General features: G+C 62.6%; 53 protein-coding genes (2 of these 53 running past the window's edge). 35 read left to right on the forward strand and 18 right to left on the reverse strand.

Annotation, left to right across the window (positions count from 1 at the left end; all coding sequences use genetic code 11):
- The 6 genes in view from ACWPVA_RS05865 to ACWPVA_RS05890 are tightly spaced (at most 19 nt apart) and all read right to left on the reverse strand, a layout consistent with a single transcriptional unit that may run on beyond the window.
- Window positions 1-1,014, reverse strand: the 5' portion of a protein-coding gene (locus ACWPVA_RS05865; RefSeq protein ID WP_454286787.1) for an SLC13 family permease. 486 nt of this gene lie to the left of the window's left edge; only the first 1,014 of its 1,500 coding nucleotides appear in the window; its start codon is at window positions 1,012-1,014; its stop codon lies beyond the left edge, outside the window.
- A gap of 8 nt (window positions 1,015-1,022) precedes the next feature.
- A complete protein-coding gene (locus tag ACWPVA_RS05870; protein ID WP_454286788.1) occupies window positions 1,023-2,246 on the reverse strand; it encodes a molybdopterin molybdotransferase MoeA in 1,224 nt (407 codons plus the stop codon).
- Window positions 2,246-2,731 (reverse strand): cyclic pyranopterin monophosphate synthase MoaC, encoded by a 486-nt coding sequence (gene moaC, locus ACWPVA_RS05875; RefSeq protein ID WP_454286789.1) that lies wholly within the window; start codon window positions 2,729-2,731, stop codon window positions 2,246-2,248. The genes ACWPVA_RS05870 and moaC overlap by 1 nt, the downstream gene beginning before the upstream one ends.
- Entirely contained in the window at window positions 2,731-3,543 is an 813-nt protein-coding gene (trpC, locus tag ACWPVA_RS05880; RefSeq protein WP_454286790.1) for an indole-3-glycerol phosphate synthase TrpC, read from the reverse strand. The genes moaC and trpC overlap by 1 nt, the downstream gene beginning before the upstream one ends.
- A 10-nt stretch (window positions 3,544-3,553) precedes the next feature.
- Entirely contained in the window at window positions 3,554-4,576 is a 1,023-nt protein-coding gene (trpD, locus tag ACWPVA_RS05885; RefSeq protein ID WP_454286791.1) for an anthranilate phosphoribosyltransferase, read from the reverse strand.
- Between the two features lie 19 nt (window positions 4,577-4,595).
- Window positions 4,596-6,485, reverse strand: a complete 1,890-nt coding sequence (locus ACWPVA_RS05890) for a SurA N-terminal domain-containing protein (protein WP_454286792.1) — start codon at window positions 6,483-6,485, stop codon at window positions 4,596-4,598.
- Window positions 6,486-6,760: 275 nt separating this feature from the next.
- On the opposite strand from ACWPVA_RS05890, the gene ACWPVA_RS05895 reads away from it, so the two are divergent.
- Window positions 6,761-9,406 (forward strand): cation-translocating P-type ATPase, encoded by a 2,646-nt coding sequence (locus ACWPVA_RS05895; protein WP_454286793.1) that lies wholly within the window; start codon window positions 6,761-6,763, stop codon window positions 9,404-9,406.
- An 82-nt stretch (window positions 9,407-9,488) separates the two neighbouring features.
- Here ACWPVA_RS05895 and gltA read toward each other — a convergent pair whose 3' ends face one another.
- On the reverse strand, window positions 9,489-10,778 hold the full coding sequence (gene gltA, locus ACWPVA_RS05900) for a citrate synthase (RefSeq protein ID WP_454286794.1): 1,290 nt from the start codon (window positions 10,776-10,778) through the stop codon (window positions 9,489-9,491).
- A gap of 287 nt (window positions 10,779-11,065) precedes the next feature.
- Between gltA and ACWPVA_RS05905 the strand changes: the two genes are divergently transcribed.
- On the forward strand, window positions 11,066-13,630 hold the full coding sequence (locus ACWPVA_RS05905; RefSeq protein ID WP_454286795.1) for a ComEC/Rec2 family competence protein: 2,565 nt from the start codon (window positions 11,066-11,068) through the stop codon (window positions 13,628-13,630).
- On the opposite strand, the gene lexA is transcribed toward ACWPVA_RS05905, so the two are convergent.
- Window positions 13,611-14,318 carry a transcriptional repressor LexA gene (lexA, locus tag ACWPVA_RS05910; protein ID WP_454286796.1) on the reverse strand — a complete coding sequence of 236 codons (708 nt, stop codon included), beginning with the start codon at window positions 14,316-14,318 and terminating at the stop codon, window positions 13,611-13,613. The two genes, ACWPVA_RS05905 and lexA, sit on opposite strands and share 20 nt — an antisense overlap.
- A gap of 250 nt (window positions 14,319-14,568) precedes the next feature.
- Between lexA and ACWPVA_RS05915 the strand changes: the two genes are divergently transcribed.
- From ACWPVA_RS05915 to ACWPVA_RS05990, 16 genes are all read left to right on the forward strand, one after another.
- A complete protein-coding gene (locus ACWPVA_RS05915) occupies window positions 14,569-15,459 on the forward strand; it encodes a VOC family protein (RefSeq protein WP_454286797.1) in 891 nt (296 codons plus the stop codon).
- Window positions 15,459-16,307: a 3-deoxy-8-phosphooctulonate synthase gene (kdsA, locus tag ACWPVA_RS05920; RefSeq protein ID WP_454286798.1), complete on the forward strand. Its 849-nt coding sequence runs from the start codon at window positions 15,459-15,461 to the stop codon at window positions 16,305-16,307. Before ACWPVA_RS05915 ends, kdsA begins: the two co-directional genes overlap by 1 nt.
- 175 nt (window positions 16,308-16,482) lie before the next feature.
- On the forward strand, window positions 16,483-17,757 hold the full coding sequence (gene eno, locus ACWPVA_RS05925; RefSeq protein WP_454286799.1) for a phosphopyruvate hydratase: 1,275 nt from the start codon (window positions 16,483-16,485) through the stop codon (window positions 17,755-17,757).
- Window positions 17,758-17,898: 141 nt separating this feature from the next.
- Window positions 17,899-18,219, forward strand: a complete 321-nt coding sequence (locus ACWPVA_RS05930; RefSeq protein WP_454286800.1) for an FtsB family cell division protein — start codon at window positions 17,899-17,901, stop codon at window positions 18,217-18,219.
- 145 nt (window positions 18,220-18,364) lie between these two features.
- Entirely contained in the window at window positions 18,365-19,411 is a 1,047-nt protein-coding gene (gene pdhA / locus ACWPVA_RS05935; RefSeq protein ID WP_454286801.1) for a pyruvate dehydrogenase (acetyl-transferring) E1 component subunit alpha, read from the forward strand.
- A gap of 15 nt (window positions 19,412-19,426) precedes the next feature.
- The gene (locus ACWPVA_RS05940) at window positions 19,427-20,845 is read left to right on the forward strand and encodes a pyruvate dehydrogenase complex E1 component subunit beta (RefSeq protein ID WP_454286802.1); all 1,419 of its coding nucleotides are present in this window, start codon (window positions 19,427-19,429) and stop codon (window positions 20,843-20,845) included.
- Window positions 20,846-20,857: 12 nt separating this feature from the next.
- Window positions 20,858-21,151: a hypothetical protein gene (locus ACWPVA_RS05945; protein WP_454286803.1), complete on the forward strand. Its 294-nt coding sequence runs from the start codon at window positions 20,858-20,860 to the stop codon at window positions 21,149-21,151.
- Between the two features lies 1 nt (window position 21,152).
- The gene (locus ACWPVA_RS05950; protein WP_454286804.1) at window positions 21,153-22,514 is read left to right on the forward strand and encodes a pyruvate dehydrogenase complex dihydrolipoamide acetyltransferase; all 1,362 of its coding nucleotides are present in this window, start codon (window positions 21,153-21,155) and stop codon (window positions 22,512-22,514) included.
- Between the two features lie 18 nt (window positions 22,515-22,532).
- The gene (locus ACWPVA_RS05955; RefSeq protein ID WP_454286805.1) at window positions 22,533-23,171 is read left to right on the forward strand and encodes an SGNH/GDSL hydrolase family protein; all 639 of its coding nucleotides are present in this window, start codon (window positions 22,533-22,535) and stop codon (window positions 23,169-23,171) included.
- A 93-nt stretch (window positions 23,172-23,264) separates the two neighbouring features.
- A complete protein-coding gene (locus tag ACWPVA_RS05960) occupies window positions 23,265-23,504 on the forward strand; it encodes a YdcH family protein (protein WP_454286806.1) in 240 nt (79 codons plus the stop codon).
- Between the two features lie 75 nt (window positions 23,505-23,579).
- Window positions 23,580-25,025 (forward strand): dihydrolipoyl dehydrogenase, encoded by a 1,446-nt coding sequence (gene lpdA, locus ACWPVA_RS05965; RefSeq protein ID WP_454286807.1) that lies wholly within the window; start codon window positions 23,580-23,582, stop codon window positions 25,023-25,025.
- Between the two features lie 68 nt (window positions 25,026-25,093).
- A complete protein-coding gene (locus ACWPVA_RS05970; RefSeq protein WP_454286808.1) occupies window positions 25,094-25,348 on the forward strand; it encodes a GlsB/YeaQ/YmgE family stress response membrane protein in 255 nt (84 codons plus the stop codon).
- A 35-nt stretch (window positions 25,349-25,383) separates the two neighbouring features.
- On the forward strand, window positions 25,384-25,812 hold the full coding sequence (locus tag ACWPVA_RS05975; RefSeq protein ID WP_454286809.1) for a hypothetical protein: 429 nt from the start codon (window positions 25,384-25,386) through the stop codon (window positions 25,810-25,812).
- A 35-nt stretch (window positions 25,813-25,847) separates the two neighbouring features.
- A complete protein-coding gene (gene lipA, locus ACWPVA_RS05980; protein WP_454286810.1) occupies window positions 25,848-26,813 on the forward strand; it encodes a lipoyl synthase in 966 nt (321 codons plus the stop codon).
- 64 nt (window positions 26,814-26,877) lie between these two features.
- On the forward strand, window positions 26,878-27,921 hold the full coding sequence (locus ACWPVA_RS05985; protein WP_454286811.1) for a phytanoyl-CoA dioxygenase family protein: 1,044 nt from the start codon (window positions 26,878-26,880) through the stop codon (window positions 27,919-27,921).
- Between the two features lie 80 nt (window positions 27,922-28,001).
- Entirely contained in the window at window positions 28,002-28,451 is a 450-nt protein-coding gene (locus ACWPVA_RS05990) for a type II toxin-antitoxin system RatA family toxin (RefSeq protein ID WP_454286812.1), read from the forward strand.
- Window positions 28,452-28,466: 15 nt separating this feature from the next.
- Here the strand turns inward: ACWPVA_RS05990 and ACWPVA_RS05995 are convergent, their stop codons facing one another.
- Genes ACWPVA_RS05995 through ACWPVA_RS06005 form a run of 3 tightly spaced genes read right to left on the reverse strand, consistent with a single transcriptional unit; the run spans window position 28,467 to window position 31,445 of the window.
- Complete coding sequence (locus tag ACWPVA_RS05995; protein ID WP_454286813.1) at window positions 28,467-29,738, reverse strand: glycosyl hydrolase family 8; 1,272 nt, start codon at window positions 29,736-29,738, stop codon at window positions 28,467-28,469.
- A gap of 1 nt (window position 29,739) precedes the next feature.
- A complete protein-coding gene (locus tag ACWPVA_RS06000) occupies window positions 29,740-30,237 on the reverse strand; it encodes a CinA family protein (protein WP_454286814.1) in 498 nt (165 codons plus the stop codon).
- Window positions 30,237-31,445: a bifunctional 2-C-methyl-D-erythritol 4-phosphate cytidylyltransferase/2-C-methyl-D-erythritol 2,4-cyclodiphosphate synthase gene (locus ACWPVA_RS06005; protein ID WP_454286815.1), complete on the reverse strand. Its 1,209-nt coding sequence runs from the start codon at window positions 31,443-31,445 to the stop codon at window positions 30,237-30,239. Before ACWPVA_RS06005 ends, ACWPVA_RS06000 begins: the two co-directional genes overlap by 1 nt.
- 171 nt (window positions 31,446-31,616) lie before the next feature.
- Here ACWPVA_RS06005 and dusB point away from each other — a divergent pair, with 171 nt between their 5' ends.
- From dusB to ACWPVA_RS06055, 10 genes are all read left to right on the forward strand, one after another.
- Window positions 31,617-32,621, forward strand: coding sequence for a tRNA dihydrouridine synthase DusB (gene dusB, locus ACWPVA_RS06010; RefSeq protein ID WP_454286816.1), 1,005 nt, complete (start codon window positions 31,617-31,619; stop codon window positions 32,619-32,621).
- Window positions 32,618-33,754, forward strand: a complete 1,137-nt coding sequence (locus ACWPVA_RS06015; protein ID WP_454286817.1) for a two-component system sensor histidine kinase NtrB — start codon at window positions 32,618-32,620, stop codon at window positions 33,752-33,754. The genes dusB and ACWPVA_RS06015 overlap by 4 nt, the downstream gene beginning before the upstream one ends.
- On the forward strand, window positions 33,751-35,202 hold the full coding sequence (ntrC, locus tag ACWPVA_RS06020) for a nitrogen regulation protein NR(I) (RefSeq protein WP_454286818.1): 1,452 nt from the start codon (window positions 33,751-33,753) through the stop codon (window positions 35,200-35,202). The genes ACWPVA_RS06015 and ntrC overlap by 4 nt, the downstream gene beginning before the upstream one ends.
- 137 nt (window positions 35,203-35,339) lie before the next feature.
- On the forward strand, window positions 35,340-37,607 hold the full coding sequence (locus ACWPVA_RS06025; RefSeq protein ID WP_454289539.1) for an ATP-binding protein: 2,268 nt from the start codon (window positions 35,340-35,342) through the stop codon (window positions 37,605-37,607).
- Complete coding sequence (ntrX, locus tag ACWPVA_RS06030) at window positions 37,597-38,961, forward strand: nitrogen assimilation response regulator NtrX (RefSeq protein ID WP_454286819.1); 1,365 nt, start codon at window positions 37,597-37,599, stop codon at window positions 38,959-38,961. The genes ACWPVA_RS06025 and ntrX overlap by 11 nt, the downstream gene beginning before the upstream one ends.
- Before the next feature lie 63 nt (window positions 38,962-39,024).
- The gene (trkA, locus tag ACWPVA_RS06035; protein ID WP_454286820.1) at window positions 39,025-40,401 is read left to right on the forward strand and encodes a Trk system potassium transporter TrkA; all 1,377 of its coding nucleotides are present in this window, start codon (window positions 39,025-39,027) and stop codon (window positions 40,399-40,401) included.
- 21 nt (window positions 40,402-40,422) lie between these two features.
- Window positions 40,423-41,286: a D-amino-acid transaminase gene (locus ACWPVA_RS06040; protein ID WP_454286821.1), complete on the forward strand. Its 864-nt coding sequence runs from the start codon at window positions 40,423-40,425 to the stop codon at window positions 41,284-41,286.
- A gap of 109 nt (window positions 41,287-41,395) precedes the next feature.
- Window positions 41,396-41,647, forward strand: coding sequence for an RNA chaperone Hfq (gene hfq, locus ACWPVA_RS06045; RefSeq protein WP_454286822.1), 252 nt, complete (start codon window positions 41,396-41,398; stop codon window positions 41,645-41,647).
- Entirely contained in the window at window positions 41,643-43,058 is a 1,416-nt protein-coding gene (hflX, locus tag ACWPVA_RS06050) for a GTPase HflX (protein ID WP_454289540.1), read from the forward strand. Before hfq ends, hflX begins: the two co-directional genes overlap by 5 nt.
- Window positions 43,059-43,307: 249 nt before the next feature.
- Window positions 43,308-43,940: a hypothetical protein gene (locus tag ACWPVA_RS06055; RefSeq protein ID WP_454286823.1), complete on the forward strand. Its 633-nt coding sequence runs from the start codon at window positions 43,308-43,310 to the stop codon at window positions 43,938-43,940.
- On the opposite strand, the gene mazG is transcribed toward ACWPVA_RS06055, so the two are convergent.
- Window positions 43,937-44,800, reverse strand: coding sequence for a nucleoside triphosphate pyrophosphohydrolase (mazG, locus tag ACWPVA_RS06060; protein ID WP_454286824.1), 864 nt, complete (start codon window positions 44,798-44,800; stop codon window positions 43,937-43,939). The two genes, ACWPVA_RS06055 and mazG, sit on opposite strands and share 4 nt — an antisense overlap.
- A 21-nt stretch (window positions 44,801-44,821) precedes the next feature.
- Window positions 44,822-45,403, reverse strand: coding sequence for a deaminase (locus tag ACWPVA_RS06065; RefSeq protein ID WP_454286825.1), 582 nt, complete (start codon window positions 45,401-45,403; stop codon window positions 44,822-44,824).
- A gap of 262 nt (window positions 45,404-45,665) precedes the next feature.
- Here ACWPVA_RS06065 and cysG point away from each other — a divergent pair, with 262 nt between their 5' ends.
- The 5 genes from cysG to ACWPVA_RS06090 all read left to right on the forward strand — a co-directional run bounded on the left by cysG (window position 45,666) and on the right by ACWPVA_RS06090 (window position 50,626).
- Window positions 45,666-47,105, forward strand: coding sequence for a siroheme synthase CysG (gene cysG / locus ACWPVA_RS06070; protein ID WP_454286826.1), 1,440 nt, complete (start codon window positions 45,666-45,668; stop codon window positions 47,103-47,105).
- 1 nt (window position 47,106) lies between these two features.
- The gene (locus ACWPVA_RS06075; protein WP_454286827.1) at window positions 47,107-47,421 is read left to right on the forward strand and encodes a DUF2849 domain-containing protein; all 315 of its coding nucleotides are present in this window, start codon (window positions 47,107-47,109) and stop codon (window positions 47,419-47,421) included.
- Between the two features lie 8 nt (window positions 47,422-47,429).
- Entirely contained in the window at window positions 47,430-49,100 is a 1,671-nt protein-coding gene (locus ACWPVA_RS06080) for a nitrite/sulfite reductase (RefSeq protein WP_454286828.1), read from the forward strand.
- Window positions 49,101-49,112: 12 nt separating this feature from the next.
- Complete coding sequence (locus ACWPVA_RS06085; RefSeq protein WP_454289541.1) at window positions 49,113-49,625, forward strand: DUF934 domain-containing protein; 513 nt, start codon at window positions 49,113-49,115, stop codon at window positions 49,623-49,625.
- Between the two features lie 188 nt (window positions 49,626-49,813).
- Entirely contained in the window at window positions 49,814-50,626 is an 813-nt protein-coding gene (locus tag ACWPVA_RS06090) for a ferredoxin--NADP reductase (protein WP_454286829.1), read from the forward strand.
- 73 nt (window positions 50,627-50,699) lie between these two features.
- Here ACWPVA_RS06090 and ACWPVA_RS06095 read toward each other — a convergent pair whose 3' ends face one another.
- The 5 genes from ACWPVA_RS06095 to ACWPVA_RS06115 form a co-directional block, all read right to left on the reverse strand.
- Window positions 50,700-51,323 carry a GntR family transcriptional regulator gene (locus tag ACWPVA_RS06095; RefSeq protein WP_454286830.1) on the reverse strand — a complete coding sequence of 208 codons (624 nt, stop codon included), beginning with the start codon at window positions 51,321-51,323 and terminating at the stop codon, window positions 50,700-50,702.
- 238 nt (window positions 51,324-51,561) lie between these two features.
- The gene (locus ACWPVA_RS06100) at window positions 51,562-52,767 is read right to left on the reverse strand and encodes an ABC transporter permease (protein ID WP_454286831.1); all 1,206 of its coding nucleotides are present in this window, start codon (window positions 52,765-52,767) and stop codon (window positions 51,562-51,564) included.
- Window positions 52,757-53,473, reverse strand: a complete 717-nt coding sequence (locus ACWPVA_RS06105) for an ABC transporter ATP-binding protein (protein ID WP_454286832.1) — start codon at window positions 53,471-53,473, stop codon at window positions 52,757-52,759. Before ACWPVA_RS06105 ends, ACWPVA_RS06100 begins: the two co-directional genes overlap by 11 nt.
- Before the next feature lie 9 nt (window positions 53,474-53,482).
- On the reverse strand, window positions 53,483-54,778 hold the full coding sequence (locus tag ACWPVA_RS06110) for an efflux RND transporter periplasmic adaptor subunit (protein WP_454286833.1): 1,296 nt from the start codon (window positions 54,776-54,778) through the stop codon (window positions 53,483-53,485).
- A 213-nt stretch (window positions 54,779-54,991) separates the two neighbouring features.
- Window positions 54,992-55,681, reverse strand: coding sequence for a ceramidase domain-containing protein (locus ACWPVA_RS06115; RefSeq protein ID WP_454286834.1), 690 nt, complete (start codon window positions 55,679-55,681; stop codon window positions 54,992-54,994).
- Between the two features lie 307 nt (window positions 55,682-55,988).
- On the opposite strand from ACWPVA_RS06115, the gene ACWPVA_RS06120 reads away from it, so the two are divergent.
- The gene (locus ACWPVA_RS06120) at window positions 55,989-56,528 is read left to right on the forward strand and encodes an ABC transporter substrate-binding protein (protein WP_454286835.1); all 540 of its coding nucleotides are present in this window, start codon (window positions 55,989-55,991) and stop codon (window positions 56,526-56,528) included.
- On the forward strand, window positions 56,503-56,862 hold the beginning of the coding sequence (locus ACWPVA_RS06125) for an ABC transporter ATP-binding protein (RefSeq protein ID WP_454286836.1). The gene runs 375 nt beyond the window's last position; only the first 360 of its 735 coding nucleotides appear in the window; its start codon is at window positions 56,503-56,505; its stop codon lies off the right edge, out of view. The genes ACWPVA_RS06120 and ACWPVA_RS06125 overlap by 26 nt, the downstream gene beginning before the upstream one ends.

The following is a 56,862-nucleotide window of genomic DNA, read 5'->3' on the forward strand; positions in this document are numbered from 1 at the left end:
GCCTCGACCGGCGAGGCCGTTGGGGATGAGGAAGAGGGCGAGGGCGCAGGCAAGCGCAATACCGGGATCGCTGAGGTTCTCCAGACCCGGCACGCCGTTCAGCAGCGGTCGGGTGATCCACAGCGCAGCCGCCGTCATGAACACCATGCCGACGCGCCATTCGGCCGGACTGGCCGGATCGCCGCTCGAAAGTTTCGATACGGCGTCGTCGGCTCTCATCGAGGCTGAGAATGCGGCGCTCACCGGAAAGGCGACGCGCGTCAGCACCAGCCAGCCAAGCGGCAAAAAGACGAGAACGAGCGGAATGCCGACGGCCGCCCAGGCCGCGAAGGACAGGTCTATGCCATGGCTCTCCGAAAGATAGCCAGCGAGCAGCGCATTCGGCGGCGTGCCGATCAGCGTGCCGATGCCGCCGATGCTGGCGCCATAGGCAAGGCCGAGCAGCAGGGCCCGCGAGAAGCGATGTACATCGGTGCTCTCGTCGCCATGAGCGTCAGTGAACACGGCGATCACCGAGCTTGCGACCGGAAGCATCAGGACAACGGCGGCGGTATTACTGATCCCCATGGAAATCAGGCCGGTGGCGACCATGAAGCCGAGCACCAGCCGGCGCGGTTCGGTGCCGATCGCCTGCACGACGGAATAGGCGAGGCGGCGATGGAGGCCCCAGCGCTTGACGCCGGCGGAGAGCAGGAAACCGCCGAGAAACAGAAAGACCAGCGGATTGGCATAGGGTGCGGCGGCGGCGTTGATGTCGCCCTGTCCGATCAACGGCAGCAGGATGAGCGGTAGAAGCGCCGTGACGCCGATCGGAATGGGCTCCGTCGACCACCAGATTGCCATCAGAAGTGCCAGTCCCAGCGTATGCCAGCCTTGCGTGGACAATCCAGCGGGCGGTTCGATGAGCAGCGTGGCCAGCAGCACCGCTGCGCCGACGACGAGTCCAATCAGGGCGGACGGGGCAAGAAGCCGCACGTCCGGACGCCCAACAGGCGCGCTCTGCGGATCGGCCATCTCGCGCCTCAGCGCTCGATCATGCGCAGCAGGAGCACCGGTATCTCGGCTCCGACCGGCAGTTCCGGCGCGTGCGGCGGGCGGATGATCAGGCAGTCGGAATTGGCGAAGATCTTCATCATCGACGAATCCTGCTTGCCATAGCTCTCTGCCAATAACAGGCCGTTGGCGTCGAGCGTCAGCCGGGCCCGCAGATAGTCCTGGCGCTTGTCGTTCGCGGCAAGAACGGTCGCGGTCCGGGCAGTGGCAAGGCGGGACATGGGTGCCCGGCCGGAAAGCTTGGCGAGCAGCGGTTCGAGGAACAAGAGGCCGCAGACCATGGACGAGACCGGATTGCCTGGCAGGCCGAGCACATGCATGCCGTCCAGTTCGCCGACCATCAGCGGCTTGCCGGGACGCATGGCGATCTTCCAGAAATCGAGGCGCATGCCGGCGGCGAGAAGGGTCGACTGGACGAGATCATGATCGCCGACCGAGGCGCCGCCGAGCGTGACGAGAACATCGACGCCGGCGCTCCTGGCCTTGTCGATCGCGGCGGTGATCTCGGCACGATCGTCGGGCACGATGCCAAGATCGATCACCTCGGCACCGGCCTGGCGCGCAAGGGCGGCGATGCCGAAGGTGTTGGAGCCGATGATCTGGTGGGGACCAGGCGGCGTGCCGGGCGCCACCAGTTCGTCGCCGGTCGCGAGAATGGCGACCCTTGGCCGGGCGAAGACCTCGACAGTCGCATGGTTCATCGCCGCGACCAGCATCAGCCGGCCGAAATCGAGCCGGGTGCCGGCCGAAAGCACGGTCTCACCTTCGGCAAAATCCTGTCCACGCGGTCGGATATGCCGGCCCGCCGTCACGGGAAAGGTCGTGCGGATGGCATGGCCTTCAAGCTTTTCGGCATCTTCCTGGATCAGGACGGTATCGGCACCGGCGGGCACCGGTGCGCCGGTGAAGATGCGGACTGTCTCTCCGGGACCAACCGTGCCGTCAAAGCCGTGGCCGGCAGCCGATGTACCGATCACCGTTAATGTGGCTCCTGGCTGAGGGGCGTCTGCGGCACGAAGCGCATAGCCGTCCATGGCGGACGCGTCGAAGGGCGGCTGCGTCAAGCGCGCCTCAATTCCTTCGGCTAGCACGCGACCGTCTGCCTGATCGATCGCCAGCGTCTCGCGTCGGTCGATCGGCACTGCGGCCTCTAGCAGTCTGTCTTGGGCGTCCTCGACCGCGAGCAATGACATCAGCCTGCCTCCGGATGGTGGAATGTACCCGACTTGCCGCCGGTCTTTTCTAGAAGTCTAATGCCGCCAATCTCCATCGCCTTGTCGGCGGCCTTGGCCATGTCGTAGATCGTCAGGCAGGCCACGGAGACGGCGGTCAGCGCCTCCATCTCGACGCCGGTCTTGCCGGTCAGCTTGGCGGTCGCGGTGACGCGCAGGCCGGGCAGGGCCGTGTCTTCTTCGATGTCGAGGGTGACCTTGGTCAGCATCAACGGATGGCAGAGCGGAATGAGGTTCGATGTCTGCTTGGCGGCCATGATACCGGCAATACGGGCCGTGGCGATCACGTCGCCCTTCTTGGCATTGCCGGAGCGGATCAGCGCCAGCGTCGCGGGCGCCATCCTGACATGCCCCTCGGCGGTGGCGCTGCGTGCACTCTCGGCCTTGTCGCCGACGTCCACCATATGCGCCTCGCCTGCGGCGTTGATGTGGGTGAGGCCGCCCATCAGGCGACCTGCGCCGGGGACTGGCCCGTCAGAAGAAGACGCGTTGCGGCAGCGACGTCAGGCTGGCGCATCAGGCTCTCGCCGACCAGGAAGGTGGTGATGCCGCAGGTTTCGAGACGCTTGCAGTCGTCGAAGCTGAAGATGCCGCTTTCGCCGACCAGCAGGCGGTCGGCCGGCACCATCGGGGCGAGCCGTTCACTGACCGAGAGGCTGACTTCGAAGGTGCGCAGGTTGCGGTTGTTGATGCCGATCATCGGCGAGACAAGCTTGACGGCGCGTTCGAGTTCCGCCTCGTCATGCACTTCGATCAGCACATCCATGCCGAGGCCGAGGGCTTCGTCCTCGAGACGCTTGGCCTCGTCGTCGGAAAGAGAGGCCATGATCAGCAGGATGCAGTCGGCGCCAAAGGCGCGGGCCTCGTGGACCTGATAGGGCTCGAACATGAAATCCTTGCGCAACGCCGGTAGCGCGCAGGCGTTTCGGGCCTGAACCAGATAGTCGAGCGAACCTTCAAAGCTCGGGCCATCGGTGAGAACGGAAAGACAGGCCGCACCGCCGGCTTCATAGGCCGCGGCCAATGCCGGCGGATCAAAATCCGGGCGGATCAGGCCCTTGGACGGGCTTGCCTTCTTGATCTCGGCAATAAGGCCGAAGTCACCGGCCTCACGACGCGAAGCAAGTGCACGATAAAAGCCGCGCGGGGCCGGCTGCTCGCTGGCAAGCGCCTTGAGATCGGCGAGCGAGCGGAGGGCTTTCGCTGCGGCGATCTCCTGGCGTTTGTAGGTTTCGATACGCTTGAGGATGTCCGCCATGGCTTCAGTCTCAGTCCCGTGGTGCCTGGTTGGAAACGGCGATCAGCCTGTCGAGCGCCCGGGCGGCGGAGCCGCTGTCGAGCGATTGCGACGCTAGCGCCATGCCTTCGTGAACGGTCGTTGCCTTGCCCGCGACGATCAGCGCAGCGGCGGCATTGCAGAGCGCCACGTCGCGATAGGCATTCTTTTCGCCGTCGAGAACGGCCTTGAGGGCCGCCGCATTGAATGCGCCGTCGCCGCCCTTGATCGCCTCGAGCGGTACCGTCGGCACACCGAAATCGTCCGGCGTCAGTTCAAATGTGGTGATCTCGCCGTCCTTCAGCGCTGCGACCTGGGTTGGGCCGGTGGTGGTCACCTCGTCGAGACCACTGCCGTGGACGACCCAGGCGCTCTGCAGTCCGAGGTCGCGCAGGGCCTCGGCGCCGGGCAGCAACCATTCTGGCGAATAGACGCCGAAGAGCTGACGCTTGACGTTGGCGGGGCTTGATAGCGGGCCGACGATGTTGAAGATCGTGCGCGTACCGAGCTCGACGCGGGCCGGACCCACATGGCGCATGGCTGGATGGTGGAGCTGTGCGAACATGAAGCCGATGCCGGCTTCACGAATACAGCGGGCAATGGTTTCCGGATCGATGTCGAGGCGCACACCAAGCGCCGACAGGCTGTCGGCCGCACCCGACTTGGAGCTCAGGGCGCGGTTGCCATGCTTGGCCACAGGAACTCCAGCGCCGGCTACAATCAGAGCCGCCAGTGTCGAAATGTTGTAGGTATTCGTCCCGTCACCCCCGGTGCCGACGATGTCGATGGCATCAGGCGGGGCTTCGACGGGCACCATCTTGGTGCGCATGATCGAAACGGCACCGGCGATTTCGTCGACGGTCTCGCCACGCACGCGCAACGCCATCAGGAAGCCGCCGATCTGGGCCATGCTGGCCTCGCCCGACATCAGCACTTCGAAGGCGCCGCTCGCCTCTTCGCGGGTGAGCGCCTGTCGGTTGGCGACCTTGGCGATATAGGGCTTCAGACCGGACATGTGTTTTGCTCTCCCGTCCTCAGCGAACCATGGCCTGTTCGGCGAGCTGTTGATTGATCGTCACGCCGTAATCGTCCTGCAGCCGGCGGACCATCTGGTCGAGGATGTCGTCGCCGGCGGCCGTGGCGATCTCATTGGTCTGCGCATCCGCATTGCCGAGCGCATCCGTCAACGGTTGGTCCCTGACGTCCGTCACCTTGAGCAGGATCTGGGTCTCCGGATCAGCGCCCGGTGCGCTGGCAACCAAGCCGACCGCTCCGCCGAAAGCCACCGTCACCGCGGCCGGGCCAAGGACCGCGTCCTCCGTCTGGCGGCGGATGCCGGCTTTGGTTTCGACCGCGATGCCGAGTTCGGCTGCGATAACGTCGAGCGACTCGCCCTTGGCAACACGCTCCTTCAGGCTCTCGGCCTTGGTGCCGAGGGCGGTCTTCTGTTGCTCTGCGGTCCAGTCGGCAGTCGCCTTTTCCCGGGCCTCATCGAGGGTGCGATCACGCTCGGCGACGATGTCCTTCACTTCGATCCAGATATAGCCGTCATTGCCGATATTGAGCGGAAGCGCCTCAACACCGACCTCGGTCTCGAAGACTTCGGCAAGAAGGGCGTCGCGCTCCGGCAGGTCGGGCACGTCGGTGCCGTCCTCGTCCTTGCCGGTTCTGTCCGCTGCCTTGACAGTGATCGGCTTGAGCCCCAACTGACTTGCCGAATCCTCGAGCGTGGAGCCGCCGGCCCGCAAGTCCTCGAACTGGTCATATACTGTGGTCATGTCCGCGACCGCGGCCGCTTCTGCCAGAGCCTCACGGATTTCTTCCCTGACCTCGTCCAGCGACCGTGTCCGGCCTTCCTTGATGTTGGTGACCCGCAGGATGACGGGGCCGAGGGCGCCGTCAACGACATCCGTCGTCGCGCCTTCCGCGGTGATGGCGAAGGCGGCGTCCGCGAGGATCGGATCGGGCAGCCTGTCGCGCGAGAATTCGCCAAGCAGCACGTCGCTCGCGGTCTTGCCCTGGTCGGATACCAGCTGATCGAAGCTCGTCCCAGTCTTGAGTTCGGCGAGCGCTGCCTCGGCCATTTCCCGGGTTTCGAAGCTCAATTGTTCGATCGTACGGGTGCCGGCGATTTCATAGTTCTTCTTGCGTGCCTCGTAATCCTGACGGATGGCTTCGTCGGAAATCGCCGCCTTGTCGGCAATGTCGGCGGGTTCGAGCTTCACGTAGGAAAAGCTGCGGAATTCCGGCGCGCGGTACCGCGCCTTGACCGCTTCGAACCATGCCGCCAGCGTCGCTTCGTCGGGCGCCTTGATCGGATCGATATGGGCATTGTTCAGCAGCACATAGCTGACATCGCGGCTTTCGTTGCGATAGGCTTTGAGCGCATCGACAAGGGTCTTGGGCGCGACGAAACCATCTGAGGTCGCTTCGACGATCTGGCTACGGATCGCCACCTTGGAGCGTTCAAGGATATAGTCGTCTTCGCGCAGCCCGGCATTGCGAAGGCGCGTGGTAAAGAGATTGCGGTCGAACTGGCCGCTTTCCGTCCTGAACGCAGGATCTTCGGCGATAAGCTGGGCGAGGCGATCCTTGGACAAGCCGAGATTCATGTCCTGGGACAGCTGGTCCAGCGCCGCTCCGGCCGCGAGCTGGGCGTAGACCTGATTCGGGACCCCGAAGGCCTTGGCCTGTTCGGTGGTGAGCTGGGTGCCGAAGCGGCGGCTGAGTTCTGAAAGTTGACGCTGGTAGGCGAGGCTGAATTCGCTTGCGGAAACCTGCTGGTCGCCTACGCTGATGACCGTGTCGGTTGCCGCGTCGAAAAGAGATGCGGAAATGCCCCAGACCCCGAATGAAGCGACAAGCAAGAGCAACAGTATTTTTGCGACCAGGGTACGGGCGCTTTTTCTCAGAACTTCCAGCATCGGAACACATTCACCTCATTACAGCTCTTCGCAGACCGCGAAGCGGTTGACGTTCCATAAAACAAACCGTTGCGGAAATGAAGGCATGTTCGGCGAAAAGGCTCGTGCCGACACGCTCGCTGCATGGAACGCCAGCTTGGCGAAAAATCGTTCGTGGCGGCTGCTTTGCAAAGCCGGAGCATGTTCGCATATTTCACAATGTCGCAATACCGTTGGAGTCGATATCGGGTACAACTAGACGGCGCTTCGGTCGCATTTGAATATTTGGGGTAGGAATGGCAGAGACGGTTGGCGCGAAGAGCGAAGTGACGCCGCCCATGAATGGGCTTACCAGTGCCGAAGCGGCGCGCGCGCTGGAACGGTTCGGCGAAAACCGTTTGCCAATCGCCGGCCGCACGCCTTTCATCAAGGTTCTGGCTCTGCAGTTCCTAAGTCCGCTTATCTACATCCTCATGGCGTCCGCAGTCCTGTCAATGTTGATCAGCGAGATCACGGACGCGATGTTCATCGCTGTCGTGCTGATGATCAACGGGATTGTCGGGGCGATCCAGGAGTATTCCGCCGGCAAGTCGGCCGATGCTCTGCGCGCGCTCGAGCAGCCGCATGCCACGGTAATTCGCGACGGTCAGCGACAGGTCATTGATGCGGCCGGCCTCGTTCCGGATGATGTCGTGCTTCTCGAATCCGGCGAGCGTGTGCCCGCCGATATCCGCCTGATCGAGGCGAGCGGGCTGCAATGCGACGAGGCGGCGCATACGGGCGAGTCGCGGGCCGTCTCGAAGGAAGAGGGAGATCCGGTTTTCGCCGGTACGATCGTGACACGGGGGCGCGCGCGCGGTCTGGTTGTCGCCACCGGAAGCCAGACGGAGCTCGGGCGCATCGCCGGCGCGATCCAGGAGCGCTCGACGGCCAAGCCACCACTGATGATCCGCATGGAAGAGTTCACCCGGCTGATCGCGATCGCCGTCGGGGTCGCCATTGCATTCCTGGTCGCGGTCGGGCTTTGGCGCCAGATGGCGCTGGGCGATCTGCTCAACATGTCGATCGGGCTTGCCGTCAGCGCGATCCCGGAGGCGCTGCCGATCGTCATCACCGTGGCGCTCGCGATCAGCATGCGCCGCATGGCCAAGGTCAATGTCATCGTGCGCAACCTGCCGGCGGTCGAATCGCTTGGGTCCTGCACAATGATCGCAACCGACAAGACCGGTACTTTGACGCTCAACGAACTCACTGTGACGGATATCCGGCTGCCCGATGAAAGCCAGTGGTTGCTCGACACCGGAGCAGATCCGACTGCCGGCGGCATCCGCAACGGTGACGGAGACCACAAAGGTCCGAGCCCGGCGGTTCAGCGCCTGCTGCGGGCGGCGGCACTTCCGAACGAGGGGGAACTGGGACCGGGGCGCAACGGCGCCGGCGGATTCGATCCGATGGGGGACACCGTCGACGTCGCGCTGCTGGCCGCGGCCCATAAGGGTGGCGTCAGCAAGCCGGAGCTAATGGAAAGATACCGGCTGGAGAAGCGCATCCCCTATGAGCCGGAACTGAAATATGCGGCTTCCTTCCATGTGGATGCGGACCACTTGCACATATTCGTCAAGGGTGCCCCGGAAATGCTCGCTTCGATGTCCAGCACGATGCAGGTCGGCGACCGGGCGGTGCCGATGGATCACGGGCTCCTGCATCGCCAGATGGATGCGCTGGCGCGCGAGGGACTCAGGGTGCTGGCCTTTGCCGAGGGGCGAATGGCGCGTAACGGCAACGACGATTACGGCCACCACATGCTGATCGATCTGAATTTTCTCGGCCTTGCCGGGATGCAGGATCCGATCCGCCCGGAGGCGTCGGCGGCACTTGCTGCCTGCCGTACCGCCGGCATCGAGGTGGTGGTCATCACGGGCGACGATCCCAGGACCGCGACGGTGATCGCGCGCGAGGCGGGGCTCATTTTCGCACCCGCCGATGTGGCGAGCGGCGAAGATGTGGCGGCGGCGATGGCGACAAGCGAACAGGCGCTCGACGAACTTACACGTCATGTGCGCGTCTTTGCCCGGGTGAAGCCCGACCACAAGCTGGCCATCGTTCGCTCGCTAGCGCGCAACGGCCACTACGTGGCTGTGACGGGCGACGGGGTGAATGATGCGCCGGCGCTGAAGCACGCACATGTCGGCGTTGCCATGGGCCGGACCGGAACGGACGTCGCCAAGGAGAGCGCCGACATTATCCTGATCGATGACAACTTCGCCTCCATCGTCGCCGGCATTCGCGAAGGGCGGGTGGCCTACAGCAATATCCGAAAGGTGGTGTACATGGTCGTGGCGACCGGGTCAGCGGAGGTTCTGATCTTCCTGCTCGCCATGATCCTCGGTACGCCCATGCCGCTGACGGCCGTGCAACTGCTCTGGCTGAATATTGTGACCAACGGCGTACAGGACGTCGCCCTGGTGACCGAACCGGCCGAAGGCGACGAGCTCGAGCGGCCGGTGCGCAAGCCAGAAGAATCGCTGTTCGACCCGTTGATGGTCCGCCGCATCGTGGTTGCGACGCTGGTTATGGGCGGCGGTGGATTCGCGATGTTCTACTGGCTGCTCTCGACCGGCGTCAGCGAATTTACCGCGCGCAATCTTCTGCTCGTGCTCTTCGTGCTGTTCGAGAACTTCCAGTGCATCAACAGCCGCTCCGAGCGGCGGTCGGTCTTTCGCCAGTCGCTCGCCTCCAATCCCTTCCTGCTGGTTGGTATCGTCGCCACGCAGACCTTGCATATAGCGGCCATGTATGTGCCCGGGCTGAACGATCTTCTCGGAATTGCGCCGATCACGCTCAAGGAATGGCTGATCCTTTTGGGGCTGGCGTCCTGCCTACTGCTGGTTAGCGAAGTGGAGAAACTCATCTACCGCCGGCAACTTATGGCAAGACCTTGAAGGCGGACACTGGGGCCGACAATTAAAAAAGGCCGGCGGAAGCGTTCCGCCGGCCTTTTCTGTCTTGTGGGCTTTGCAGTGCTTAGCGTTGCGAGACCGGAAGGTAGTCGCGCTGCGGCGCGCCGGTGTAGAGCTGGCGCGGGCGGCCGATGCGCTGCTGCGGATCCTCGATCATCTCGTTCCACTGGGCGATCCAGCCGACGGTGCGGGCGAGCGCGAAGAGGACGGTGAACATGGTCGTGGGGAAGCCGAGCGCACGAAGCGTGATGCCCGAATAGAAGTCGACGTTCGGGTAGAGCTTCTTTTCCTTGAAGTAGGGATCGTTGAGCGCAATCTTCTCGAGTTCGAGTGCCACCTGCATCAGCGGATCGTCCGATTGGCCCGTCGCTTCCAGCACTTCGTACATGGTCTTCTGCATGATCTTGGCACGCGGATCGTAGTTCTTGTAGACGCGGTGGCCAAAGCCCATCAGGCGGAACGGATCGTTCTTGTCCTTGGCGCGGGCAATGTATTCCGGAATGCGATCGACGGTGCCGATTTCCTGCAGCATGTTCAGGGCTGCTTCGTTGGCGCCGCCGTGGGCTGGGCCCCAGAGGCAGGCAATGCCGGCCGCGATGCAGGCGAACGGGTTGGCGCCCGAGGAGCCGGCAAGACGCACGGTCGAGGTCGAGGCGTTCTGTTCATGGTCGGCATGCAGGATGAAGATGCGGTCCATGGCGCGGGCGAGCACCGCATTGACCTTGTATTCCTCGCAAGGCACGGCGAAGCACATGTGCAGGAAGTTGGCGGCGTAGTCGAGATTGTTCTTCGGGTAAACGAAGGGCTGTCCGATATGGTACTTGAAGGCCATGGCGGCGATCGTGGGCATCTTGGCGATCATGCGCAGCGATGCGACCATGCGCTGGTGCGGATCGGTGATGTCGGTCGAGTCGTGGTAGAAGGCCGAAAGCGCGCCGACCGTGCCGACCATGACGGCCATCGGATGGGCGTCGCGGCGGAAGCCGGTGAAGAACTTGCTCATCTGCTCATGCACCATGGTGTGGTGCGTGACGCGATAGTCGAAGTCCTTCTTCTGCGCAGCGGTCGGCAGTTCGCCGTAGAGCAACAGATAGCAGACCTCGAGGAAATCGCCCTTGTCGGCGAGCTGCTCGATCGGGTAGCCGCGGTGCAGCAGAATGCCTTCGTCGCCATCGATATAGGTAATCTTGGATTCGCAGGACGCCGTAGACGTGAAGCCCGGGTCATAGGTGAAGGCGCCGGTGTGTTTGTAAAGCGCGCCGATATCGACGACTTCCGGACCGATCGTGCCGGCCCGCACGGTCAGATCGACCGTCTTTTCCCCGAGTTTCAAAGTAGCGCTCTTGTCCGTCATGCTAATCCTCCGGAATTGGCGAGAAGGCGTCCGAAAAGGCGCCCTTGGGTGAAACGTAGCCTGTAGCTATATGATACGAACGTTAATGCCAAGCTAGCCAAAGGGCAAATTGTGCATCGCAAAAGCCGTTATGATGTAAAATCAATTAACCTAAATCGATTTAGGGGTTCTGACGGGAAAAGGCTTTCCTGCACACGCATCGCTTGCTAACCTTCGCCTCAAGGCGCCGCCTCGGATTTATTCAGATTCCGCGACGAGGGGGGCGATCCGGGGGGCGGAAAGTGGCGGTGGTCACCGATCGAGGTGCCGGATTGACTGAGGCTGGCGGCGCAGCGCCTCCGGCGATGGCTGATATTGCTCCGGTGAGAGCCGGTATGCACCGCCGTAACGGTACAGCAACAGTCTCATCCCGCCTGCGCGCGGCGATTGCCCATGGCGGCGAACGGTTTGGCGTGGCGCTGGTTCGGGAACGCGATCACGGCCACTTCTTCTACTTCCTACCGGTCTTCCTGGGTGCTGGCGCGGTCATCTGGTTCTGCCTCGGGCATCCACCATCCACGACCGCCCTGGCCCTTCTGTCCACTGTCTTCGGCGGAGGCTGCCTGCTTTCCGCAAGCCGATACCGTTTCGCCGCTCGCCTGCTCGGTGCCGGAGCGCTCCTGCTGGTGGGCATGATGCTGGCCGATCTGGAGGCAAGGCGGGCGGCGACGACGATACTGGATGCCGGCGTAACGACGGTGGTGACGGGCGTGGTCGAGCGGCGGCAGGCCGGCCCGAGGGGTGAATGGCGCTATGTCTTGCGCCTGATATCGACCGCGGAACCACGGCTGAAACGGCCACCCGAGCGGGTAGCGCTTCTGGCGCGGGGCAGCCAGGCTCCGGTATCGCTCGGCCAGACGCTTGTCGGCCGGGCGCGCCTTTCGCCACCGTCGGGACCGGCGTTACCGAGGCTCAACGATTTCGCCTTCGCGAGCTATTTCGACGGCATCGGCGCAGTCGGCTTTTTCCTCGGCGCGCCGCGTGAGTCGAGGGGACAAGCGGACACGAGCGGAGAGACCCTGTGGGAGGCGAGCGACCGATTTCTGTTTGCCATGCGTGACCGGATTGCGACACGTATCCGCGCGGTCATCGGGGGCGATCCCGGCGCATTTGCCGCCGCGATCATCACCGGCGATCGGCGCGCGATGACGAAGGAGTCCACCGAGGCGTTGCGTCTTTCGGGGCTCGCACACATCGTGGCCATCTCCGGCCTCCACATGGCGCTCGCCTCGGGAATATTCTTCATCGGCCTGCGGATGGCGCTCAGCCTTTTTCCTGGCCTGGCCCAAGTCTTTCCGATCAAGAAAATCGCCGCGTCCGGGGCGCTCGTCGCGGCTTTCGCCTATCTTCTCATATCGGGCTTTCAGGTGTCCGCGGTGCGCGCCTTCCTGATGACGGCGATCATGCTGATCGCGGTGCTGTTCGACCGTCCGGCGATCAGCCTGCGCAATCTGTCCGTCGCCGCGATCATCATCATCGCGGTGACGCCGTCTGCCGTGATGGGGCCGGGCTTCCAGATGTCCTTTGCCGCGACCGCGGCTCTGATCGCCGGCTATGCTGCATGGCGCGGCCGCAAGCGCCGGAGCGGGATCAGGCTGGCATTTCCCGGGGTAAGATCGTTCAGTGAAGGCGGCAAGTTCATCGCCGGCACGTTTCTCACCTCATTGATCGGTGGTCTCTCGACCGCCATCTTCGCCATCGCCCATTTCCACCGTCTGGCGCCGCATGGTCTGGAAGCAAACCTCGCGGCAATGCCGCTCGTCTCGATCCTCGTCATGCCCGCCGGTCTCCTGGCTATGCTGTTGATGCCCTTTGGTCTCGATGCGCCCTTCCTTGCCATCATGGGATGGGGGTTGAGATCGGTCCTCGCGATTGCGCATGCGGTGGCCGGCTGGGGCGAGCCGATCGGCTTTGCGCGGATGCCCGCGTGGTTTCTGCCGCTTGCGTCGATCGGCCTTCTTCTGATGACGTTGTTACGGACGCGACTGCGGCATGCCGGCACTGTCTTGCTCGCGGCGGTGATCGCGTTCCTTGCGCGGGGTCCTGCGCCGCCGGCCGCCGATATCCTGATTGCGGAAGACGGTCAGCTTGTCGGCCTGCGCGTGTCGGAGGACAGCATCGCGACCAATCGAGCCCGCCCGCCTCGGTTCATCTTCGATCAGTGGAAGGCAGCGCTCGGAATCGACGAGCATGTGAGACCCGAGGAACGAAGTGTTTCATCGACCGGGCCGCCTCCCGGCTCACCAGACCTCGGCGCAAAAACGGCCGCGAACGGGCCGGTGCCCGGCGCTCCACCGAACAGACGGCAGCCGGTGCAGCGGCGTCAGTGGTCGGAGGCGGAAATCCGGGCGGCGCGCGATCGGATGCAAGAGGCCGTGACCGAGGGCGGGGAAGACCGTTTTATTTGCGAAGGGAAGCTCTGGTGCGTGGCGCGGCTTGATAGCGGTTGGACAATCGCCACCGTGGAAGAGGCCGCTTTTGTCGGCGGCGCCTGCGATGTGGCCGATATCGTGGTATCGGCGCGGCGCGTCGCCTTTTCGTCCTGCCGCTCGGGCGCCCGGCTCCTTACTGCTGAAACAATGCGTCGCAGCGGGGCCGTCGAAATCCATCTGGGACGACGCGAAGCCGGCGAAATGACGCTCACCACATCTTTCGAAGGCCTGACCCGTCCCTGGTCGATCCACCGACGCTACGACTGGCGTAGCGCCAGCTTCGTCCCGGATTCAGAGAGGGAGGGTGTCAACCCGGCCATGCCGGAAGCACAGCCGAGCAGCATGGCAGAGTTAAGTGCGCTCAGTGGTAGCGGCGAATGAGGCCGACCAGCTTGCCCTGGATCTTGACGCGGTCCGGGCCGAAAATGCGGGTCTCGTAAGCCGGGTTCGCCGCTTCGAGTGCGATCGACGCGCCACGGCGGCGGAAACGTTTCAAGGTTGCCTCCTCATCGTCGACCAGGGCGACGATGATATCGCCCGGATTGGCATTGGAGGCGTTGCGGATAATGACCGTGTCGCCATCCAGGATGCCCGCCTCGATCATCGAGTCGCCCTTGACCTCGAGCGCATAATGCTCGCCGGATCCCAGCATTTCGGCGGGAACGGTAATGTCGTGGGTGTTGTTTTGGATCGCCGAGATCGGAACGCCTGCGGCAATACGGCCCATGACGGGGACGCTGACCGAATTCGACGTGTCCTCGACGGGCTTTTGCGCCGCCACGGGCGTCTTGCCCAAGCTGCCTTCGATCACGCTGGGTGAAAAGCCGCGGCGCGGCTGGAGACTCGGCGAATAGGCTTCCGGGAGCTTGATCACCTCGATCGCACGGGCGCGGTTTGGCAGGCGCCGGATGAAGCCGCGCTCCTCAAGGGCGGTGATCAAACGGTGGATGCCCGACTTGGAGGCGAGATCCAGCGCGTCCTTCATTTCGTCGAAGGATGGAGGGACGCCGGATTCCTTCATCCGTTCGTGGATGAAAAGAAGCAGTTCCTGTTGCTTGCGCGTCAGCATGTTGCGGTGCCCCAATTGTGAAACAAATACGGAACATACACTATCTGTTCCAGTTGTGTTCCGCAAGTACCAAAGATCCCTTGAAGTCTGCAGTGCGAATGGTGAATTTTTTGATCACGGCGCTTTGCGTGTACAGGACGCGCTGATCTGGCTCCGGGCGTGGCGAGGCGATAGCGGATCGGCTTGCCATCGAGAGGCAAATGGCGCAAATCATCCCGTCGATGGCGAGTGCCTGACAAGGGGGTATGGGATGTCCGGATTGAACAAAGCGCGAGGCCTCGACCATGTCGTCCTCCCCGTCCACTCGCTGGAGGCGGCGCGCGGTCGGTTGAGCCAGCTCGGCTTCACCGTGGCGGCCGATGCGCGCCATCCGTTCGGCACCGAGAATGCCTGTGTGTTCTTCGCCGACGACACTTATCTCGAGCCGCTCTCCGTCGCCAGCCGTGAGGAATGCGAGGCGGCGGCCAAGGCTGGAAACATGTTCGTGGCGCGCGACCTGGCGTTCCGGTTCCGCAATGGCCCGGAAGGGCTGTCGGCGATCGTCGTCAAGACCGATGATGCCGAGGCCGATCACCGGCGTTTCGCTGCGGCGGGTTTTTCCGGCAGTCCGATTCTGCACTTCGAGCGGGTGTTCAAGATGGCGGACGGATCAGATGTCCTGGGCGGGTTCAAGCTTGCCTTCGCGGCCGACCTGCGGGCGCCCGACTTCTTCCTGTTTGCCTGCGAGCGGGTCAATCCCTTGCCGGCGGACCGCGGCGCGTTGGCGCGGCACGAGAACGGCGCGCTTGGTCTATCGACCGTCGTGCTCGGCGAGGACAATCCGAGCGACTTCCAGTATCTGCTGGAAGAGGTATTCGAGCAGCGCGAAGTCGAGGCCCATTCCTTCGGGCTGTCGCTGCAATCGGCCAATGCCAAGGTCGAGGCGCTGACGCCGGCCGGGCTTGCCGGCTATTTCGGGCTCGAGACAAAGGATTGCGGACGGGGGCTCAAAGGCCGGTTGCTAATCGTCAAGGTTGCCGATATCGGCGTGACAGAGCGGCTGCTCGCTGCTAAGGGCATCGCATTCAGCCGCCACGGCGCGCGTCTGATCGTTCCGCATGAGGCGGGGCAGGGCGTGCCCTTCGTTTTCGAGGAAGTTTGATGAGCAATCCGACCCATTCCGAAGTCGTCGTCGGCGAAGGTACCGCCAAGGTCGTCTTCTCCAATTCCAAGCGATTCTCGCTGATTGCCGGCCCCTGCCAGATGGAAAGCCGCGATCACGCCTTCATGATCGCCGGCCAGCTTTCGGAGATCTGCGGCGAGCTCGGGCTCGGCCTCGTCTACAAGTCGTCCTTCGACAAGGCGAACCGCACTTCTCTTTCTGCAGAGCGCGGGATCGGCCTGGAAAAGGCGATGGAGGTCTTTGCCGATCTCAAGAAGGAATACGGCTTCCCGGTGCTCACCGACGTGCACACCGAAGAGCACTGCCGGCTGGTTGCGCCGACGGTCGACGTTCTGCAGATCCCGGCGTTTCTCTGCCGCCAGACCGATCTTCTGGTGGCCGCTGCCCAGACCGGCCGTGCGATCAACGTCAAGAAAGGCCAGTTCCTCGCCCCTTGGGACATGAAGAACGTCCTCAACAAGATCAATGCCAGCGGCAATGCCAATGTCATGCTGTGTGAGCGCGGCGCATCCTTCGGCTACAACACGCTGGTGTCCGATATGCGCTCGCTGCCGATCATGGCGGCCATGGGCGCGCCGGTGGTGTTTGACGCCACCCACTCCGTCCAGCAGCCGGGCGGCCAGGGCGGCTCTTCCGGTGGCCAGCGCGAGTTCGTCGAGACGCTGGCGCGCGCCGCGGTCGCCGTCGGCGTGGCCGGCCTGTTCATAGAGACCCACCAGGATCCGGACAATGCCCCGTCGGACGGTCCGAACATGGTGCCGATCAGCCAGATGAAGCGCCTGCTGGAAAAGCTGCTGGCCTTCGACGCGATCGCCAAGGCTACCTGACCGCGACTTCAGCGGCAATCCTTCCTTGCAGACGCCGGCCCTTAGGCCGGCGTTTTGCATTGGGACGAATGTCCGCATTGCCTTTTGGCTTCTGTCATGTCGCTGCCATTGTATTTTCCGCATCATCGATTAAGACAGGCCATCCTCAATCCGACCCACTAGCAGGGAGGCTCCCATGACTGCCATCACCGACATTATCGGCCGCGAAATTCTCGACAGCCGCGGCAATCCGACCATTGAGGTCGATGTCTATCTCGAAGACGGCAGCATGGGACGTGCGGCTGTTCCGTCGGGCGCCTCGACAGGCGCGCACGAAGCCGTAGAACTGCGTGACGGCGGCAGCCGCTATCTCGGCAAGGGCGTCGAAAAGGCCGTCGAGGCCGTCAATACCGAGATCTTCGACGCGATCGGCGGTCTCGAAGCCGAGAACCAGATCCAGATCGACAATCTGATGATCGAGCTGGACGGCACGGCGAACAAGTCGCGCCTTGGCGCCAATGCCATCCTCGGCGTTTCGCTGGCCATCGCCAAGGCCGCCGCCGAAGCCACCGGCCTGCCGCTCTATCGCTATGTCGGCGGTCCCAACGCCCATGTGCTTCCCGTGCCGATGATGAACATCATCAACGGTGGCGCCCATGCCGACAATCCGATCGACTTCCAGGAATTCATGATCATGCCGGTCGGCACCGACAACATGCGCGATGCCGTGCGCATGGGTTCGGAAGTCTTCCACACGCTGAAGAAGGAACTGGCGGCCCAGGGCCACAACACCAATGTCGGCGATGAGGGCGGCTTTGCCCCCGGCCTGAAGAGCGCGCCGGAAGCGCTCGACTTCATCATGAAGTCGATCGAGAAGGCCGGCTACCGGCCGGGCGAAGACATCTATCTGGCGCTCGACTGCGCCTCGACCGAGTTCTTCAAGGACGGCAAGTACGTGATGGAGGGCGAGGGTCGCACGCTCGAGCCGGAAGCCATGGCCGACTATCTCGCGGAGCTGGCCGCCAAATATCCGATCATCTCGATCGAGGACGGCATGGCCGAGGACGACTGGGACGGCTGGAAGGCGCTGACCGACAAGATCGGCAATTCGTGCCAGCTGGTCGGCGACGACCTGTTCGTCACCAATTCGGCTCGCTTGCGCGACGGCATCAAGATGGGCGTCGCCAACTCGATCCTCGTCAAGGTCAACCAGATCGGCTCGCTGACGGAAACCCTCGACGCGGTCGAAACGGCACACAAGGCAGGCTACACGGCCGTCATGTCGCATCGTTCGGGCGAAACCGAGGACTCGACGATCGCCGACCTCGCGGTCGCCACCAACTGCGGCCAGATCAAGACCGGCTCGCTGTCGCGCTCGGATCGCCTGGCAAAGTACAACCAGCTGATCCGCATCGAGGAAATGCTCGGTCCCCAGGCTCGCTACGCCGGGACGTCGATCCTGCGCGCCTGATCGCGCTCAATTCGGGAGTTCACAGGCCGCGCTCCGCAAGGGGCGCGGCTTTTTTTGTCGTTGGGTCGTTACGGTCAACGATCGGTTAAGCACTAGTCGATAATTTGAAGCCATAGTTTTGCGTTTCAGGGCACCATCGGCATGTGGACCAGGCACCATAAGAAGAGAAAACTCGGCCAATTCATTCTGCCCGCCGTCACCATCGCGTTTCTTTCCTATTTCGGCTATCATTCGATCCACGGCGACTACGGCCTGCGGGCAGCGCAGGAATTCGAGCGTCAGCGGTTGGCCCGCAGTGGCGAGCTTGCCAAACTGGTCGGCCATCGCCAGCAGTTGGAGCGGCAGGTCGAACTGCTGAGTGACGGCTCGCTCGAGCGCGACATGATCGATGAAAAGGCGCGATATCAACTCAACATGTCGCGGCCGGACGAGATTGTCATTTTTGACGGCGAGCCGAATTAACCGAAATCAGGTTAATTACAAATTCCAGTTTAAATACAAACATTTCCCTTGTATGTGAGCTATGCATTTATGGCATTGCCCGTCGGCGCTTTCTTGCCTATTCTGCTTTTAAACAAAGACCCGAAATAACCCCAGGGAGGGATGAATGGCGCCGCGAAAAGCCGCGACTGCTACCGGTCGCAAGACCCCGGCCAAGCCTGCCAAGAAGGACTTGAGCGAAGGAGCAATTGCCGAATTCGATCGTGACACGGAGCTCAAGGCCTATCGTGAGATGCTGCTGATCCGGCGCTTCGAGGAAAAGGCCGGCCAGCTCTATGGCATGGGCTTCATCGGTGGCTTTTGTCACCTCTATATCGGCCAGGAAGCGGTTGTTGTCGGCATGCAGATGACGCTGAAGGATGGCGACCAGGTCATTACCGGCTACCGTGATCACGGCCATATGCTTGCCTGCGGCATGAGCGCCCGAGGCGTCATGGGTGAGCTGACCGGCCGCCGCGGTGGTCTGTCGAAGGGCAAGGGCGGCTCGATGCACATGTTCTCCAAGGAGAAGAACTTCTACGGCGGCCATGGTATCGTCGGCGCTCAGGTGCCGCTCGGCACGGGTCTGGCGTTTGCCAACAAGTATCGCGGCAATGACCATGTATCGCTGGCCTATTTTGGCGATGGCGCGGCCAACCAGGGCCAGGTCTATGAGAGCTTCAACATGGCTCGTCTGTGGAACCTGCCGGTGATCTACATCATCGAGAACAACCGATACGCCATGGGTACCTCGGTGTCGCGCGCGTCGGCCCAGACGAACTTCGCCCAGCGCGGCGTCTCCTTCAATATTCCGGGCATTCAGGTCGACGGCATGGATGTGCGTGCGGTCAAGGCCGCCGGCGAGCAGGCAGTCGAATATTGCCGCGCCGGCAAGGGGCCGGTCATCCTGGAAATGATGACCTACCGCTATCGCGGCCACTCGATGTCCGACCCGGCCAAGTATCGATCGAAGGATGAAGTGCAGAAGATGCGCTCCGAGCATGACCCAATCGAACAGGTTAAGGCGCGCCTTCTCGAAAAGGGCTGGGCCAGCGAGGACGAGTTGAAGGCGATCGACAAGGATGTGCGCGACATCGTCGCCGACAGTGCCGATTTCGCCCAGGCAGATCCGGAGCCGGATGTGTCCGAACTCTACACCGACATTCTGTTGTAATCGGGGAGGGAACCCATGCCGATCGAAATTCTCATGCCCGCCCTCTCTCCGACAATGGAAGAAGGCACGCTTTCCAAGTGGATCAAGAAGGAAGGCGACGCGGTCAAGTCCGGCGACGTGATCGCCGAAATCGAAACCGACAAGGCGACCATGGAAGTGGAAGCGGTCGATGAAGGCGTTCTTGGCAAGCTGCTGATCGCCGCCGGCACCGAGGGCGTCAAGGTCAACACGCCGATCGCCGTCCTGCTGCAGGATGGCGAAAGCGCTTCTGACCTCGGCGCCGCAAAGCCGACCGAGGCTGCGAAGGCCGACGCCGACACGCCCGCCGCAACCTCCGGCGCCGCCGGCGGCAAGGCCCGCGAGGCCACGGACGAACTTCCCAGTCAGGCCAAGGCTCCGGCCGCCCCCAAGGTCGATGTCGCCGCCGATCCTGACATTCCGGCTGGCACGGAAATGGTGACGATGACGGTGCGCGAGGCGCTGCGCGAGGCTATGGCCGAGGAAATGCGCGCCAACCCCGATGTCTTCATCATGGGTGAGGAAGTCGCCGAATACCAGGGGGCCTACAAAATCACGCAAGGGTTGCTGCAGGAATTCGGGCCCAAGCGCGTGGTCGACACGCCGATCACCGAGCACGGCTTTGCCGGCGTCGGCGTTGGTGCTGCCATGGCCGGCCTTCGCCCGATCGTCGAGTTCATGACCTTCAACTTCGCCATGCAGGCGATCGACCAGATCATCAACTCGGCCGCCAAGACGCTCTACATGTCGGGCGGCCAGATGGGCGCGCCGATCGTGTTCCGCGGCCCGAACGGGGCGGCCGCCCGCGTCGGCGCCCAGCACAGCCAGGATTACGCCTCCTGGTACAGCCATATCCCGGGCCTCAAGGTCGTCCAGCCCTATACGGCGGCCGACGCCAAGGGCCTGTTGAAGGCCGCGATCCGCGATCCGAATCCGGTCATCTTTCTCGAGAACGAGATCCTCTACGGTCACTCGTTCGAAGTGCCGAAGATGGATGATTTCGTCCTGCCGATCGGCAAGGCGCGGGTCCACAAGGTGGGCAAGGATGCCACCATCGTCTCCTTCGGCATCGGCATGACCTATGCGGTCAAGGCCGCCGAGGAACTGGCCAAGGACGGCATCGACGTCGAGATCATCGATCTTCGCACCATCCGGCCGATGGATCTGCCGACGGTGATTGAATCGGTCAAGAAGACGGGCCGCCTGGTCACCGTTGAGGAAGGCTATCCGCAGTCGTCCGTCGGCACGGAAATCGCCACCCGCGTGATGCAGCAGGCCTTCGACTATCTCGATGCGCCGATCCTGACGATCGCCGGCAAGGACGTTCCGATGCCCTATGCCGCCAATCTCGAAAAGCTCGCTCTGCCGAATGTCGGCGAAGTGGTCGAGGCGGTTAAAACCGTCTGCTACAAGTAAGGGGTCGGGCTGATGCCGAAGTCGTCTGTAAAGCAGATCATGCCTGTTTCCGGTTCATGGTTCAGGGTGCTTGGAACGAAAGACAATCCGCTTCTGGAACGAATCGTGTTTTGGGCTTTGCTTAAGACTGAGGAAACCGAGGTGATCGTCGGGGTTCCGCGAGAAGAGATTGGTGTGATCGGCGCCGTTGATGGATGGCTCGAAGACGTTGCTGGTTATATCGAGGTTCCGCCCGAGCGAGTGGCTTGGATAATGGAGCATCCGGAAGAACTTGCGCAGTTTGAACTTGTGTGGGCGGAGGATTAACATGCCGATCAACATCACCATGCCGGCGCTCTCTCCCACGATGGACGAGGGCAATCTGTCCAAGTGGCTGGTCAAGGAAGGCGACAAGGTCAAGTCCGGCGACGTGATCGCCGAGATCGAGACCGACAAGGCGACGATGGAAGTCGAAGCCGTCGATGAGGGAACGGTCGCCAAGCTCGTCGTTGCGGCGGGAACCGAAGGGGTCAAGGTCAATGCCTTGATCGCCATCCTCGCGGCCGACGGCGAAGACGTCGCGGCCGCCGCAGCCGGCGGCGGTTCTGCCTTAGCGGCAAAGGCCGAGGCTGCCCCGGCCAAGGCGGAAGCGTCTCCGGCAAAGGCCGATGCGGCGCCCGCCGTCTCTGCACCGATCACCGACAAGGCACCGGCGCCTTCGACGCCAGCACCCGTCGCCAAGTCCGGCGAGCGCGTGTTCGCCTCGCCGCTTGCCCGTCGTCTTGCCAAAGAGGCCGGCGTCGAACTCTCCGCCGTGTCTGGCTCGGGTCCGCATGGCCGCGTCGTCAAGAGCGACGTCGAGAAGGCCGTTGCCGGTGGTGGCGTCAAGGCTGCTCCGGCCGCATCGACTGCTCCAGGGCTGGCTGCTCCGGCACCGGCCATGGCGAAGGGTGCGTCGGAAGACGCCGTGCTCAAGCTGTTCGAGCCGGGTTCCTACGAGCTCGTGCCGCATGATGGCATGCGCAAGACCATTGCCAAGCGGCTGGTCGAGTCGAAGCAGACCATCCCGCATTTCTACGTCACCGTCGATTGCGAGCTGGATGCACTGCTGGCCCTGCGCGCCCAGTTGAATGACGCAGCCCCGCGCAAGGAAGGGGCCGCGGCCTACAAGCTGTCGGTCAACGACATGATCATCAAGGCGATGGCCATGGCGCTGACGGAGGTGCCCGACGCCAATGTTTCCTGGACGGAGACCAACATGGTCAAGCACCGTCATGCCGATGTCGGCGTCGCCGTGTCGATCCCGGGCGGGCTGATCACGCCGATCATCCGGCATGCGGAACTGAAGACCCTGTCGGCGATCTCCAACGAGATGAAGGACCTCGGCAAGCGCGCCAAGGACCGCAAGCTGAAGCCGGAAGAGTATCAGGGCGGCACCACCTCGGTGTCGAACATGGGCATGATGGGTGTCAAGCATTTCGCCGCCGTCATCAATCCGCCGCATGCGACGATCCTTGCGGTCGGCGCCGGCGAGGAGCGGGTTGTTGTGAAGAACGGCGAGATGAAGATCGCCACGGTCATGTCCGTGACCTTGTCGACCGACCATCGCTGCGTCGATGGCGCGCTCGGGGCCGAACTGCTCGGCGCCTTCAAGCGCTACATCGAAAACCCGATGGGCATGCTCGTCTGATCACGGAGGCGCCTTGCTATGAAAACCGTGCTCTGCTTCGGCGACAGCCTGACCTGGGGCTACAATCCGCAGACGATCGAACGGCATTCTTACGAGGATCGCTGGCCGAGCGTACTTGCTGCGGCTCTCGGGCCGCAGGTCAACGTCATCGCCGAAGGATTGAACGGACGGACCACCGCCTATGACGATCATCTCGCCGACTGCGAGAGAAACGGCGTAAAGCTGCTGCCGAGCGTGCTGGAGAGCCACAAGCCGCTGGATCTGGTGATCCTGCTGCTCGGCACCAATGACATGAAGCGCGGCATCGCCGGCACGGCGATCGGCGCCACCAAGGGCATCGACCGGCTGATCAAGCTGATTCGGTTGCACGACTGGGGCTTCGGGTTTGAGGTGCCCGAAATCCTGATCGTCGCGCCACCGGCGGTCTGCGAGACAGCGAATACCCATTTCGCCGCCATGTTCCGCGACGCGCGCGACGAATCTGCGATGCTGGCAAGCTTCTACCGGGATCTCGCCGACGAGACCGGCTGCGGCTTTTTCGATGCGGGTTCGGTGGCGCAAACGAGCGCGCTCGATGGCATCCATCTCGATGCGGAGAATACCCGCGCGATTGGTCGCAGTCTCGAACCCGTCGTCCGCATGATGTTGGGAATTTGACGCAACGGCCGGTGAAAGTTGACCAGGATCAAGGGGGTGGAAATTTCGGGTGAATAAGCTAGAGGTATCGGCCGACAACACAGGAGATACCGAATGTCGAATACGCCCCACGAAATCCACGATGAGTTTCCCGAGCATGCGGAAAAGATCCATGCCCTCAAGCTCAGCGACGAGCGTTTTGCCAAGATGCTCGAAGACTATCGCGATGTGAACCGCGCCGTCCATCGCGCCGAGACTGAAGTCGAGCCGGTGGGCGACGTGGAGATGGAAACCATGCGCAAGCAGCGCATGGTTCTGAAGGATGAAATCTACGGGATGCTGACCAAGGGCTGAGCGGCTCGGCTTCATCCCTCGGAAGGGCTCTGCCGTTTGGTGGAGCCCACACCGCCAAAGAGGAGATGAAGACCAGTGTCGAATGCCTATGACGTTCTCATTATCGGCTCCGGCCCCGGCGGCTACATTGCCGCGATCCGCGCCGCCCAACTGGGCTTCAAGACCGCCATCGTCGAGCGGGAGCACCTCGCCGGCATCTGCTCCAACTGGGGCTGCATCCCGACCAAGGCCTTGCTCCGGTCGGCGGAAGTCCTGCACCTCGCCGAACACGCCAAGAATTACGGCCTGACGCTCGAAGGCAAGGTGACGCCGGACCTGAAAGCCATCATCGCCCGCTCGCGCGGCATTGCCGAGCGCATGAACGGCGGCGTCGGCTTCCTGATGAAGAAGAACAAGGTCGACATCATCTGGGGCGAGGCGAAGCTGACCAAGCCCGGCGAAGTCGTCGTCTCCAAGACCACCAAGACGATCGTCCAGCCGCAGGCTCCCCTGCCGAAGAACACGCTGGGCGAGGGCACCTATACCGCCAAGCACATCATCGTCGCCACCGGTGCGCGCCCGCGTGCGCTGCCCGGTATCGAGCCCGACGGCAAGCTGATCTGGACCTATTTCGAGGCGATGAACCCGGATGCCATGCCGAAATCGCTGCTGGTCATGGGGTCGGGCGCCATCGGCATCGAATTCGCCTCCTTCTACCGCACCATGGGCGTCGACGTGACTGTCGTCGAGGTGATGAGCCAGGTCATGCCGGTCGAGGATGCCGAAATTTCGGCCTTCGCCAAGAAGCAGTTCGACAAGCAGGGCATGAAGATCCTGCTGGAGGCCAAGGTCGCCAAGGTCGAAAAGGGGGCCAATTCCATCACGGCGCACGTCGAGAAGAAAGACGGAACGGTCGAGAAGATCACGGCTGACCGGATGATTTCGGCGGTTGGCGTGCAGGCCAACATCGAGAATATCGGGCTCGAAACGCTCGGAGTGAAGACCGATCGCGGCTTCATCGCCATCGACGGCTACGGCAAGACGAACGTACCGGGCCTCTATGCGATCGGCGACGTGGCGGGCCCGCCGATGCTGGCCCACAAGGCCGAGCACGAAGCCGTCATCTGCGTCGAGAAGATCGCCGGTCTGCCGAATGTGCATCCTATGGACAAGGCCAAGATTCCCGGTTGCACCTACTGCAATCCGCAGGTCGCCTCCGTCGGCCTGACCGAAGCCAAGGCGAAGGCCGAAGGCCGCGACATCCGCGTCGGCCGCTTCCCCTTCGTCGCCAACGGCAAGGCGATCGCGCTCGGCGAGGACCAGGGCATGGTCAAGACCATCTTCGACAAGAAGACCGGCGAATTGCTGGGCGCGCATCTGGTGGGCGCTGAGGTGACCGAACTGATCCAGGGCTTCGTCGTGGCGATGAATCTTGAAACCACCGAGGAGGAGCTGATGCACACGGTCTTCCCGCACCCGACCATTTCCGAGACGCTGAAGGAAAGTGTGCTTGATGCTTATGGCCGCGCGCTCAACGCCTAAAGGCGAGTTGTGGCGCCGGTTTCCGCCGCTTATATAGGTGGCCGGACTATCGACCGAAGGAGTTGGCAATGGCGGGGTTTGAAATTGGCTGGTTCCTGACCATCATCGTCGGCGGTTTCGCTGGCTGGATGGCGGGGAAGTTCTTGAACATGCGCTTTGGCATCATCATGAACATCATTATCGGCATCGTCGGCGCGGTCGTCGCCGCTGCAATCTTCCGGCGTTTCGGTGTCATGGTCGCCGGCGACTGGCTCGGCTTCCTGGTGACCAGTTTTGTCGGCGCCAGTCTTCTGCTCTTTGTGGTCAAGCTCATCCGGCGCTAGCGCGCACAAAAAGGATGACAAGGAAAGGGTTGGGCATGTTTGCAGGGATGGTCAGACGGATCGCATTGCTCGCCGGGGGCATGTTTGCACTTGCCTTTATGCCGGTCGCTGCTGTTGCAGACAGTTGCTGGGTGCACAACGGATCGCTGATGCGGCTCAAGGCGAGCGGTAATCAGCGAGCCTTCTACTATGAATATCCGAGGCAGACCATGCGCGGCGCGGGCGTAACGCATGGCACGCTGCTGTTCAACGGTTCGAATGTCGGCGGCCGCTACTCGGGCACGGCGCGGGTCTTTTCGAAATACTGCCCCACAACACCGCTCGAGTACTATGTTGAAGGCCCGGTCGACCGAAGCCAGACGCGCGTGACCATGCGTGGCCGCCGCGAGGTTATGGAACGCTGCCAACCGACCGGCCGCACCACGAACGACACGCTGGTTTTCACCTACAGCCATCAATGCTAAGAGCGCCCGGCAGACGCGGCGCGGAGTAACGACACGTGGTTACCATTCTCGACAAGATCAACGATCCCCAGGCCCGCATCCGGCATCCGGAAAAGGCGCACAAGCCCGATACCGAGGTGATGCGCAAGCCGGAATGGATCCGCGTCAAGGCGCCAACGTCGAAGGGTTATGCGGAGACCCGGTCGATCGTGAAGGACAACAAGCTCGTCACGGTATGTGAGGAGGCCGGTTGCCCGAACATCGGCGAGTGCTGGGACAAGAAGCACGCCACCTTCATGATCATGGGCGAGATCTGCACGCGCGCCTGCGCCTTCTGCAATGTCGCGACGGGCAAGCCCAATGCGCTGGACATGGCCGAGCCGGAGAACGTCGCCAAGGCGGTCAAGCAGATGGGGCTTTCCCACGTCGTCATCACATCGGTCGACCGGGACGATCTGGACGATGGCGGCGCCGAACATTTCGAGAAGGTGATCTTCGCCATCCGCGCTGCTTCGCCGGAGACGACGATCGAGATCCTGACGCCCGACTTCTTGAAGAAGCCCGGCGCGCTGGAGCGCGTCGTCGCCGCCAAGCCCGACGTCTTCAACCACAATCTGGAAACCGTGTCCGGCAACTACCTGACGGTGCGTCCAGGCGCACGCTACTTCCACTCGATCCGGCTTTTGCAGCGGGTCAAGGAACTCGACCCGACGATGTTCACCAAGTCCGGCATCATGGTCGGGCTGGGCGAGGAGCGCAACGAAGTGCTGCAGCTGATGGATGACCTGCGCGTCGCAGACGTCGACTTCCTGACGATCGGCCAGTACCTGCAGCCGACCCGCAAGCACCACAAGGTGATGAGCTTCGTCACGCCGGATGAATTCAAGTCCTACGAGACTGTTGCCTATGCCAAGGGTTTCCTGATGGTGTCGGCCAGCCCGCTGACGCGCTCGTCGCATCATGCCGGCGACGATTTCGCCCGTCTCAAGGCGAATCGCGAGAAACTCTGGGCCGGCCGATAGTCGACAGGCTTGGCAAACGACGCTAGGTTGCGCGCCTCAGGTTCGACTGATCGAGGAGCCTTGCATGGCGTTCAAGCTCAAGGACATTCTGCTCTCCCCCTGGTACGCGATCCAGATCCTGACCGGGGAGAAGTCCTTTTCCAACAATCCCATCATCGGCAGCGAGGCGCTCAACCGGCGCGGGCTGCACGTGTGGCGCGTCAAGACTGCGGCCCGCATGGTCGATTATCGCCGCCGTAAGCTCGAGCACTTGGTCGCGCCAGCCGATCGGCAGGCCTATGCCGAGAACGGCTATGTCGAGAAGCGCGACCTGGTGCCGGCGGAACAGTTCCGTCAGCTGGTGGCCGAAATCGAAGGCCTCCAGGTTCCCGCGCGGGAGATGTACGAGGGCAATGCCGTGACCCGGCGCACGCCGCTGACGCCGGAAGTGGTTGCCAAGCTGCCGGCGGTCAAGGCCTTCCTTGAAAGCCCGGAATGGACCAACCTGATCCGCTACGTCGGTGGCTTCGATGTCGAGCCGGTGATCAGCGTGCAGACGATCTTCGCCGATGCCTCGCCCAAGGAAAAGGGCAAGGATCCGCAGACCAACCTGCACATGGACACGTTCCACTCGACCGTAAAGGCGTGGTTCTTCCTGCACGACGTGCCGATCGACGAAGGGCCGTTCACCTATGTGAAAGGGTCGCACAGGCTGACGCGGCGTCGGCTTGCCTGGCACAAGCGCAAGAGCATCCTTGCCGCACGCAAGCATGGAGGCGGCGCCTTCCGGCTCACCCGCGACGAGCTGAAGTACCTGCATCTGCCCGAACCGACGGTATTCGCCGTGCCGGCCAATACGCTGGTGGTCGGTGATACTTTCGGCTTCCACGCGCGCGGCGCGTCGGCTCGGCCGTCGATCCGCGTTGAAATCTATGCGTCGCAGCGCCCCAACCCGTTTCTGCCGTTCATTCATCTCGACACGGCGGCTCTTCCCTTCGTCAAGGGGCGCAAGCAGGTCATTCCGTGGATCCTCGAGGATCTGGGCGTCAAGCTCGGGCTTGCCAAGCGGAAATGGTTCCCCATCGGCAATCCGCGACCGGGCGAGCCGGTGCCGGCCGCTAAGCGATGAGCCTCTCCGGAGACTTTAAAACCGCGGGGCAGGGTGGCGAACCACTTGCCAAGATCCCGTCAGGGCATTAGCTCTCGCGCATGCCGCAATTCGAAACCCGCCGCCCCGTCAAGCATTCTCCCGAACGGATGTACGCTCTCGTCGCCGATGTGGAACGCTATCCGGAATTCCTGCCGCTGTGCGAGGCGCTGACCATCCGCTCGCGGCGCGAGCGGGACGGCAAGGAGTTGCTGGTCGCCGACATGACGGTCGGCTACAAGGCGATCCGCGAGACATTCACCACCCAGGTGCTGCTGAACCCGGCGGAACTTGCCATCGACGTCAAGTATATCGAGGGGCCGTTCCGCTATCTCGACAATCGCTGGCGCTTCGAGATGGCGCGCGACGGCGGTTGCTCGGTGCATTTCTTCATCGACTACGAGTTCAAGAACCGCATTCTCGGCGCGCTGATGGGCTCGATGTTCGACCGCGCCTTCCGCATGTTCGCCGAAGCCTTCGAGACCCGGGCCGACAAGATCTACACCGACTGACTGCGACCAGCGGGATCAGGGCTTGGCCCAGTGGCCGGTGACGGCGATCATCGCCATCAGTTTCAGCGTATTGCCGAAATAGTCTTCCTCGGCCACCGTCTTCTTCTCGATCGAGGCCCACAGGGCGTCGAGCCAGTCCTGGTTGTCGGCATCGATCATGGCGGATACGGCGAGCATGGAGACGAAGGCCATCTGGTCGTGGCCGGCGTCGGGCACCGGTTTGCCGTTCAGCCGATAGGTGTCGGCGAAACGCTCCGGTTTTCCCTTGGTTGCCTCTCTTGCCCAGGTATTCAGCGGGCGGAGCGCCTTCAGCGCCCGCTCGTCGCCGGTCAGCAGGAAGTCCAGGCCGACCCGCCAGGGATAACGGGCGGCGTTCCAGGAATAGGCGCCGTCATGATCGCCTTCGAGAAAGCCGGCCGGTGCAGGTTTCGGCTTGTCCGGCAGGCCGCCGATGAAATCGGGCATGAGGCCGGTGCCGGGGGAGTACTTCTGGCCGACAGTGGTGATGACGCCATAGATCGCGTCGCGCAGGTCGAGCCAGCGCTGGTCACCCGTGCGTTCGGCAAAGGCGGCGAAATGCGACTGCATGAAGTCGGATGAGCGGGTCGTCGCGGCATAGGTCGCGTCGTCGCCGGACTTCGCCCAGTCGCCGATCAGCAGGATGTTGCCCGGCTGATTGACTTCATGGGCGAGGATGGCGGTCAGCACGCGCCGCGCCTCGGCGCCATAGTCGAACGAGCCGCCATTGCCCCAGCGGCGCTCGGCCAGAAGCAGCGCATAGGCGATGTCGAGATCGCCGTCGGTCGCGCTGTTTGAGCCGCCAACGTCCTCGCCGCCATCCGTGCAGTCCTCCACCTGGTTCCAGGCCATCAGGCCCGGATCGGACTTTGCCGGATGGTCGTGGAAGAAGCGCACCATGCCGTTGAAAAGGTGATGGGCATCGGGATCGAAATCCGCCATCATCACGGTTGCGAGCATGCCGTAGCCATGGGCCTCGGAGACCGTGATCGTCGCCTTGGCCGAGCCGCCATGGGTGGGCTTGCCGTCACCGTCGGTCCGCACCAGCACGCGGCCATCTCCGCAGTCTTCGCGGAGATAGGTGGACTTCCATTGACCATAAAACGCGGTGAGTGCCCGATCGAGCGTCGCCTGGTCGGCTGTCGGCGCAATGGAGCCGGAAGCATAGGGGGAGGGCGCGGCGGAAGATGCGGACGCGATCAGGCACAGCGCCATGGCTGTCTTCAGCGCGGTGCGGACGGTCTGCGCGATCCATCTCGCCCCGGTCATCTTAGCCCGCGGCCTCGATCAGCATTTCAAGCGCAGTGCGAACCGTCGCGAGGCGGATCTCCGAGCGGCTGATGTCGCCGTAGCGCATTTCGCGGTGGAGGCGGGCCCCGTTGCGGGACCTCGCCGCCAGATGGACCAAACCCACTGGCTTTTCCGCCGTACCGCCGTCCGGACCGGCAATGCCGGTGACCGCCACGGCCACGCCGCAACCAGATCTTTCCAGCGCCCCCTCGACCATCTCCATGGCGGTCTGCCGCGACACGGCACCGTAGCGCTCCAGCGTTTCTGGGCCGACGCCGAGCAGGTCGATCTTGGCCTGGTTGGAATAGGTGACGAAACCGCGGTCGACGACGGCGGACGAGCCGGAGATCTCGGTCAGCGCGCCGACGATCAGGCCGCCGGTGCAGGATTCGGCTGTGGCGAGCGTCAGCCTGCGCGCACCGAAGGCGGCAATGATCCGGGCCGCCATGGCTTCGATGTCGGCCGGATAGAGGTTCATCAGGCGTCTCCTGCGAAGACGACGGTTGCCGTGGCGATCGCGGCAATGCCCTCGCGGCGGCCGATGAAGCCGATGGTCTCGTTGGTGGTTGCCTTGACCGAGCAGCGCTCGAGCGAGATCGCCAAGACTTCGGCGAGCTTTTCGCGCATCGCCTGGCGGTGCGGGCCGATCTTCGGCGCCTCGGCGATCAGTGAGATGTCGGCGTTCATGATCGTGCCCCCCGCCTTACGGACGATCCGGGCGGCATGTTCGACGAAGATACGCGACGGCGCGCCCTTCCACTGCGGATCGGAGGGCGGGAAATGGTCGCCGATGTCGCCGGCGCCGCAGGTGGCGAGCAGCGCATCGGTCAGGGCATGCAGGGCGACATCCGCATCGGAATGACCCTTCAGCGCCTGATCGTGTGGGATGAAGATGCCGCAGAGCGTGACCCCGTCGCCCGGCACGAGCTGGTGGACGTCGTAGCCATTTCCGGTGCGCACGTCTGGGAGGCTCTGGCGGGTGAGCTTGGCATCGGCCATGGCGATATCTCTCTGCAGCGTCAGTTTCACATTGTCGGGCGAGCCCTCGACCAGACGCACCGGCAGGCCCGCCCATTCGGCGATCGAGGCGTCGTCGGTAAAATCGTCCCGCCCGGATGTTGCGGCGGCCTCGTGGGCCGCAAGTATCGCAGGGTAGGAGAAGGTTTGCGGGGTCTGGGCGCCGAACAGGCCGGCACGCGGGACGGTCTCGACCACCAGCCCGGCCGGATCGCCCCGCTTCAGCGTGTCGGTGACGGGCATTGCGGGCAGAAGGCAGGTTTCGCCGGCCTCGATCCCCACGGCGATCCGCTCGAGAAGCTCTTCGTCGAAGAAGGGGCGCACGGCGTCGTGGATCATCACATGGGTGATGCCGGAGCCGGACAGCGCCCTCAGGCCCGCCAGCACCGATTGCTGGCGCGTCCTGCCGCCGAGACACACATCGATGGCTACCCCGCCGGACAGTCCGTTGCGGGCATCCTCGAAAAGTGCGGTATCATCAGGATGGATGACCGCGACAATGCGTGCCGTCTTCGGCCAGGCGAGGAATTTTTCCAGCGTATGGACGATCACCGGCTTTCCGCCAATTCGCCTGTATTGTTTGGGTCCCTCGACAGATGAGCCGGCACGCTCGCCGCGTCCCGCGGCGACGACAATGATGCCGATGGCTGTTTTCGTGCATTGCTGCATTGCAGTGTCCGGCCTTGACATAGAAAACTCGTGGGTGTGGTCTACTGGCTGCCAGATCGATTTTCCAGCATCCGTTCGAATTTAGTTGCAGGCTCGAGGAAAGCCCTTGGCAAGGCGAGATTTAATGGCTAAAAATCGTGCATATACCTCGAATGCCTGAAAGATAATCAATTGAGTTCAAGCGCACTGCAGTCACCGTTCGAGATCGGTCCGATCGCGATCCGCAATCGCGTGATCCTGGCTCCGATGTCCGGTGTGAGCGATTTGCCGTTCCGGCAGCTCGCCTGGCGTTTTGGCGCCGGCCTGGTCGTGACCGAGATGGTCGCCAGCAAGGAACTGGTGCACAATGCGGCTAAATCCTGGTCGCGCCTGAAAGGTGCGGGGCTGACGCCGCACATGGTCCAGCTTGCCGGCCGGGAGGCACACTGGATGGCGGAGGCGGCGCGGATCGCCGAGGCCAATGGCGCCGACATCATCGACATCAACATGGGGTGCCCGGCGAAAAAGGTGATCGGCGGCTATTCCGGCTCGGCACTGATGCGCGATCCCGATCACGCCCTGTCGCTCATTGAGGCGACGGTTCGTGCGGTCAAGGTTCCGGTGACCCTGAAGATGCGTTTGGGCTGGGACGAAAATTCGCTGAACGCTCCCGAAATCGCTGCGCGTGCGCAAGCGGCCGGCGTGCAGATGATCATCGTGCATGGCCGCACCCGCATGCAGTTCTACGAGGGACAGGCCGACTGGGACGCGATCGCCGCCGTGCGCGATGTGATCTCCGTGCCGCTCGTCGCCAATGGCGATGTCGAGACCCGTGAGGATGCCGAGGAAATCCGCCGCCGTTCGGGTGCCGATGCCGTGATGGTCGGCCGCGCCTGCCAGGGACGGCCGTGGCATGCCGGCTGGGTCGCCGGCCATGCGGGACCGCAGCGCGACGAGATCGCCGACCTCGCGGCCGGGCACTACGAGGCGATGCTTGGCCACTACGGCGCGGATGTCGGGGTCAGGCACGCCCGCAAGCATGTCGGCTGGTATCTGGAGCGTTTCGCGCCGGATGTTCCGGCAGCGCAAAAGGCGGAAATCATGACATCCCGGGATCCGGACTTCGTCTCAAAGGCGCTGGCGCGATGCCTCGCGGATGCGGCAATGGATATGGATCGCCGGCGGGAGGCTGCATGACCGAGGAAAACGTGAGCAACGGCGTGGCCATGGCGGTGCTGAATGCCATCCAGCATCCGGTCGTCATGGTCGATTCCGATGGCCACATCGCGTTTGCCAACTGGGAGGCGGAGGCCTTCTTCGGGGCAAGCGCCAGCCACCTGGCACGCTATCGCATTTCGACCTTCATTCCCTTCGGCAGCCCGCTGCTGGCGCTGATCGACCAGGTGCGCGAGCGCCGCGCCCCGGTCAACGAATATCGCGTCGATTTGAGTTCGCCGCGGCTCGGACAGGAGAAGCTGGTCGACCTCTATGTCGCGCCGGTGCTCAGCCAGCCGGGAAGCGTCGTCGTCGTGCTGCAGGAACGCTCGATGGCCGACAAGATCGACCGGCAGCTGACGCACCGCACGGCGGCCCGCTCGGTGACAGGGCTTGCCTCGATGTTGGCACATGAAATCAAGAACCCTCTATCGGGCATTCGCGGTGCCGCCCAGCTTCTCGAAACATCGGTGCCGGACGAGGACCGGCCGTTGACCCGGCTGATCTGCGACGAGACGGACCGAATCGTCTCATTGGTCGACCGGATGGAAGTCTTCTCCGACGAGCGTCCGGTGGATCGCATCGCGCTCAACATCCATTCGGTGCTCGACCATGTGAAGGCGATCGCCAAGGCGGGCTTCGCCCGGCATATCAAGATCACCGAAAACTATGACCCCTCACTCCCGTCGGTCTATGCGAACCGCGACCAGCTGGTGCAGGTGTTCCTCAACCTCATCAAAAATGCGGCGGAAGCGGTCGGGGACCGCCCGGACGGCGAAATCCAGCTGACCACCGCCTATCGGCCGGGCATTCGGCTGTCAGTGGCGGGCACGCGCGAAAAGATCTCGTTGCCGCTCGAATTCTGCGTGCATGACAATGGCCCTGGCGTTCCGTCCGACCTGCTGCCGCACCTGTTCGATCCATTTATCACCACCAAGACCAACGGCTCCGGCCTGGGGCTGGCGCTGGTCGCCAAGATCATCGACGGCCATGGCGGCATCGTCGAATGCGAAAGCCAGGCCAACCGAACCACGTTCCGCGTGCTGATGCCCGTCTCCAAGGACATCGCGCTCGACAACTCCTTTCCGGCGAAATCCACAGGAAGCACCCGATGACTGCCACGATTCTTGTCGCTGACGACGACGCCGCCATCCGCACGGTTCTCAACCAGGCGCTGACGCGGGCAGGCTATGATGTCCGCATCACCTCCAACGCGGCGACGCTGTGGCGTTGGATTTCGGCCGGCGAGGGCGACCTGGTGGTCACCGATGTCATCATGCCCGACGAAAACGCCTTCGACCTGCTGCCGCGCATCAAGAAGGCGCGGCCCGACCTGCCGGTCCTGGTGATGAGTGCGCAGAACACCTTCATGACCGCGATCAAGGCGTCGGAGAAGGGCGCCTACGACTATCTGCCAAAACCGTTCGACCTTACCGAACTGATCGCCATCATCGGACGCGCGCTCGCTGAGCCGAAGAAGAAGCCGGCGCGGCTCGACGACGACACGCAGGACGGGATGCCCTTGGTCGGCCGCTCCGCCGCCATGCAGGAAATCTACCGCGTGCTGGCGCGCCTGATGCAGACCGACCTGACGCTGATGATCACCGGCGAATCGGGCACGGGCAAGGAACTGGTGGCCCGCGCGCTGCATGACTACGGCAAGCGCCGTAACGGGCCGTTTGTGGCGATCAACATGGCGGCGATCCCGCGCGACCTGATTGAGTCCGAGCTGTTCGGTCACGAGAAGGGCGCCTTCACCGGTGCGCAGACCCGCTCGACCGGCCGCTTCGAACAGGCCGAAGGCGGCACGCTGTTTCTTGACGAGATCGGCGACATGCCGATGGATGCCCAGACGCGTCTTCTGCGCGTCTTGCAACAGGGCGAATACACGACCGTCGGGGGGCGCACGCCGATCCGTACTGATGTGCGCATCGTCGCTGCGACCAATAAGGACCTGAAGCAGTCGATCAACCAGGGCCTCTTCCGGGAGGACCTCTACTACCGCCTCAACGTCGTCCCGCTCAGGCTGCCGCCGCTGCGCGACCGGGCGGAGGATATTCCGGATCTTGTGCGCCACTTCACCCAGGAGGGCGAAAAGGAAGGCCTGGACCCGAAGCAATTCGACAACGAGGCGCTGGATGTGCTCAAGGCCTATTCCTGGCCGGGCAATGTCCGCGAGTTGGAGAACGTCGTGCGCCGGCTGATGGCGCTCTATCCGCAGGACGTCATCTCGCGCGAGATCGTCGAGCAGGAGCTGCGCGCGGACATTTCCGACAGTCCGATCTCCAAGACTGGCGCTTCTGCTGGGCCACTGACGATCGCTCAGGCTGTCGAGGAGAACATGCGCAGCTATTTTGCCGGTTTCGGCGATTCCCTGCCGCCCTCCGGGCTCTACGATCGGGTGCTGAACGAAGTGGAGTATCCACTTATTCTTGCGGCGCTGACGGCGACCCGCGGCAATCAGATCAAGGCGGCCGATCTTCTCGGGCTTAACCGCAATACTCTGCGCAAGAAGATCCGTGAGCTCGGTGTGTCGGTCTACCGTAGTTCGCGTTCGGCTTGACAAGCCGGCAAGGCCCGTTGCATTTTCGCCACAATACGTTGCTCAATGGACACGGGGCCGTGACTGTCACGGTCATCGTCTTCTGCGCTCAATCGGGAAAGCTCGTCATGCGCAGAGCGCGGGAGTTCTTGTTAATGATGAGGCAAATGGCCGAATCCGTCCCGGATAGCGATCCGGCACTGACGCAGGATCGCCGCGCATCCTTTGCATTGCCGGGTTTGGCGCTCGCGGGCGGTGCCTTGGCGAGCGCGAGCTTCACCCTGCCTGTCCTGCTCGGACTGACGCCGATCGAGCCGACGTCGAACGTTCTGATTGCCTCGGCGATCATCAACTCGCTGTTCATCGTCGGACTGATGTTCCTGATCGGCCGCGAGGTCACTCGGCTCGTGCGGGCGCGTACCAAGGGCCGGGCTGCGGCGCGCCTGCATGTGCGTATCGTCGTCTTGTTCTCGATCGTCGCGATCACGCCGGCCATTTTGGTGGCGATCTTTGCCAGTATCACACTGAATGTCGGGCTCGACCGATGGTTTTCGATCCGCACCCAGTCGATCGTTTCCTCGTCGATGAACATCGCCCAGGCCTATATGCTCGAGAATGCGAGCTATCTTCAGGGCCAGACCGTGTCGATGGCGAACGACCTGGAACGCAACCGCGCGCTCTACTATCTCGACCGCACCGGTTTCGTCGAATTGCTGACCCGTCAGGCCAAGGGGCGCGGACTGCTCGGTGCCTTTCTGGTGCGGCAGGACGGTTCGGCCATCGACCAGGCGGAAATTGCGACCGACAAACCCCTGCCGGCGATCCCGAAAGATGCACTCGAGAGTGCAGCGGCCGGCCAGCCGACGCTCATTCCGCCAGGTGTAACCAATCTGGTCGGGGCCATCATCAAGCTTGATTCGATTTCCGGAACCTTCCTCTACACGATCCGCGCTGTGGACCCCAAGGTCATGGCGGCGATGCGGCTGATGGAGGAGAACACGGCTGAGTACAAGGCTATGGAAGCCGGTCGGACGACACTGCAGATTGCCTTCGCCGTACTCTATCTCGGTTTTGCCCTGATCGTTCTGCTGGCCGCGATCTGGACCGCGATCGCGGTCGCGGACCGGATCGTGCGGCCGATCCGTCTGTTGATTGGTGCGGCCGACAGTATTGCATCGGGCGACTTGAACGTTGTCGTTCCTGTGCGCGTCGCCGACGGCGACGTCGGCAGCCTCTCGCGGACCTTCAATAAGATGATCTCGCAGATCCGTACACAGCGTGATGAGATCTTAGAAGCCAAGGACGAGGTGGACGACCGTCGCCGATTCATCGAGGCGGTTCTGTCCGGCGTGACCGCGGCCGTCATCGGCGTCGAGGACGATGGGGTGATCACGATCGTCAATCCGTCCGCGGAGTATTTTCTGGCCGTGGCGGCCGAGGAACTGATCGGCAAGAAACTCAATCTTGTGGCGCCCGAGGTCGACCGCGTACTCGCCGAGGCCACGGTGCGCCATCGCGGAGAGTATCGTGAACAGATCAATCTGATTCGGGGCGGCAAGGAGCGAACACTGAACGTCCAGGTGACCCGTGAGGAGACGCGCGGCTCGGCCAATTCCTACGTCATTACGCTCGATGATATCACCGACCTGGTGATCGCCCAGCGGTCCACCGCTTGGGCCGATGTCGCGCGCCGCATCGCGCACGAGATCAAGAACCCGCTGACCCCGATCCAGCTTTCGGCCGAGCGGCTGAAACGCCGCTACGGCAAGCAGATCGCCGCCGACGACCGCGTTGTCTTCGACCAGTGCACGGATACGATCGTACGGCAGGTCGAGGATATCGGGCGCATGGTCGACGAGTTCTCCGCCTTCGCCCGTATGCCGAAGCCGGCAAAGCAACGTTCCGATCTGCGCGACATTCTGCGCGACGCGGTGTTCCTGCGCGAAATGGGCAATCACGACATCAGCTTCGAGCGGCAATTTGGAGACGAGTCGCTCGAGGGCAGTTTCGACGCTCGCATGCTCGGCCAGGCAGTTGGCAACCTCATCAAGAATGCGGTCGAATCGATCGAGGCCGTGCCGCGGGAGGACTTGCCAGATGGGGGCAAGGTGCTCGTGCGGTCCTCGTTCGACCGGGAACACGATCGCTTCGTGGTTGATGTGATCGACAATGGCCGCGGTCTTCCGGTGGAGAACCGCCATCGCATCCTGGAACCTTATATGACGATGCGCGACAAGGGTACGGGCCTGGGTCTCGCCATCGTGAAGAAGATTATCGAAGAACATGGTGGACAGCTCGAGCTGCACGATGCGCCGGCGGAGTTTGACCGGGGCAGGGGGGCGATGATCCGCATCGTCCTGCCGCGGCTCGAAGGCCAGGACGCCATGGAAGCCGAAAGCAATAGGGAAATGGTCCATGGCCTCTGACATTTTGGTAGTCGACGACGAGGAAGATATCCGCGAGATCGTTTCGGGTATTCTCAGTGACGAAGGACACGAAACACGCACCGCTCATGATGCCGACAGTGCGCTGGTGGCGATTTCCGATCGCGTGCCGCGTCTTGTCTTCCTCGACATCTGGATGCAAGGCAGCCGGCTCGACGGGCTTTCGCTGCTGGATGAAATCAAGAGCCGCCATCCTGACCTTCCGGTTGTGATGATTTCCGGTCACGGCAATGTCGAGACTGCCGTTTCAGCCATAAAACGCGGCGCCTTCGACTTCATCGAGAAGCCGTTCAAGGCGGATCGCCTGATCCTGATTGCCGAGCGTGCACTCGAGAACTCGAAGCTGAAGCGGGAAGTCACCGAACTGAAGAAGCGCACCGGTGACGCAGCCGAGCTTATCGGCACGTCGGTCGCGGTATCGCAGCTTCGCCAGACGATCGAGAAGGTCGCCCCGACCAACAGCCGCATCATGATCTTCGGGCCGTCCGGCTCCGGCAAGGAACTCGTTGCCCGCATGATCCACAAACGCTCGACCCGGGTGGGTGGCCCGTTCGTGGCGCTCAATGCCGCGACCATCACGCCGGAGCGCATGGAAATGGCGCTGTTCGGCACCGAGGGGGCGCCCGGCCAGCCGCGGCGGATCGGGGCACTGGAAGAAGCGCATCGCGGCATTCTCTATCTCGACGAGATCGGTGAGATGCCGCGCGAGACGCAGAACAAGATCCTTCGTGTGCTGGTTGAGCAGCAGTTCGAGCGGGTCGGCGGGTCCAAGCGGGTCAAGGTCGACGTCCGGATCATCTCCTCCTCGGCCTACAATCTCGAAAACCAGATTGCGGAGGGGCGCTTCCGCGAGGATTTGTTCCACCGTCTGGCCGTTGTGCCCGTGAAAGTGCCGGCGCTCGCGGAGCGGCGTGAGGACATCCCTTTCCTGGTTGACATGTTCATGCGCCAGATTTCCGAGCAGGCGGGCATTCGCGCGCGCAAGATCGGCGACGATGCGATGGCGGTGCTGCAGGCAAACGACTGGCCGGGCAATATCCGGCAATTGCGAAACAATATCGAACGACTGATGATCCTGGCGCAGAGCGATAGCGCGGACACGCACATTACCGCGGAAATGCTGCCGCAGGATCTGTCCGACATGCTGCCGAAAATCTCGGCGCGCACCGATACCCACATCATGACTCTGCCGCTGCGAGAAGCGCGTGAGATGTTCGAGCGCGACTACCTGATCGCGCAGATCAACCGCTTCGGCGGCAACATCTCAAGGACAGCCGAATTTGTCGGCATGGAGCGCTCAGCACTCCATCGCAAACTGAAATCGCTTGGCGTATAAGGGGCACAAGGGGCCGGACGCCGTGGCTCCGCGCCAGGTCAACGCTTCTTCGAAAGAGCACTCATGAAAGTCATTATCTGCGGAGCGGGACAGGTCGGCTACGGTATCGCGGAGCGGCTGTCCCAGGAGGACAACGACGTGTCGGTGATCGACACCTCTGCTTCGCTCGTCACGCATATTACCGAGACGCTCGACGTCCGCGGTTATGTGGGCCATGGCGCCCATCCGGATATGCTTGCCAAGGCCGGCGCCGATCAGGCGGACATGATCATCGCTGTGACCCTTTACGACGAGGTCAATATCGTCGCCTGCGAAGTGGCGCATGCGCTGTTTTCGGTTCCGACCAAGATCGCCCGTATCCGCGCGCAGAATTATCTGAGGCCGGAATATTCCGATCTCTTCAGCCGGCAGAACATGTCGATCGATGTTACGATCTCGCCGGAGATCGAGGTCGGCAAGATGGTGCTGCGGCGCATTTCCTTCCCCGGCGCCACAGACATCGTCCGCTTTGCCGACGATCACATCACCATGGTGGCGATCGAGTGCATGGAGGACTGCCCGGTCCTCAACACGCCGCTGCAGCAATTGAGCCAGCTCTTTCCCGACCTCATGGCGACGGTTACTGCGATCTATCGCAATGGCCGGCTGCAGGTGGCTCGCTCCACCGACCAGTTGCTGGTCGGCGATCTTGCCTATGTCATCTGCCAACGCGAACACACCCGGCGCACGCTCGGTCTGTTCGGACACGAGGAACAGGAAGCGGGCCGACTGGTGATCGCCGGCGCCGGCAATATCGGCTATTACGTCGCCCGGGCGATCGAGGATGTACAGCCGAAGACCAAGGTGAAGCTCATCGAGAGCGATGCTGCGCGGGCCGTGATGGTGTCGGACAAGCTCAGCAATTCGATCGTGCTGCATGGGTCGGCACTCGATCAGAACATCCTGCAACAGGCCGATGTCCAGGATGCAGATCTGATGGTGACGCTGACCAATAGCGACCAGACGAACATCCTGAGCGCGGCAATGGCCAAGCGCTTGGGCTGCAAGGCCGGCATGGTCCTGATCAACGACCCGAGCTTCTATGATCTGACCCACGCGATCGGCATCGACCATCATATCAATCCGCGCGCTGTAACAATCTCGCGTGTTCTCCAGCATGTCCGAAAGGGCCGCATCCGATCCGTCTATGCCGTGCAGAAGGGGATGGCCGAAGTGATCGAGGCCGAGGCGCTGGAGACCTCTCCGCTGGTCGGCGTCGCCTTCCGCGACCTGCATTTGCCGCCGGGTATTCGTATCGGCGCGATCTATCGCGACGGAACGGTGCTGAGGCCCAACGGCGACCTGAAAATCAAGGCCAAGGACCGGGTGGTGCTGTTTGCCAAGGCCGACGCGGTGCGCGACGTCGAGCAGATGTTCCGCGTTTCGATCCAGTATTTCTAGAAACCGATTGGACGGGCGAAGATGCCGAGAATTGCCTATGTGAATGGCCGCTATCTTGCGCACGGCGATGCAGGCGTGCACATCGAGGACCGCGGCTACCAGTTCGCCGATGGCGTCTACGAGGTCTGCGAGATCCGCCACGGGATGATCGTCGATCTTTCGCGCCATCTCGACCGGCTCGACCGTTCGCTCAATGAAATCCGCATCCCGTCGCCGATGTCGCGCGCGGCGCTGGTGGGCGTCATTCGCGAAGTGGCGCGGCGCAACAGGGTGAAGAACGGCCTGTTCTACCTGCAGGTGACGCGCGGCGAGGCGCGGCGCGATCATGTTTTTCCCGCACCAGACACGGCGCCGTCGATCGTTATTACCGCCAAGAGCACCGACCCGACGGTCATTGCGGCGAAGAACGCGAACGGCCTCAAGGCGATTACGGTCGCCGACAATCGCTGGGACCGTGTCGATATCAAGACCGTCGGGCTTTTGCCCAACGTGCTCGCCCGGCAGGCGGCCAAGGAGGCCGGCGCGCAGGAGGCGATCTATGTCGATGCGCGGGGCATGGTCACCGAGGGGGCGGCGACCAATGTGTGGATCGTCGACGGCGACGGCAATCTCGTCACCCGTCCGGCCGAGCAGGGCATCCTGCGCGGCATCACCCGCACGACCCTGAAGGATGTGGCGCAGAGCCTTGCCATTCCAGTGGTCGAACGCGAATTCTCCCGCGACGAAATGCTCGCGGCCCGCGAAGTGTTTATCACCGCGGCAACAAGTATCTGTTTTCCGGTCGTCGAGATCGACGGACAGACCATTGGCAACGGGCATCCGGGCACATTTTCCGAGAAGATCCGGACCGCCTTTTTCGACATTGCGGAAAAGACGGCGATTTGATACCAACTTCCAGATAAGGGGCTTGCAAGGGACAACCCTACCTTTCTGACAAGCTTGAACAATAATTACACCGGCGCAAAAGGCCGGCAAAAAAGAAAGAAGCGGCGCCATGGCGGAACGTTCTCAGAACCTGCAAGATCTATTTCTCAACACCGTTCGCAAGCAGAAAATTTCGCTGACGATCTTCCTGATCAACGGCGTGAAGCTCACGGGCGTTGTCACGTCCTTCGACAACTTCTGCGTCCTGCTGCGCCGCGACGGCCATTCGCAGCTCGTCTACAAGCACGCCATCTCGACCATCATGCCGGGCCAGCCGATGCAGATGTTCGAAAGCGAAGAGAACTCTTCGTCACAGGATTGAAGCCATAACCACCAGAGACACGAAAAACGAGTCGATCATCCCGGAGGAGGAAAAGCCCCGGGATGACATGTGTGCCGTCGTCATCGTTCCGGTCCTCAAGCAGGGCCGCAATGCGGCGCCCGCTGCCGCTTCGGACAACAGCGTGGTCGCACCGAGCCGATCGAACGAAGCCCGGCTGGAAGAGGCGATGGGCCTTGCCCGCGCGATCGACCTGACGATCGGCGAGGGCCTGATCGTGCCGGTCAACCAGCCGCGCCCGGCGACCCTGCTCGGCAGCGGCAAGATCGCCGAGATCGGCGAGAAGCTCGACCAGCACAATGCCGGCCTGGTGATCGTCGACCATCCGCTGACGCCGGTGCAGCAGCGTAATCTCGAGAAGGAATGGAACGCCAAGGTCATCGACCGCACGGGCCTGATCCTTGAGATCTTCGGCCGCCGCGCCTCCACCAAGGAAGGCACGCTGCAGGTCGAGCTTGCCCACCTCAACTACCAGAAGGGCCGCCTGGTGCGCTCCTGGACCCACCTTGAACGACAGCGCGGTGGTGCAGGCTTCATGGGCGGTCCGGGCGAAACCCAGATCGAGGCCGACCGCCGGATGCTGCAGGACAAGATCATCAAGCTGGAGCGCGAGCTCGAGCAGGTGGTCCGGACCCGCCAGCTGCACCGCGCCAAGCGCCGCAAGGTGCCGCATCCGATCGTGGCTTTGGTCGGCTATACCAATGCCGGCAAGTCTACGCTGTTCAACCGGATCACCGGGGCAGGGGTTCTGGCCGAGGACATGCTGTTTGCCACGCTCGATCCGACGCTGCGGCGGATGAAGCTGCCGCATGGGCGAACCGTCATCCTGTCCGACACCGTCGGCTTCATCTCCGACCTGCCGACGCATCTGGTCGCCGCCTTCCGCGCCACGCTGGAAGAGGTGCTGGAAGCCGATCTCATCCTGCATGTGCGCGACATGTCCGATCCGGACAATGGCGCGCAGGCGGGTGACGTGCTGCGCATTCTCTCCGACCTCGGCATCGACGACAAGGAGAAGTCCGAGCGCATCATCGAGATCTGGAACAAGATCGACCGGCTGGAGCCGGAAATGCACGATGCGCTGCTGCAGAAGGCGGCGACCCGTGAAAACGTCATGACCGTCTCGGCGATCACCGGGGAAGGCGTCGACCACCTGCTCGACGTGATCTCCGAGAGGCTGTCCGGCGTGCTGACCGAGGCAACGATCGTCATTCCGGCCGACAAGCAGGCGCTGATCTCCTGGGCCTACGAGAACGCCGTGGTCGACGGCCGCGAGGACCACGAGGATGGCTCCGTCAGCCTCGACCTGCGTCTGACCGCCCGCCAGGCCGATGAGCTGGAGCGCAAGCTCGGCAGCGGTCAGAAGGCGGAAAAGGAAGACTGGGAGCGGTAGGCGTCGGACTCTGACAGAAAAGAGTGTCGTGACTACCGCATGGCAGCTAGAGTTGCTGTTGAACAGACAGGTCAATTAGGCGGTGTTTAGGGCGGGATCTGTGGGTTTTGTATGGGCGGCAAGAGAATCCAACCCGATTTTTCTACGCCGGACGGCGGAAGGATAGGCTGCTCGCAAGGCTTCTATTTTTCGATCTGTGTCCGATCTTTTGGCGACTTTGTGGCCTCGCGTGACAGGGAGGCCACCTCAATGGATCGACTCAAGTTGGTCAATCGCCCGGGCGACCTCGATGATGCATCTTGTAGCGAGTACGAGGATGTCAGAAGGCAACGATCGGCCTCCACTGCATCTGCCGTCATCACTATAGTGTTTGCTTCAATGTGTTTGGAGGCAGCAATCTACGATTATGCCGCTTGGCATCTTGGTGACGACTACGTGCAAACGAATCTCGACAAAATGGATTTAGTTTCCAAGTGGCTAGTCGTACCCAGGTTGGTCGCGCAGCGAGAAATTCCGATTGGGCGTCCATCGCACGACCATCTAAAGACGTTGGTTCGACTTAGAAATGGGCTGGTGCATAAGAAATCTCATCCGATCCCGTTATCAGATGAAGATTTACTCCGCAGAGTTGAAGAACTCGATGTTAAAGAGCATGAGATCCAAGACGGCTGCATCGTTGCGATGCGAGCGATAGTGCTAGTGTCTCTCGACATGGACCACCTTCTTGGTGGCGTGACAATCAATCCGCTCCCATCGTTCGCTAGGAACAGCGATACCCATTACCGTGCACGGTACACTGATGAGCTAGAAGCTCTGGTCTCAGAGTGTCGAGGAATGCTCACTCGATCGCGGAAGATCAAGACGACTCTGGCACAGTCCTAGTCAGATTGGAACGGCGCGCGGGTCTCCATCCCCTTTGCCGCTTGCCAAAGCTCCTCCATCCGCTCCAACGTCGCGGCCTGCAGACTCTCACCGTTTGCTTCAAGAGTCCGCTCTATATAGCCGAAGCGCCTGCGGAATTTTGTGTTCGTGCCGCGAAGAGCCTGTTCCGGATCGGCCTTCACATGGCGGCCGATATTGGCGAGCGCGAAGATCAGGTCGCCGAGTTCGTCGGCGATCTTGTCCGGCTCGCCGGCCCTCAGTGCCTCGCGCAGTTCGCCGATCTCTTCCTCGATCTTGTCGAGGATCGGCTCGGCTTCCGACCAGTCGAAACCGACTTTGGCGGCCTGTTCCTGGAGTTTGAGGGCTTCGGTCAGCGCCGGGAAGCTGCGTTGGACCGAGCCGAGGAAGCCGGCCTTCGGATCGTCGGGCATGGGCTTGTCGGAAGCTCTGGCGCGGGCAGCGTGGCGCTCGGCGCGTTCCTGTTTTTCCTGCCGCTTGATCTCGTCCCATTGCAGCTTGACGGCGTCCGGGGTCGAAGCGTCCGACACGGCGAAGACGTGCGGATGCCGACGGATCATCTTTTTCGTGATTGCCTCGACCACGTCGCCGAAGGTAAACAGTCCGGCCTCCTCGGCGATCCGTGCGTGGAACACCACCTGCAGCAGCAGGTCTCCGAGTTCGTCGCAGAGATCATCCGGATCGTTGCGCTCGATCGCGTCGGCCACTTCATAGGCCTCCTCGATCGTGTAGGGCTTGATCGTCTCGAAGGTCTGCACCACGTCCCAGGGGCAGCCGGTTTCGGGTTCGCGCAGCGCCGCCATGATGTCGAGCAGGCGGGTGATGTCCTTGGAGGGTTCCATGCGGGTCTCTGTTCTGGGTGCTCAGTTGAGCGGAATGTCGTTGTCGGATTTGCCGGACTGGTATTCTTGCGAGAGCCGGTCGTAGACGGCTCGGATGCGCTTCGACTGGGCCTTCAGGGTCTCGGAGTCGTCGTTGACCGCGACCAGATCGGCGATGGCGTAGGAATTCCAGAAGGCATTGCTCTTGCGGTAACCGCCCGGCTCCAGGCCAAAAACCTCTTTGAGGATCTTCAGGTCGTGCGGGATGGCGAAGGCGTCGCGGCTGTCCTCATGGCTGAAGAAATAGTAGAAATTGTCGAAGCCCGCCCAGGTGATTGCCGACATGCACATGGTGCAGGGTTCGTGGGTCGACAGGAAGATCAGGTCTCGGGTCGCCGGCCGCTCACCCAGCTCGTAGAATCGCTTCAGCGTGTGGACCTCGCCGTGCCAGAGCGGGTTTTCCAGCTCATTGTTGGTCTCGGCCAGCACCAGCGACAGGTCGGATTTCCTGAGGATCGCCGCGCCGAACACCTTGTTGCCGGCGGCCACGCCCTTTTCCGTGAGCGGCAGGATATCGTCTTCGATGACGTCGAGCAGGCGGCGAGTGATGTCGGCGGCGGTCAAGGCTGTCTCCTGGCTGGCTGAGGCCCGATCCTATCGGCGAGCCATGGCTGGTGAAAGACGCAATTTTCGTCCGCGGCGCCGTTATCCCGTGGGTTTTGCTGCGCTGCCGCGTCCGGTCGATGCGGCCCGGTGAGATTTGCTCTATTCCCGCGAAAGCCTAGCAAAGAAATATCCATCACCGAAGCCCGACGGATTCCTGTTTCTTCAATCCCTTGGCGAATACAGGGATAGTGGCACAGTCTTCCACAATGCGGAATCGGGCATGGACGTGAGCGAACAGCGACTTTCGGTATTTCCGGCCTTCTTCAAGGTCGCGAACGCCGTTGCCTTGGTGTTCGGCAACGGGCCGGAAGCCTTTGCCAAGACCCGCCTGCTGCGCAACACCCAGGCGCGGGTCATAGCCTATGCCGAAGCGCCCGACGCCGACTATGCGGCCTATCTCGCCGAGCACGACATCGAAACGGTGGCCCGCAGCTTTGCCCCCGCCCAGGTCGAGGATGCTGTTCTGGTGTTCGCCGCCACCGGCGATGCGGAGCTGGACCGTGCCATCGTCCGGGCTGCCCGCGCCCGCCGCATCCCGGCCAATGCCGTCGATCAGCCGGACTTCTGCGATTTCTATACGCCCGCTCTGGTCAACCGGGCCCCGATCGCCGTTGCCATTGGTACGGAAGGGGCAGGCCCGGTGCTTGCCCAGATGATTCGTGCCGACATTGACCGCCTGCTGCCGCGTTCGCTTGGCCGGCTTGCCACCCTGGCAAACAGCTATCGCGGCGCCGTCGACAGGCTTTTGCCGCGCGGGGTGGTGCGTCGCCTGTTCTGGCGCGCGTTTTTCAAGGGCGACGTGGCCGATGCGGTGGACGCCGGCGAGATCAGCGATGCCCGCCGCCGCGCGACGCGGCTGCTCAAGGACGCCGTCAACGAGAAGGCCGAAGGCCGGATCTTCCTGGTCGGGGCCGGACCGGGCGCGGAGGACCTGCTTACGCTGCGCGCCCACCGGCTGCTGATGGAATGCGACGTGATCGTGCATGACGCGCTGGTGCCGCAGGCCGTGATCGACATGGGGCGCCGCGACGCCACCCGCATTCCGGTCGGCAAGCGCAAGGGCTGCCATTCGAAGTCGCAAGATGAGATCAACGATCTCCTGGTTGAACTCGGCCGCGAGGGCAAGCGCGTGGTGCGCCTGAAATCCGGCGACCCGCTGGTCTTCGGCCGTGCCGGTGAAGAAATGGCGGCGCTGCGCGACGCGGGCGTGGCCTACGAGGTCGTGCCGGGCATCACTTCGGCTCTCGCCGCCGCTGCCGATTTCGAGCTGCCGCTGACGCTGCGGGGTGTCGCATCCTCACTGGTCTTCACCACCGGCCACGACCTGCATGGAGAGACCCTGCCGGACTGGGCGCGGCTGGCGCTGTCGGGTGCCACGGTCGCCGTCTATATGGGCCGCAGCAATGCCGCCTCCGTCGCCTCCCGCCTGGCCTCGGGGCTTTCCGAAGACACGACCGTCGCGGTCGTCGAGAATGCCGGCCGGCGCGACAGCCGGCTGTTGCACGGCACACTTGCCGAATTGCCGGCGCTCGAAGCGCGCGACGAACTCAAAGGCCCGGTGATGGTGATCATCGGAGATGCCGTTGCCGGCGGCAATTTTACCCGCTCCGAACCGCTGCGCGGCACGATCGCCAGCCTTGCCCCTTTCGAGAGGACATGACATGGCAGACAAAGTACTGACCGCCAATCGCCTGGGCGACGGCATCGCCGTCTGGCTAGACGCCAACGGCCGGTGGACCGAAAAGCTCCAGGACGCCTTTGTGGCCCGTCATGCCGAAGCGGTCGCGGCGCTCGAGGATGCCGGCCGCAAGGCCTTTGCCAGCAACGTGGTTCTCGATGTCAACGTCGTCGAGGTCGAGGAGAAGGGCGGTCTGCTACGGCCCTTGCGTCTGCGCGAGCGCATCCGCGCCGAAGGCCCGACCATTGCCTATGCGGACGGCCACGGTTTCGCCGATCCCGCCTTCATTGCCGCCTGAGGATTTCCATGTACCGCTACGATGAATTCGACCACGCCTTCGTTTCGGCCCGCGTCGAGCAGTTCCGCGACCAGGTGACCCGCCGTCTCTCGGGCGAGATTGCCGAGGACGCGTTTCGTCCGCTGCGCCTGATGAACGGCGTCTATCTGCAGCTGCACGCCTACATGCTGCGGGTCGCCATTCCCTATGGCACGCTGAATGCGAAGCAGATGCGGATGCTCGCCCACATCGCCCGTCGCTACGACCGGGGATACGGCCATTTCACCACCCGCCAGAACATCCAGTACAACTGGCCGAAGCTCTCCGACACGCCGGACATCCTGGCCGAACTGGCGAGCGTCGAGATGCACGCGATCCAGACCTCGGGCAACTGCATCCGCAATGTGACGGCCGACCATTTCGCCGGCGCCGCCGCCGACGAGGTCGCCGATCCGCGGCCCTATGCCGAAATCCTGCGCCAGTGGTCCTCCGTCCATCCGGAGTTCTCCTTCCTGCCGCGCAAGTTCAAGATCGCGGTCACCGGCGCGCCGCGCGACCGCGCCGCGATCCAGGTGCACGACATCGGCCTGCACCTGAAGAAGAACGAAGCCGGCGAGCTGGGCTTTGCCGTCTATGTCGGCGGCGGGCAGGGGCGCACGCCGCTGGTGGCCAAGCTGATCCGCGACTTCCTGCCGGAAGAGGACCTGCTGACCTATGTGACGGCGATCGTGCGCGTCTACAATCTGCACGGCCGGCGCGACAACAAGTACAAGGCCCGCATCAAGATCCTCGTGCACGAGACGGGCGTCGAGGAAGTGACGCGCCAGGTCGAGGCCGAGTTCGCACAGATCCGTGAGAGCGAACTGAAGCTGCCAGAAGGCGACATCCGCGCGATCGAGACCTATTTCGCCCCGCCGGCTCTGCCCGACCGCGCCGATGGCTGGGAAGCTCTTGCCCGCGCCAAGAAGGCCGACGGCGCCTTTGCCGCCTGGGCCGCCCAGAACGTCCAGCCGCATCGCCATCCGGATTACGGCATGGTGACGATTTCGCTCAAACCCATCGGCGGCACGCCGGGCGATGCCAGCGACGGGCAGATGGACGTGGTTGCCGACGTCGCCGAGCGGCTGGCCTTCGACGAGATCCGCGTCAGCCATGAGCAGAACCTGATCCTGCCGCATGTCGCGCTTGGCGATCTCTATGCCGTCTATCAGGCGCTGGAGGCATCCGGCCTTGCCACGGCCAATGCCGGCCTGATCACCGACATCATCGCCTGCCCGGGGCTGGATTATTGCGCGCTGGCCAATGCCCGCTCGATCCCGGTCGCACAGGAAATCTCGACGCGCTTCGGTTCGCCCGAACGCCAGGCCGAGATCGGCGAGCTAAAGATCAAGATCTCCGGCTGCATCAATGCCTGCGGCCACCACCATGTCGGCCATATCGGCCTTCTGGGTGTCGAGAAGAAGGGTGCCGAACTCTACCAGATCACACTCGGCGGCTCGGGCGACGAAAACACCTCGATCGGCGAGATCATCGGCCGCGGCTTCGAGCCGGAGCGCGTGACCGACGCGATCGAGACCATCGTCGACACATATCTCGGCCTGCGCCTCGAACCGAAGGAAACCTTCATCGACGCCTATCGTCGGGTCGGCCCGAAGCCCTTCAAGGAAGCCCTGTATGGCAAGACGGCGGAAGCGGCCTGAGAAATGGATGACATGATCAAGATCTGGAATGAGACCGGATTCGTCGAGAACGACCCCTGGGTGCTCGAGACGGACGAGGTGCAGGCAAGCGAGGGCGAACGCGCCGTCGTCGGCATCGAGGCTTTTCTCGAGCTTGCCGAGCATAGCAACGAAAGCGGCTTTGGCGTTCTGCTGAGGCCCGCCGACGATGTGACGCGGCTTGAGCCCTATCTCGATCGCATCGCTCTGGTGGCAATCGCCTTTCCGGCCTTTAGTGACGGCCGAGGCTTCAGCCAAGCGACGCTTTTGCGCGAGCGCCTCGGCTACAAGGGCGAGGTCAGGGCTGTGGGCGACGTGCTGATCGATCCGATCCCGCTGATGCTGCGGACCGGCTTCACCAGCTTTGCCGTGTCAAACCCGACAGCGCTTGCCCGTCTGGCCGAGAACCGCCTGCCGGGGATCGCGGAACGCTACCAGCCGACCGCAGTGCTCGCCAACGAAGCCGGTGGCTTCAGCTGGCGCCGGATCGGCGGTCGCGACGCGTAGAACATTACGAAATCGAGATGTAATTTGACTGACTTGATAGAGGTCAAGGAAAGCGGTCCTCGATTGAGGCATCCGACTGAGGCGGCGAAACGCAGGGCGCGGCGAATTGCCGGCTTTGTCGTCCGCGCAAGTTGCGGTATAGGGCTGCCAGTGAACGTCAGTCAGGCGACCATAGGAACCAAAGACGCATGAATGCTCCCGTCAAAACCGAAAACGCGGAACTGATCGTCCCTGAGGGCGTTTATGCCGAGACCGTGCTCAGCGTGACGCATTACACGGATCGGCTGTTTCGTTTCCGCATGACCCGGCCTGCGGGTTTCCGGTTCCGTTCCGGAGAGTTCGCCATGATCGGTCTGATGGTCGAGGGCAAGCCGATCTACCGCGCCTATTCGATTGCAAGCCCGTCCTGGGACGAAGAGCTCGAGTTCTTCTCGATCAAGGTTCCGGGCGGTCCGCTGACCCAGCACCTGCAGGAGATCCAGCCGGGCGACAAGGTGCTGATGCGCAAGAAGCCCACGGGCACGCTGGTGCTCGATGCGCTGACGCCTGGCAAGCGCCTCTACATGTTCTCGACCGGCACCGGCATCGCGCCGTTCGCCAGCCTCATCCGCGACCCCGAGACCTATGAAAAATTCGAGGAAGTCATCCTCACCCACACCTGCCGCGAAGTGGCCGAGCTGAAGTACGGCTTCGATCTCATCAACGAGATCAAGGCGGACGAAATGCTGAGCGAGATTGTCGGCGACAAGCTCAGGCACTATGCGACGGTCACCCGCGAAGACTATCCCTTTCAGGGCCGCATTACCGAACTGATCGAAAACGGCAAGCTGTTTGAAGATCTGGGCGTACCTCGGCTCGACCCGGCGGTCGACCGGGGGATGATCTGCGGTTCCGCCGCCATGCTGAAAGATACCAAGATTGTGTTGGAAAAGGCGGGCCTCACGGAAGGGGCCAACAACAAGCCGGCAGAATTCGTTATCGAGCGGGCCTTCGTCGGCTGAGACTTGTGCATTTGCTGCAGTTCAACGCCCGGTCAATGCCGGGCGTTTTTCGTTGCAGCGGCGACGGCAGCCCTCAGGTTTCGCTCAGATAGCCGATCAGGGCCTCCATTGCTGCCTCGGCCTCCTTCCCATTGCCCTGCTGTATTGCACGGATCACCGCAACATGAAGCGAGACTGAGCGGTCCATTTTTTCGACCGTAGCGCCGGCGTACCACATGCGACGAGAATGGGATTGCAGTGGTGCAACGGCCGAAATCAGAAAGCGGTTGGTGCAGGCTTCCTCGATGATCTCGTCGAATTCCTTGTCCGCGCTGAGGAATGCGTCGAAGTCGCCCGCTGTGGCTGCCGCTGTCATGGCCTTGGCGCAGTCGAGCAGGGCGGTACGTTGCTCTTGGATGGCATTCTCAGCCGCAAGCCTTGCCAGCAGCGGTTCGAGCTTCAGGCGAACGGCCATAATGGCCTTGTGATCGGCTGGCTGGATCTCGGCGATCTGCAGCCCGACACGCGGGCGCACCACGATGAGGCCCTGCCATTCGAGCTTCTGGATTGCCTCGCGAACCGGCGTTCGCCCGTAGCCGGACAGTTCGATCAACTGCCGCTCGTTCACCAGTGCGCCGGGCTTCAGCTTCAGCGTGACGATCCGCTGTTCCAGCGCCAGATAGGCGAGGTGACTCTGCGAGCCGACAGTCGCGGTCATTCATACCTCCACTGATATATTACATGATGACATGTCGCATTCAGGATGGCAAGACTTGCTGATATATCAGGATAGGGCGGCGAACATTGGGGATCAGCCGTTGCGGCGCGCCAAATGATGAACTCGATAACAGTTGGAGCGTTGGAGCGGGTGCGCGTCGGCGGCAGTCGCCGAAGGGATATCGCGCGTCGAGGATGGTGGATGCCGGCGGGCAGCGGCGATGCCGCCGGCCGGCCAGCTACTCGTGTCGCAGCGCTTCGATCGGGTTGAGCTGGGCCGCACGGCGTGCCGGAAAATAGCCGAAGACCATGCCGATTGCGGCGGAAAAACCGAAGGCCAGCGCGATGATCGAAGGACTGCTGACGAAGGGCACGTTCATGTAGGAGACTGCGCCATAGGCGAGACCGAGACCGAGGAGGATACCGATGATTCCCCCGGCGATCGACAGGGTCACCGCCTCTACGAGAAACTGCATCAGTACCTGTTGCTCCACCGCACCAATCGCCAGCCGGATGCCGATCTCACGGGTCCGTTCGGTCACGGAGACCAGCATGATGTTCATGATACCGATGCCGCCCACCAAGAGGCTGACGGCGGCAACCGCGCCGAGGAGGCCGGTCATGAGTGTTGTCGTTCCGGTCAGCGTCGAGGCCATCTGGGTCATGTCATTGACGGAAAAGTCGTCTTCGCGCCCGGCGATGATCTTGCGCCGCTCGCGCAACAGTCGCTCCACATTGGCCTGTATCTTCGAGGTCGAAACGCCGTCTTCGGCGGAGAGAACCATGCTCGACACTTCCGTCGAGCCGCCGATCCGCCGCTGGAAGACCTTGAGCGGCATCACCACGATGTCGTCCTGGTCGCTGCCCATGCCACTTTGGCCTTTCTTGACCAGCGTGCCAATGACCTCGCAGGACACGCTGCCGACGCGGATTTTCTGCTCCAGCGCCGGCGTGGAGCCGAAGAGCTCCTTGCGCACCGTCTCGCCAATGACGCAGACGGCCTGACCGCCGCGCTCCTCCGAAGCAAGAAAGCTGCGGCCCGTCGCGATGATCCAGTCCTGGGCGATGAAATAGTCATCTGTCGTTCCTGTTACGGTCGTCTGATGATTTTCGCCGCCGTAAATGACCATCTGGCTCGACTGGTTGACGCCGGCAACCGCGCGCAATCCTGCAATCTGTTCGCTGACCGCACGCACATCCCGCTCGTTGAACTTCTTCGCCTCTGCGCTGGCGCGCCCTGGGCCGAACTTTCCCGGACGGACAAACAGAAGATTGGTGCCGAGCTTGGAGATTTCCGCCGTTACCTGCGCCGTTGTGCCATTGCCGATCGTCACCATGGCGATGACGGCCGCGACCCCTATGACGACACCGAGAACGGTGAGGAAGGAACGCAGCATGTTGCGGCTGATGGCCCGAAGGGCAAGTTTCACGGTCTCAAAGAACATCGGCGGCGACCTTTCCATTCTGGCTGTCCGAATGCAGGCGGCCATCGAGGAAGCGCAAGTGGCGCTTGGCGTAGGCTGCTATGTCGTCCTCGTGCGTGACCATGATGACGGTGATACCGTGCTCCTTGTTCAGGCCCACGATCAGTTCCATGATTTCCTTGCTGGTCTTGGTATCGAGATTGCCAGTCGGTTCGTCGGCGAGCAGCACCTTGGGGCTGGTGACGATTGCCCGCGCGATCGCGACGCGCTGCTGCTGGCCACCCGACAGTTCCTGGGTCGTGTGGTGCTCGCGGCCGGTGAGTCCGACCTGGGTGAGGGCTATACTGGCCAGACGGCGGCGTTCGCCCGCCTCCATCCCGCGGTAGACGAGAGGTAGTTCCACGTTCTCGAGCGCCGAGGTGCGCGCGAGCAGGTTGAACCCCTGGAAGACGAAGCCGAGCATGTGGCGACGCAATAGCGTGTGCTGCCTGCGGTCGAGCCCGGACGTGCGTATACCCTGGAACAGATATTCTCCGGAACTCGGCGCGTCGAGACAGCCGATAATGTTCATCGCGGTCGACTTGCCGGAGCCGGAGGGGCCCATGATCGCGACGAATTCGTTCTTCTCGATGACCAGGTCAACGCCGTCGAGCGCGTGGATCGTCGCTTCGCCACGGCCGTAGGTCTTCGAGACCTGCTGGAATTCGATGAGGGGAGGGCCTGCCATGTCGCGCCCTTAGCCCTTCTTTGCCGTCGCGTCGATGATCAGCAGATCGCCTTCGGCGATGTCGCCCTTGGTGACGACGGTGTTCTGTCCGTCGCTGGCGCCGATCTCGATATTGACGGCTGTGGGAACGGCGTTCTTCATCAGCCAGACGGTGCGCTCGTTGCCCTCCGGTTCGGGCGCGCTGATCGATCCCATTCGTGGCGGGCGGAACAGGCTGAACATGCCGCCGCTGCTCGAACTGGTCTGCGTCACGCTTTCCGGCGGCGTGTAGCGCAGGGCGGCGTTGGGGAGGAGCAGGGCATCCGCGATCGACTGTACGACGATGTCGGCGGTCGCGGTCATGCCGGGGCGGAGAAGCATCCGGTCGTTCTCGACCTTGAGGATGCCCATGTAGGTCACCACGTCGTTGACGGTCTCGGAGGCGTAGCGCACCGATGTGATCTCCGCCGGGAATCGCATGTCGGAAAAGGCATCGACGGTGAAAGTCGCCGTCTGTCCGACATCTACCTGACCGACATCCGCCTCATCGATGTCGACCTGCAGTTCCATCTGCCTCAGGTCGCCGGCAATCTTGAAGAGGGTTGGCGCCTCAAGCGAGGCAGCAACCGTTGCGCCGGGATCGACGTTGCGCGACAGAACGACACCGTCGATCGGCGATACTATCGTTGCCTTTGAGAGATTGAGTCTGGCCTGTTCGAGTTCCGCTTCGGCGGAGAGCACATTGGCCTCGGCGCTCGCCTTGGTGGCCTCCGCCGCCTCGAAGGCGTATCCGGCCGCGTCCCGTTCCTGCTGGGTTGAGACCCTGCTGACAACGAGCGCCTTCAACCGGTCAAAGGTCGCCTTGGCCGACTTCATTTCCGCATCCGCCTTGGCGACGCTTGCCTTCGCGGCCAGAAGACTTGCCTCGGCACTTTTGACGTTGGCTTCAAGCTTGGCCGTATCAAGTCTGGCAACGACCTCGCCGCGGGCGACGGTGCTGTTGTAGTCGACCAGCACCTCCCGGATCGTTCCTGACTGTTCGCTCGACACGTCCACCTGGACGGTTGGCTCCACCGAGCCCGTAGCCGTGACGATTACGGTCAGGTCGCCCTTTTTCGCGGGAACAGTGGCATAGGTATAGGCGGTTGCCTGAGTGCTGTAGGACCAATAGGCATAGCCGCCGGCAATCAGCACGCCGGCGCCGAGTGCCCGCCATATCCACCGCGAGCGGCTTCCGCGTCTGTGCGAACTGCCAAGCAGTGCGGCCAGTTCGGCGCTTTCCTTGTCGAGTGCGGGGGATGGGGTCGTCACGGGGTCTTTGGTCATGTGTCGTCCATTTTCAGCCTTCGGTTTTCAAGTGTATTGTCGGAAATGCAGTGTTGTTGTTGACCGGTGTCAAGTCTCGACAAATTGCAGTTCCAAAATATCCCCGCCCAACCGACAGTTTTCGCTAACGGCTTGTTTCTCACAGGCTTCCCGGGAAGCGAAGTTAATTCTTGTTAATAGAGAAAATCAGGCCGACAGCCACGCTGGCAGTATTCAGGACTTCGGACCCGGCTGGGGCAGCGGATAACGGACCAGCGCGGTCAGGAGTGCGCCGAAGGCAAGGCAGTTGGTGACATGCCAGAGGAAGTGGGTGCCCGTCGGGACGATTGAGCATAGCGGAAGATCAAGGCTGCGGAAGATAAATGAGAGGACGAAGAGCGCAGTCGACAGCGTGATCAGGCGTAGGGAGGGATGTCTTTCCTTCCACACCATGCGGCCAGTCGCCAGGACGACGAAGATTGCTGGCAGGTATTGCGTCGAACCGCTGACCGTATCCCCGACCATTTGCGTGTCGCGCATCGAAAGCCCCAGTCCGGCGACGAAGACCAAAACGCCGGCCACAGTTGCCAATGGGAGCGCGAAGGGCGGGCGCAGCGACTTGCGCAACAAGGCTCCACCGAAGAGGGCTACAAAACCCCAGATCGGCAAGACGTCGGCCAATTCGGCCCAACGAGTCGCAAAAGTATGCCAGAGAAAGGAGCCGATCCCGATCGCCACCGCGAGCGCCATCAGCGTGATTAGGCCAGGGGAGATGGAACGGGTCCGCACGACATAAATGAGTGCGAGGAGGCTTAGGACGACGACGAGAAGACTGGAGCCTGCATTCAGAGGCTCGCCCCAAAAGCCCGGTTCCGTCCTTTCGCAATAGGCACCAGCAATCGGCGCATTCCAGTCGATTGTCATCACCGATACCAGCATAGCAATACGAGACGCGGGCTACCCTTTGTTGCCATCGCGACAATTCAGCCGAATTCATCGGCTGAGGACTTTTTCTTTGCGCATTAGAGGTAGCGTACTTATGATGTCAAGTTGGCGCATGAATAGTTCATGGTATGATTCGCATATTGAAAAAGTAAAATTCTGGCCAGACTCGTCTTTCGTTGTACTTACTGGGGCTTGCATGTACTTTAGGTTGAACTGCAGACGTCATCTGCGTCCTGAAAAATTTGAGCGCCGTGTATTCTTTGCTGCGGTCTGGTTCGTAACATTGATGGCTGTGGCAAGCCCGGCGGCGACTGCAGCTAATGTGAAGGGCGCGATCGGCGCAGTCGAGAAAATTCATGCCTTGACCGTCGCATCCGCGAGCGGCCCCGCCTCGAAGCTCGCACCCGTTCTCGAGCGCCACCTCGACCTCGGTGAGATAGCCCGGAAGGTTGCCGGCAAAGCCTGGGACAGCGCGAGCGAATCCGAGCGGCGCGATTTCCGGCTCGTCCTGCGTGATGTCATGGCCATCGAACTTGATCGCCGCATCCGTCCCGATGACCGGCTCCGGATCAACGACGCGAAACCGCTCGGTTCTCGGGACGTGGTTGTTCTGACTTCGCAGATCCGGCGTGACGGCAGCGCGCGACGCCTTGACTGGAAAATGCGGCCGTGCGGCGGTTCTTTCTGCCTTTTTGATCTCGTTGGTAACGGTGCGTCGTTCACGGTCGCCCGGCGCGACGATTATGCCGCGCGGCTCAATGCACTCGGCGGCTCGCTGGCGGCGCTGACCCGGAGCCTGCGTGCCGAGCGTGACGGCCAGAACTGAAAGCCCCTCCATGTCGCACCTGGTCGAACTGCGTCATTGCCGCCGTGTCTATGACAATGGCCGCATTATTGCCCTCGATGACGTTTCCTTCTTCGTGTCACGCGGAGATTTCATCGCCGTGACTGGCCCTAGCGGTAGCGGCAAATCAACTCTGCTCGACGTGCTCTGCGGGCTCGAGGAACCAAGTGACGGCGAAGTCCTGTTCGACGGCGAGGTCGTGCGCGGAAGGTCAGATTGGGCGCGCATCCGCTCAGAGCGGATCGGTTTCATCTTCCAGTCCTTCTACCTGATCCCGTCGTTGACCGTGGCGGAGAACATCGAACTCGCCATGCTG

The organism is Rhizobium arsenicireducens (assembly GCF_964021225.1).

Excerpts from the sequence above, each read along its gene's own strand:
- ACWPVA_RS06105 (WP_454286832.1), bottom strand. The coding sequence starts at position 53,473 with ATGGCAGGCCCTCCCCTCATCGAATTCCAGCAGGTCTCGAAGACCTAC.
- ntrX (WP_454286819.1), top strand. The coding sequence starts at position 37,597 with ATGGCCTCTGACATTTTGGTAGTCGACGACGAGGAAGATATCCGCGAG.
- ACWPVA_RS05940 (WP_454286802.1), top strand. The coding sequence starts at position 19,427 with ATGCCGATCGAAATTCTCATGCCCGCCCTCTCTCCGACAATGGAAGAA.
- ACWPVA_RS06055 (WP_454286823.1), top strand. The coding sequence starts at position 43,308 with ATGGATCGACTCAAGTTGGTCAATCGCCCGGGCGACCTCGATGATGCA.
- ACWPVA_RS06115 (WP_454286834.1), bottom strand. The coding sequence starts at position 55,681 with ATGACAATCGACTGGAATGCGCCGATTGCTGGTGCCTATTGCGAAAGG.
- ACWPVA_RS06075 (WP_454286827.1), top strand. The coding sequence starts at position 47,107 with ATGGCAGACAAAGTACTGACCGCCAATCGCCTGGGCGACGGCATCGCC.
- ACWPVA_RS05915 (WP_454286797.1), top strand. The coding sequence starts at position 14,569 with ATGTCCGGATTGAACAAAGCGCGAGGCCTCGACCATGTCGTCCTCCCC.
- ACWPVA_RS06015 (WP_454286817.1), top strand. The coding sequence starts at position 32,618 with ATGACCGAGGAAAACGTGAGCAACGGCGTGGCCATGGCGGTGCTGAAT.
- mazG (WP_454286824.1), bottom strand. The coding sequence starts at position 44,800 with ATGGAACCCTCCAAGGACATCACCCGCCTGCTCGACATCATGGCGGCG.
- ACWPVA_RS06110 (WP_454286833.1), bottom strand. The coding sequence starts at position 54,778 with ATGACCAAAGACCCCGTGACGACCCCATCCCCCGCACTCGACAAGGAA.
- ACWPVA_RS05895 (WP_454286793.1), top strand. The coding sequence starts at position 6,761 with ATGGCAGAGACGGTTGGCGCGAAGAGCGAAGTGACGCCGCCCATGAAT.
- trpC (WP_454286790.1), bottom strand. The coding sequence starts at position 3,543 with ATGGCGGACATCCTCAAGCGTATCGAAACCTACAAACGCCAGGAGATC.
- ACWPVA_RS06095 (WP_454286830.1), bottom strand. The coding sequence starts at position 51,323 with ATGACCGCGACTGTCGGCTCGCAGAGTCACCTCGCCTATCTGGCGCTG.
- lexA (WP_454286796.1), bottom strand. The coding sequence starts at position 14,318 with ATGCTGACGCGCAAGCAACAGGAACTGCTTCTTTTCATCCACGAACGG.
- ACWPVA_RS06120 (WP_454286835.1), top strand. The coding sequence starts at position 55,989 with ATGGCTGTGGCAAGCCCGGCGGCGACTGCAGCTAATGTGAAGGGCGCG.
- ACWPVA_RS05990 (WP_454286812.1), top strand. The coding sequence starts at position 28,002 with ATGCCGCAATTCGAAACCCGCCGCCCCGTCAAGCATTCTCCCGAACGG.
- ACWPVA_RS06100 (WP_454286831.1), bottom strand. The coding sequence starts at position 52,767 with ATGTTCTTTGAGACCGTGAAACTTGCCCTTCGGGCCATCAGCCGCAAC.
- ACWPVA_RS05995 (WP_454286813.1), bottom strand. The coding sequence starts at position 29,738 with ATGACCGGGGCGAGATGGATCGCGCAGACCGTCCGCACCGCGCTGAAG.
- trkA (WP_454286820.1), top strand. The coding sequence starts at position 39,025 with ATGAAAGTCATTATCTGCGGAGCGGGACAGGTCGGCTACGGTATCGCG.
- ACWPVA_RS05960 (WP_454286806.1), top strand. The coding sequence starts at position 23,265 with ATGTCGAATACGCCCCACGAAATCCACGATGAGTTTCCCGAGCATGCG.
- ACWPVA_RS05955 (WP_454286805.1), top strand. The coding sequence starts at position 22,533 with ATGAAAACCGTGCTCTGCTTCGGCGACAGCCTGACCTGGGGCTACAAT.
- gltA (WP_454286794.1), bottom strand. The coding sequence starts at position 10,778 with ATGACGGACAAGAGCGCTACTTTGAAACTCGGGGAAAAGACGGTCGAT.
- cysG (WP_454286826.1), top strand. The coding sequence starts at position 45,666 with ATGGACGTGAGCGAACAGCGACTTTCGGTATTTCCGGCCTTCTTCAAG.
- ACWPVA_RS05950 (WP_454286804.1), top strand. The coding sequence starts at position 21,153 with ATGCCGATCAACATCACCATGCCGGCGCTCTCTCCCACGATGGACGAG.
- ACWPVA_RS05975 (WP_454286809.1), top strand. The coding sequence starts at position 25,384 with ATGTTTGCAGGGATGGTCAGACGGATCGCATTGCTCGCCGGGGGCATG.
- moaC (WP_454286789.1), bottom strand. The coding sequence starts at position 2,731 with ATGGGCGGCCTCACCCACATCAACGCCGCAGGCGAGGCGCATATGGTG.
- ACWPVA_RS05890 (WP_454286792.1), bottom strand. The coding sequence starts at position 6,485 with ATGCTGGAAGTTCTGAGAAAAAGCGCCCGTACCCTGGTCGCAAAAATA.
- hfq (WP_454286822.1), top strand. The coding sequence starts at position 41,396 with ATGGCGGAACGTTCTCAGAACCTGCAAGATCTATTTCTCAACACCGTT.
- ACWPVA_RS05985 (WP_454286811.1), top strand. The coding sequence starts at position 26,878 with ATGGCGTTCAAGCTCAAGGACATTCTGCTCTCCCCCTGGTACGCGATC.
- kdsA (WP_454286798.1), top strand. The coding sequence starts at position 15,459 with ATGAGCAATCCGACCCATTCCGAAGTCGTCGTCGGCGAAGGTACCGCC.
- ACWPVA_RS05970 (WP_454286808.1), top strand. The coding sequence starts at position 25,094 with ATGGCGGGGTTTGAAATTGGCTGGTTCCTGACCATCATCGTCGGCGGT.
- pdhA (WP_454286801.1), top strand. The coding sequence starts at position 18,365 with ATGGCGCCGCGAAAAGCCGCGACTGCTACCGGTCGCAAGACCCCGGCC.
- ACWPVA_RS05945 (WP_454286803.1), top strand. The coding sequence starts at position 20,858 with ATGCCGAAGTCGTCTGTAAAGCAGATCATGCCTGTTTCCGGTTCATGG.
- ACWPVA_RS06040 (WP_454286821.1), top strand. The coding sequence starts at position 40,423 with ATGCCGAGAATTGCCTATGTGAATGGCCGCTATCTTGCGCACGGCGAT.
- ACWPVA_RS06025 (WP_454289539.1), top strand. The coding sequence starts at position 35,340 with ATGAGGCAAATGGCCGAATCCGTCCCGGATAGCGATCCGGCACTGACG.
- eno (WP_454286799.1), top strand. The coding sequence starts at position 16,483 with ATGACTGCCATCACCGACATTATCGGCCGCGAAATTCTCGACAGCCGC.
- trpD (WP_454286791.1), bottom strand. The coding sequence starts at position 4,576 with ATGTCCGGTCTGAAGCCCTATATCGCCAAGGTCGCCAACCGACAGGCG.
- ACWPVA_RS06090 (WP_454286829.1), top strand. The coding sequence starts at position 49,814 with ATGAATGCTCCCGTCAAAACCGAAAACGCGGAACTGATCGTCCCTGAG.
- ntrC (WP_454286818.1), top strand. The coding sequence starts at position 33,751 with ATGACTGCCACGATTCTTGTCGCTGACGACGACGCCGCCATCCGCACG.
- ACWPVA_RS05870 (WP_454286788.1), bottom strand. The coding sequence starts at position 2,246 with ATGTCATTGCTCGCGGTCGAGGACGCCCAAGACAGACTGCTAGAGGCC.
- ACWPVA_RS06085 (WP_454289541.1), top strand. The coding sequence starts at position 49,113 with ATGATCAAGATCTGGAATGAGACCGGATTCGTCGAGAACGACCCCTGG.
- ACWPVA_RS06080 (WP_454286828.1), top strand. The coding sequence starts at position 47,430 with ATGTACCGCTACGATGAATTCGACCACGCCTTCGTTTCGGCCCGCGTC.
- ACWPVA_RS06005 (WP_454286815.1), bottom strand. The coding sequence starts at position 31,445 with ATGCAGCAATGCACGAAAACAGCCATCGGCATCATTGTCGTCGCCGCG.
- ACWPVA_RS06000 (WP_454286814.1), bottom strand. The coding sequence starts at position 30,237 with ATGAACCTCTATCCGGCCGACATCGAAGCCATGGCGGCCCGGATCATT.
- ACWPVA_RS05930 (WP_454286800.1), top strand. The coding sequence starts at position 17,899 with ATGTGGACCAGGCACCATAAGAAGAGAAAACTCGGCCAATTCATTCTG.